Origin of the sequence: uncultured Thiothrix sp. (genome assembly GCF_937873765.1) — a bacterium.
Classification (GTDB): Bacteria; Pseudomonadota; Gammaproteobacteria; order Thiotrichales; family Thiotrichaceae; genus Thiolinea.
The window spans coordinates 1-57348 of record NZ_CALMZC010000014.1; the positions used below are offsets into that span (position 1 = coordinate 1).

Genomic DNA, 57348 nt, shown 5'->3' on the forward strand with positions numbered 1-57348 from the left:
AGGGCTGATTAATCGAATGGTGACTCACTCTTGACTTTCGCTAGAGGTCTATTGAGTTAAGAGCAGAGATTAGCTATACAGCAAACATCAGCGGCCCAGATTATGATAATTCAATATGGGATAGTGAAGATAAAGAATATATCTTTATGGAATATTTTAATGGGAATTTTGATTTCGATGACACTTACAATGTTTCAATGAATATATTTTTTGATGAAGAACAAAATGAACTAACAGAGATAGATGGCGTTCTGTTCGATGGCAGTACTGAGGTTGAGCTTAATTATGATGATGGATACCCATACAAATAATCTAACAAGATTCTCGACGACGGACGCGGTGACAGCCCGCGACTCCGACCATTCTACTCCCCGCCGCGCCCGTCAGATTTGACGTTGGGCTACAATAGAAACCGACATTTCCACATCAATAACAAAATAAAGGCGTAATTATGAATGACATAGCAACACAAATAACAACACAAATTTTTCATTCAATAGGACAGATATTTGTAAGTTTTTGGATTTTAATTCTCATATTGATAATAGCTATTTTCCTAAAGTCTTCGTACTTTAAAGGAAAATTAGGAGAAGCTATAGTAAGTCGATCAATAACTAACAAACTTGACCCAAACATATACCATATAATAAATAATGTTACATTGCCTTCGTTTGATGGCACTACACAGATTGATCATATCATAGTATCTATATACGGCATTTTCGTGATAGAGACAAAAAACATGAAGGGCTGGATATTTGGTGACAAAAACAATAAAACATGGACACAAACCATATATAAAAAATCACATAAATTTCAAAATCCAATTCATCAAAATTATAAACACATAAAAACATTGACTAAAATCACGGGCATTGAAGAAGAAAAAATTCATTCAGTTATAGTTTTTACTGGCGACAGCAAATTCAAAACCACAATGCCTGACAATGTTTTAAATAAAGGTTGGGTTGATTATGTGCTTTCAAAAAATGATTTACTTTTATCATATGATCTAGTTCAAGATACTATAGAGTGCATTAACTCACAAAAATTTGAGGCATCATTCAAAACTAATCAAGAACATATTAATCAACTAAAAGTCAAACAAAGAATTATCAGCTCAAGTCATAATTGTCCAAAATGCGGCTCTACTTTAACAAAAAGAGTCGCTAAAACAGGGGCTAATATTGGTCGTGAGTTTTACGGCTGCTCTCAGTTCCCACAATGTAGATACACCAGAGCTATCAATTAAAAGCCCAACAAGTTGCTCGACGACGGACGCGGTGACAGCCCCCAATCAACTTCCCGCCGCGCCCGTCAGCCTTGACGTTATGCACTAAACCAAGTATGAGGCAGATTCGAAACATGACTGAGCCAAAGCTATTCATTTCCTATTGTTGGTCGAGTCCTGATCATGAAGATTGGGTTCTCCGACTTGGCACTGAGCTTCGAGAAAATGGAGTGGATGTAATATTAGATAAATGGGATCTGAAAGAAGGGAATGATGCAAACGCATTTATGGAGAAAATGGTTTCAGATGAAGAAATCAAAAAAGTTATCTTGGTTATAGATGAGCAATATAGCGATAGAGCTAACGCGAGAAAAGGTGGTGTCGGGACAGAGACTCAGATTATCTCAGCCGAGGTTTATGAGAGCGTCGATCAAAATAAGTTTGTTACCGTGGTAGCGAGCAGAGACTCGGAGGGAAAGGCAAAACCTCCTGTATTTTATAAGTCGAGAATATACATTGATTTATCAGATGAAGAGCTTTATGGAAAAAACTTTGAGCAGCTATTGAGATGGATTTACGATAAGCATTTAAATGTAAAACCTGAAATTGGAAAAAACCCGCATTCTTAGATGAGGAGGAGCAAGTCTCTTTAGGGACTTCGGTTGCTTTTCGAAGATTAGTTGAAGCAATAAAGAATAATCGTTCACATGCTAACGGAGCATTGGTTGAGTATCTGAACTTATTCTCAGAGAACTTTTCACGACTTAGACTAGAGCCAAGCAATGGAGTTAGTGATTTTGATCAAACAGTAGTTGATAGCATTAACCAATTTATCCCAGCTAGGAATGAGCTGATAGAGGTGTTTGGTGTTATTGCTCAATATGATCAAACGACAAAGTCAGCTCCAGTTGTACATAAATTCTTCGAATCTCTGATTCCATTTCTTGATAGGCCAGAGGGAGTTACCTCTTATCATAAGTGGGACTGGGACAATTTAAAGTTTATTATTCATGAATCTTTCATTCTATGCGTTTCAATTTTTCTTAAATATGAAAGATTCGATATTGTTTCTTACTTGTTGAATCAGAGGTATTACATTGCAAATGATGCTCGTTATGGGCGTAGTACAATGGAATCCTTCGGAGTATTTCGAAACTATCTTGAATCGCTTAACCATCGAAATAGCTGATTGAAACTCCAACGACTATCAGTTCACGCAGATATGCTCAAGGAGAGATGTACAGATTCAGGCGTTTCATTCAATACAATGATGCAAGCAGATTTTGTTTTGTACCTAGCAGAGGCACTGCGAGGCGTTAAGGAAGGTCGGAGGCAAGAGTGGTGGCCAAAAACTCTTGTTTTCAAGTCCTTTCATGGCGGAACGTTTGAAATTTTCCTTAGGTCTGAGTCCGTTGAGTACTTTAGCCGCCTTGCTTCGGTTTTGGGTATAAGTAAGAAAACAGAACTGGAGCCATTTGTTCAAGGCATAAAAAATGACTCTATATACGTTCCAAAATGGCAGTTTGATAGGATCGCTCCTTTAGAATTAATGAATTATGAAAATCTGTGCACGCGTGCATAACAAAGTGCTGCTAGGGACAAACCTACGCTGCGCTTCGGCTTGCCCCAGAGCACGGCGTTATCTGCACATAGATTCGCCATCATCTTGACAAGATTCATAAAAGAAAATACTGTCTAGTCTGTCTAGTTTAATTTGAGGTTATAGCTATGGAACAGAACACATGGCAGCTCCAAGATGCAAAAAGCAAATTTAGTCAATTAGTTGACAACGCAATGCATCACAGACCCCAGTTTGTGACTAAGCATGGTAGCAATGCGGTTGTTATCATTTCATTTGAAGAGTACGCAAATTTTATCAAGCCAAAAGGTGATTTGGTGACATTTCTAAGAAGCTCTCCTTTGGCAGACAGTGACCTTGATTTCACAAGAAATAAAGATATGACAAGAGATATTGAGCTGTGAACTACCTGCTAGATACTTGCGTTATCTCTGAGGTGATCAAGAGAGAACCAAACAAAAATGTGATTTCATGGCTCCAGGCTCAAGATGAAGCCAATTTATTTTTAAGCATATTGATATTCGGTGAGATACACAAAGGCATTCAAAAAGACCCCGATCAAACCAGAAAGAAAAAACTAAAAATTTGGCTCGAAGAAGACTTAAAAAAGCGTTTTGCTAATCGCATTATTCCCATTGACTTAAAGGTTTTGACTAACTGGGGTTCTATCCAAGGTTCAGCAGAATTAATAGGCAGACCAATGGCTACCATTGATGGACTAATAGCTGTATCAGGACTCACATATAATTGTACTGTAGCCACAAGAAATATTTCAGACATGGAGCAAAGCACAGCAGAATTATTTAATCCTTGGGAATATAAAGAATAATACAAATTAACGATGTGTTTGGCGACGGACGCAGTGACAGCCCACAACTCTGATTTGATTACTCCCCACCGCGCCCGTCATATTGACGTTGGCATATTTCTGAACACCTTCGCCCTTCCCATCATATATCTAAGTAATTTAAGATGAAGACAGTAGGCACACAAACAAATATGATACCGTCGATAGTATGAAGCCTATCATACTGGAATCCGATCAAAAATCAGGTGCTTGTCGAAAAACGGAATGTTTCGTTCGAGGATGTGATCTTTTCTCTACAATCAGGCGGCTTACTGGATGACATGGCTCACCCTAACACGGAGAAATATCCCCATCAGCGAATGTTCGTTATATCCATTGACGAGTATGTATACTTAGTACCATATATCGAGAATGAGGAAGAAATATTCTTAAAAACCATCATTCCAAGTAGAAAGGCAACTAAACATTACCTTGGAGATAAAAATGAAAGAATCTAAATTAGATACAGAAGAACAAGACATCTTAGATGCCTTTGATGCTAATGAGTTTCAGTCAGATATATCACCATCTCGTCGGGATTTCATTAAAAAATCTGCGCTCCAAACATCAAAGAAAGACAAAAGAATAAACATAAGAATATCAAGTCGCGATCTTGTCGTTCTTCGACGAAGGGCTTTGGCAGAGGGGATACCCTATCAAACACTTTTATCAAGCATCTTACATAAATATGCGTCAGGTACTCTTCACGATATTTTTGTAGCAAATAAATAGCCAAAAGTTATTCGACGACAGACGCGGTGACAGCTCATTACTCCGATCAACATACTCCCCGCCACGTCCGTCAATTCAGACGAAAAGGTGGGGTATTTTGTTTGAAGAGTTGATAATTTCTCTACAATTGGGAGGCTGATTTTTTTGAGAGAGCAACAAACCCAACGAAATAGCAGGTTGAATAACTTTACCGTACTCTATAAGCCATATTAGGCAAATTAACGATACGCCACTCAAAAGCCGCTGTAAAAAAGCTCCAGTTTGTCTCCCATCTCATTCCATGCTAAACCTGCCTTTTTAGTGTTAGGACTATAGCCGTGCTTAGCGCCCATCATCTCCATTATGCTTATCCCGAAGCTGGACAGTGGCATACCGTGCTCAAGGATGTGAGTCTTGAATTAGCCCTCGGTGAACAGGTGGCTTTAGTGGGAAGTAGTGGTTCGGGCAAGTCGACTTTATTGAATTTGCTAGGTGGCATTGATAAGCCAGCGTCTGGGCGGATTTTCCTAAAAAATCAAGAACTCACTGCTTTAAAAGAGCCAGCTTTAACTCTATTTCGGCGCCAACAGATTGGTTTTATTTATCAGCAATTTAATCTGATTCCGACTTTAACCGTGGCAGAAAATATCTTGCTGCCCTTGGGTTTATTGAGGGTAGCTGCCAAAGAACAACAAGAGCGTTTGGCGCAGTGGCTAGCCGCGATTCAATTACCGACGCGTGCTAATGCTTTTCCTGATCAACTTTCGGGTGGGGAGCAGCAGCGGGTGGCAATTGCGCGTGCTTTGATTCATCAACCCGCTTTAGTGCTTGCTGATGAGCCAACCGGTAATTTAGATGCAAAAACGGGACAGTTGATTCTGGATTTATTATTCAATCTGGCTGCGCAAGCCCAGCAAACTTTATTAGTGGTTACCCATAGCAAGGCAGTGGCAGAACGCGCCGAACGCATCCTAGTTTTACAAGAGGGTGTCTTAGAAAACAGTTCATCGACACTGGCTTGGTAATGCTCATGCCGAGTTTATTATTACGTTCCAGTTGGCGATTTTTTACTCGACACCCGTGGCAACTCTGGCTGACCTTATTGAGTATTGCCTTAGGCACGGCCGTGATGATTGCGGTCGATCTAGCGAATCACAGCGCTGCACAATCTTTCCAGCAGTCGGTCAATACGCTGTCTAGCCCGATGACACATGAACTCAAAGCGGTGCATGGGCAAATACCCGATGAGTTTTATCGACAGTTGCGGGTGGAGTGGGGCTATCGAGACAGTCTACCTGAAGTCGAGTTATCCCTAAGCTTTAAGGGCCTGCATTACAGTTTATTAGGCTTAGATCCTTTCGCAACCAGCTTACCCGCTAGCAGTTTAGGCTCGCTAAATTCAGGTGTACTCACCCGCTTACTCACGGAGGCGAATACACTGATTGCACCCAAGGACTCAGGTTTACAAGTGGGTCAAGTATTGCCAGCGGGGGAGCGTGAGTTTACGGTGATTGGTCTGGCTGATTTAGCACGTAGTGATTTACTGTTGGCGGATATTTCGACTGTGCAGAGCAATGCAACGGGTTTAACTCGGATTCAATTGAAGTTGACTGAGGCCGAAGCACAAGCTTTACAAGCCCGTTTGCCGCCGGAGTTGAAGCTAGAATCCTTTGCGAATCAGCAAGCGGTGTTCGGGCAAATGACAGGCGCGTTTAGCACTAATCTGTTAGCGATGAGTTTATTAGCGATCTTGGTAGGTGCCTTCTTGGTCTACAACACCATGACTTTTTCGGTGTTACAGCGGCGTTCAAGTTTTGCGGTAGCGCGTATGTTAGGTGTTACTGCAGGGCAATTGTTTCGGAGTTTGCTGCTGGAGGCTTGTGTTTTAGGCTTAATCGGTAGTGCTTTAGGTGTACTCCTTGGTGTACTTTTAGGTCAGGGCTTATTAGTGCTAGTGACTCAAACGATTAGCGATTTATACGTGAGTGTTGCACCCACTGATTTATTAATTACCCCCGCGATTGCCTTGAAAGGTGTCGGTGTGACTTTAGCGGCAGTGTTGCTTGCCACGCTAGCGCCTGCTCTTGAAGCAGCGCGTGTTGCTCCCGTACAAGTACAGCGCCGTTCGAGGTTAGAGCAAACTAATCAGAACTTAAGTTTCAAGCTAGTGAGCGCGGGTTTAGTACTCATGCTGGGTAGTGCGCTCCTGATTAGCAGTTCAGGGAAGCAATTGGTGTTAGGCTTTGTAGGGCTGTTTATGCTGATTGTGGGGTATAGCCTGCTGATTCCTTGGGTACTGCGCAAGCTCTTAAAGTTGCTTCAACAAGCCACTGCAAAACTTACGCATAGGCAGTTATTAAGTTCGATGGCTTTGCGTAATTTAGAAGCCGGTTTAAGTCGTACTAGTTTAGCTATTATTGCCTTGACAGTGGCGGTGTCTGCCACGATTGGTGTGAGTATGATGATCGGCTCTTTCCGTTCCAGTGTCGCGGATTGGTTGAATATGACTTTACCCAGTGATTTATATGTTTCAGCTTTAAGTGAAGATGCTTCACGAGTCGAAGGTTCTTTGACACTCGTTTGGTTGGATCGGATAAAAACTTTGCCCGAAGTAGCAAGTATCAGTACCGGTTTATCCACGCGATTAACCGTTGAAGGCATGCCGCTACCCACTTTAGTTTTGCAGCCAGCAGCACATAGTGAACGCGGGTTTGAGTTCTTACAAAATACACCAACGGATGCTTGGCAGCGCTTTGAAAAAGCCGAAGGTGTCCTCGTTTCTGAGCCGTTTGCTTATCATTATAACCGAGGAGTTGGGGCGAGTTTGCAGCTTAATACTGAAGCAGCCGGTGTGCTGAAGCTACCGATTCTGGGGGTATTTCGCGATTATAGTGCAACTCAAGGTATGTTGGTGTTACCGCGTGGTTTGTATGAGCGCTATTGGCAAGATCGCAATATTTCCTCCATTGGCTTAACTTTAAAGCAGGGCGTAGATACACCTTTAGTTCAACAGCAGCTACAAGCGTGGGCGAAAGATTTGCAGCCCGTGAATCAATCCTTAGTCATTCGCTCGAACACCGAGATTCGTGAAAATTCCTTACAAGTCTTTGATCGTACTTTTGCCATAACCCATGTACTGCGCGTTTTGGTGCTGATCGTCGCCTTTGTCGGCGTGTTCAGCGCTTTAATGGCTTTATTTTTAGAAAAGGGACGTGAATTCGCGATTCTGCGCTCGACAGGTTTTACCCCTAAACAAGTGCAAATTTTAGTGCTAAGCCAAGCGGCTTTATTAGGTTTGCTTGCTGGACTCTTCGCGTTGCCTTTGGGCTGGCTGATGTCGGTGGTACTGATTGACATTATCAACCAACGTTCCTTTGGTTGGACGATGCACAGTTATTTCTTCGCTGACACTCCACTGCAAGCGCTGTTGTTAGCTGTAGTTGCTGCGCTCTTAGCCAGTCTGTATCCAGTACGCCGGATTGGACAGCTCTCGATTCGGGAGGGTTTATATGGTCGCTAGATTATTGTTACTGGGTTTATTACTGCTACTAAGCGCTTGTGAGAAACAATCTGACTCAGGCAGTATCAACTTGAATGCTGCCTTGGGTGGCATTCCGGCGGATGGCTTTGCACGAGCCGTCGAACCACGTCCCTTTACGTTTCCGCAAGAACATGCCGCTCATCCTGAGTTTCGCAATGAATGGTGGTATATCACCGGCAATTTACAGACTGAAAGGGGGCGACAATTTGGTTATCAAGTGACTTTCTTTCGGATCGCACTTAGCCCTAATTCCCCCCAGACTGTATCGAATTGGGCGACTAATCAGGTATGGATGGCGCACATTGCGCTAACCGATGTCGAAGGCCAGAAGCATTTGCATGACCAACGCTTTGCACGGGGTGCAGCAGGTTTGGCAGGGCAGAAAATACAGCCCTTTAAAGTTTGGTTAGAGGATTGGCAAATACTCGGTCAAGCGAATGGCGATTTTCCGTGGACGGTACAGGTTGCCAATACAGACTTTAGTCTCAAATTAACTCTGCAACCTGAAAAGCCAGCCGTGTTGCAAGGCAAGCAAGGTTTAAGCCAAAAAAGCAGTGAAGCGGGGAATGCATCCTACTATTACTCTTTCACCCGTTTAGCCAGTACTGGTTCGATTCATTATCAGAATCAAGATTTCCAAGTGACGGGTTCTTCATGGTTAGACCGTGAATGGAGCACGAGCGCTTTGGGCAAGGATCAAGCGGGTTGGGATTGGTTCTCGCTGCAGTTTAAGGCTGGACAGGAGTTGATGTTCTATCAATTACATAAAACTTCAGGGGAAGCGGATCAAGCCTATAGTCAAGGCAAATGGATTGCAGCAGATGCGAGCACCCGCAATTTAAGCCTGAAGGATGTGGAGCTACAACCCCTTCAGTATTGGCAAGCAACGAATGGGACACAATATCCGATTGTTTGGGAGCTGAACTATCCAGCCATTAAAGGCCGTTGGCGAGTTGAGGCTGTAGTCGATGATCAGTTGATGGAAACGAGTGTACTGTACTGGGAAGGAGCAGTGCGAGTGCTGGACTTAGAAAAGAATCAAGTAGTCGGGCAGGGATATTTAGAGTTATCGGGGTATTAGTCTTTTAGTTTTCATTCGTTTTTCTATTAAATTGTTATTAAGAAATATAATGCAATTCATTGCTTGAATGAGTTCTCTAATTTATGCATAATAATGCATAAATCCAATCATAAGCCACACGTCGGAGGAGCCATTGTGGATACAGTCTCATCTGCGCTGCTAAATCAGCATTTAATCGATCCTGAGATTTGCATACGTTGCAATACTTGCGAGGCGACTTGCCCCGTCGCTGCAATTACCCACGATTCCCGCAATTATGTGGTGGACGCGAGCAAATGTAATTTTTGTATGGCCTGTGTGCCACCTTGTCCAACGGGTTCGATTGATAATTGGCGCGCCGTTCCAGCCAGTCGCCCGTATACAATTGAAGAGCAATTTAGTTGGGATGATTTACCCGCTGAATTAAGCGCTGAACAATTAGCTGAGGCCGGTGTTGCTGCTGACGCTGCTACTGTCGAAGTTCTAGCGGCTGTGCCTAGTACTAATGTAGCGACCTCTGATGGTGAAGCGCCTTTCAATAGTGCGCAATACAATGCGACTTTACCACCTTGGTCAGCCGCGCATGCTTATACCAATTTATATGGGGCAAAAGCCGCTGAAAAGTTTGTGACTGCAACGGTGGTTGGGAATGTGCGTGTCACTGAAGTAGGGCGCGAGTACGATACCCATCACATTATGCTCGACTTCGGCTCGATGCCTTTCCCTGTCTTAGAAGGTCAGTCGATCGGGATTATTCCGCCCGGTGTGGATGAAAACGGCAAGCCGCATTATGCGCGCCAATATTCCATTGCTAGCCCACGGAATGGCGAACGCCCCGGTTATAACAATGTCTCGCTAACCATCAAACGTGTCTTAGAAGATCATCAAGGCCGCCCCGTGCGTGGGGTGGCTTCTAATTACATGTGCGACCTGAAAGTAGGTGATAAGGTGCAAGTAATTGGGCCTTTTGGTACCAGCTTCTTGATGCCGAATCATCCGCGTTCCCATATTGTGATGATCTGTACCGGCACAGGGAGTGCGCCGATGCGGGCGATGACTGAGTGGCGCAGACGCTTACGGGCGAGTGGCAAGTTTGAAGGTGGCAAATTAATGCTGTTCTTTGGTGCACGTACTAAAGAAGAGTTACCTTACTTTGGCCCTTTACAAAGTTTACCAAAAGACTTTATCGATATTAATTTCGCTTTCTCACGCATTCCGGGGCAACCGAAACGCTATGTTCAGGATCTAATGCGGGAGCGGGCGACTGATTTGATAGAGCTACTGAAAAGTAACGACACGCATTTTTATGTCTGCGGCTTAAAGAGTATGGAAGAAGGAGTAGTCTTGGCTCTGCGTGATATTGCCAAACAAGGTAATTTAGAGTGGGAGAGCTTGGGAATGAACCTGAAGCAAACGGGACGTTTACACTTAGAAACTTATTAAGAGTGGTGCAGGCTACTGTGAGATAAGGAATATTCCATTTTGAAGTGATACTAATAAATATATTTTGACTAAAAAAATGTATCACTTTAACATGCTCTCTCAATAAAGCTTGGCAGGCCGCCTTGCGGAGAAGGAGGAAAAATGAACACATTTAGTACCATAAAAATTAGTACACGTGCAGCGGGTGTCGCACAAGTGACTATGGCACGCCCTCAGGTATTTAATGCCTTTGATGAAACGATGGTGGGTGAGTTGGATGAAGCTTTCAGCCAACTGATCGCTGATCCTGCAGTGCGTGTCATTGTACTCGCGGGTGAAGGCAAGCATTTTAGTGCAGGTGCTGATCTGCAATGGATGCAACGTGCGAGTACTGCAACCCTAGAATGGAATTTGGCGGATGCCCGCCGTTTTGCTGGTGTATTTAGCAAAATCGAAACTTGCCCTAAACCGACCGTTGCGCGTGTCAATGGTGCGGCTTTAGGTGGTGGTGTCGGTTTACTCTGTGCCTGTGATATTGCGATTGCTGCTGATAATGCGAGCTTCTCAGTGAGTGAAGCTAAGTTTGGGATTATTCCTTCCGTGATTGGTCCCTATGTCACCAATGCAGTGGGCAAGCGTCATGCACGCCGCTTAGCCTTAACTACAACCCGCATTAAAGCGGATGAAGCTTTACGCATGGGTTTAGTCCACCAAGTGACGAGTTTGGAAGACTTGGATGCTGCCATTGATGCAACTGTAACGGAGCTTTTGGCAGGCGGCCCTGAAGCACAACGTGAAATCAAAGAGCTCTTTGCACAATTAGCCGTAGGGGCAATTACTGAAGAAGTGCGTGATTTAACAGCTCGCACCATTAGCCGGATTCGTGGCTCGGATGAAGCCCGAGAAGGTTTCGCTGCCTTCCTTGAAAAACGCCCTGCCAAGTGGATTCCAGTATGAGTATGATTAGCAAAGAAACCGCCGTTTTAGTCGTAGGTGCTGGGATTATGGGGGCTGGGATTGCCCAAATCGCTGCACAGGCTGGCCATACCGTATTTTTATACGATACCAAAGCGGGTGCTGCTGCTGATGCAAAAGCTAAGTTAGCCAAAACCCTAGATGGACTCGTTAGCAAAGGTAAACTGGATGCTACTGCGGCTGAACAAGCTGTAGGACGTATTCAAGCGCTCTCTGAACTAGATGCAGCCAGTAGCGCTGGTTTAGTGGTCGAAGCAATTATTGAAAATTTAGAAGTGAAACGTGGTTTATTCAAGCAGCTTGAGGTGCTTTTGGGTAAAGATGCGATTTTAGCGACTAATACTTCATCAATTTCTGTCACAGCTATCGCCAATGGCCTGCAACACCCAGAACGTTTGGTGGGGATGCATTTCTTCAATCCTGTGCCGCTCATGAAGTTGGTAGAGGTAGTTTCAGGTTTACAAACCAAGCCAGAAGTTGCTGAAGCTATTTTTGAGTTATCTAAAGCTTGGGGAAAAGTGCCAGTACATGCACGTTCTACTCCCGGTTTTATTGTCAATCGGATTGCACGTCCTTATTACGCGGAAAATTTAGCGCTTTTACACGAACAAGCTATACAGCCACATGTATTAGATGCTTGTTTGCGTGCAGTAGGGTTTCGCATGGGGCCTTGCGAGCTGATGGATTTGATTGGTTTAGATACTAATTATTCAGTGACGCGCTCAGTCTACGAAGCCAATTTCTTTGATAAGCGCTATGTACCTTCAGCCGTACAACGTGATTTGGTAGATGGTGGTTTGTTTGGGCGCAAGACTGGTCAAGGTTTCTATGATTATCGAGAAGGCGCTGTAAAGCCTGAGATTGCAAGCTTTACGCCAGCGGATGTACCGGCTGCGAATGAGGTTCAAGTTCATGGCAACTGTGCGCTAGCTAAGCGTTTGGCTGAGGCCTTGACGGCTGCCAAAGTAAGTTTTACTCATGCCACTGAGTCAGCTTGGACGGGCTTAAGTATTGATCATATACAGTTACGTTTAACGGATGGTCGGCCCGCTTCGCAGATTGGTAAAGAAGTTGCCGTATTTGATTTACCCATTTCTAAAGAATCCGGTCAAGCATTAGCCTTTGCCGTCTCGAATCGTGCTTCGGCTGAAGCGGCGGACTATGCAGCAGCTTGGTTGCGAGTATTAGGTTTTAACCCACAGCAAATGGCGGATTCTCCCGCTTTAATCGTTGCACGCACTTTATCGATGTTGATTAATGAAGCAGCCGATGCGGTACAGCAAGGTGTCTGTTCAGAAGCAGGTGCGGATGCGGCGATGAAGTTGGGTGTGAATTATCCAGCAGGTCCCTTTGAATGGTTGGCAAACTGGGATGCAGGCAAAGTTGTGCAAATTTTAGATCATTTGGATACCTTCTATCGAGGTGAGCGCTATCGCGTTAGCCCGTGGTTACGCTTGAAAGCGTGGCAGGAGGGGATATGAAATTCGCCGAATTTTATAATGGACAGGTGATTGAGACGGGTTTGTATAAAGTCTCTGAAGAGGAAATTTTACAATTTGCGCAAGCCTATGATCCACAATGGTTTCATGTCGATCCTGAGGCCTCTAAACAAGGGCGTTTTGGTAGTTTAATCGCTAGCGGTTGGCATACCTGCGGGATTGCCATGAAATTATTAGTACCTGCAGCCTTAGCTGGTTCTGAGTCCTTTGCATCACCGGGTTTGAAGTATGTGAAATGGCCGAATCCCGTTCGCCCGAATGATGAATTGTCTTTGCAAGCGACCGTGCTTGATGTACGGCGTTCTAGTAGTCGTCCAAGCATGGGGATTCTGCATTGGCGTTGGCAGTTATTTAATCAGGATGGTGCCGAGGTGCTTGATCTCGAAGCGACCAGTTTGTTTGATCTTTCCTAATGGTGACTTCTATGACTCAAGCTTTTATTTGTGATGCGATTCGTACGCCTTTCGGGCGCTATGCGGGTGCTCTATCCGGGGTGCGTACTGATGATCTCGGTGCAGTACCGATTAAAGCCTTAATCGAGCGTAACCCGCAAGTCGATTGGAGTGCCATTGATGATGTGATTTATGGCTGTGCGAATCAGGCGGGTGAGGATAATCGCAATGTCGCGCGCATGTCCGCTTTATTGGCTGGATTGCCGCAGGATGTACCGGGAACTACGGTGAATCGTTTATGCGGTTCTGGCATGGATGCGGTGGGGATTGCTGCACGTGCGATTAAAAGTGGCGAGACCCAACTTATGATCGCAGGCGGTGTAGAAAGCATGAGCCGCGCTCCGTTTGTCATGCCGAAAGCAGAGTCAGCTTTTAGCCGAGCGAATGCGGTTTACGACACGACGATTGGTTGGCGCTTCATTAACCCACTGATGAAAGCGCAGTATGGCGTTGATTCAATGCCAGAGACTGCCGAGAATGTAGCGGTCAATTTCAAGATTGAGCGGGCAGCCCAAGATTTAATGGCACTACGTTCACAAACCAATGCTTTAAAAGCACAACAAGCGGGTTATTTCGATAAAGAAATTACGCCGGTCATTATCCCGCAGAAAAAGGGTGATCCTACCGTCGTTAGCAAGGATGAGCACCCCCGCGAAACCTCCTTAGAGGCTTTAGCTAAATTGAAGGGCGTTGTCCGTGTTGATGGCTCAGTAACGGCTGGCAATGCTTCAGGTGTCAATGATGGTGCTTGTGCTTTATTAATCGCTAGTGAAGCTGCTGCTAAGCGTTATGGTTTAACGCCACGGGCGCGTGTGGTTGGTATGGCAACTGCTGGTTTAGCACCACGCATTATGGGTTTTGGCCCTGCACCTGCTACCCGTAAAGTTTTAGCTTTAACGGGCTTGAACTTAGCAGATATGGATGTGATCGAGCTGAATGAAGCCTTTGCTGCGCAAGGTTTAGCAGTCTTGCGCGATTTAGGCTTGGCGGATGATGATGCACGGGTGAATCCGAATGGTGGGGCAATTGCTTTAGGTCATCCTTTAGGGGCGAGTGGTGCGCGTTTGATTACGACTGCGATTAATCAATTGGAACGCATCAATGGCCGTTATGCACTTTGCACCATGTGTATTGGTGTTGGTCAAGGCATTGCTTTAATTGTTGAACGTGTTTAATTAGTCCAACTCTCTAAAACGGGAGAAGCTAGCTTTCATCCCGTTTTCAGCCCATCTCTCTTGAACACCCTATTGAAAAAGTACAATAAGATGCTTTCTTAATCCCTAGACTTCAACTAAGTGCTCCTGAATACTGCGTTTTCTAGGGGCGGAATGTATTTACTTTTATACCTATCAATACTTCAAAAGTAGCATAGTATTGATAGGGTCGGTCATTAAACTGGAGGAGAGTAGTATGAAACCATTACGTTGGTTAGGAAGCGCTTTATTAATCACTTGTTTGTCTACGACTGCTGCTTTCGCAGAAGAGGTCACTTTAACTGTCCACCACTTCTTATCACCCAAGTCGAATGCGCATACCAAGATGATTCAGGCTTGGACGGATAAAGTTGCTAAAGAAAGCAATGGTAAACTTAAGTTTGAGTTATTCCCAGCGATGGCAATGGGAGGTAAGCCTTCCGAGTTATACGGCCAAGTGCGTGATGGCACTGCAGATATTGTCTGGACTTTATTAGGTTATACACCCGGCGTGTTCCCGCGTTCTGAAGTCTATGAGTTGCCTTTGGTACATACAGGTTCAGCCGCAGCTACCACCATCGCTTTAAATGCGACGATGGACATGCTGGCGGATGATTTTAAGGATGTGAAAGTCCTCTTCTTGCATGCGAATGATGGCAATGTGATTCACTCGGCCACTAAACCAGTACGTACCTTTGAAGATGCCAAAGGCATGAAATTACGGACGCCTTCGCGGACGGGTTCGTGGGTGATTGAAGGAATGGGCGCAGAAGCCGTCGGTTTGCCAGTACCGGAACTGCCTGAGGCTATGTCTAAAGGCGCCATTGATGGAGCTTTAACTACTTTAGAAATCGTGCCTGCGCTTAAGCTCCAAGAGTTGGATAAATACGTGACCGAATTGCCGGACGGTGATCGTTTTGGCACGGCTATCTTCATGTTCACTATGAATAAAGATAGCTACAACAATCTTTCCGATGATCTAAAGAAAATCATTGATGATAACTCGGGTATGAAAGTAGCGGTTGAGATCGGCAAAATGTGGGAAGAGTTCGAGAAAACCGGCGATGAAGCTTTAGCTTCAGCAAAGGTTGAGCGTATTGTTTTATCAGCCGATGAAGCTGCTAAATTCAAAGCTGCTAATGAAAAAGTGGTTGCACGTTGGATTGAAGAATCCAAAACTAAAGGTTTTGATGGTGCTGCTTTAGTTGAAAAAGCGCGTGCTGCGATTGCCGAAGCCGCTAAATAATCTTTCCTAGTCTCCAAGGGCTACTCATTCAGTAGCCCTCCTTAATAATTATTCAAGTTCCGCAGGAGATTCTATCCATGCGCAATTTCTTATATCGCTTAGCTGATTATTTCGCCTTAGGGGGCGGGTTAATCATTATGACGATTGTGTTTGTCACCACCGCCAATGTCAGTGCTTTTACCCTAAATCGCATCGCGAGTATGTTTGGCGGGCAAGTTGCCGGTCTATCGGGCTATGAAGACTTTGTGCGCTTAGCGATGAGTTCAGCAGCTCTAATGTTTTTCCCACTGGCGCAAGTTAAGCATGGGCATGTAGCCGTCGATATTTTCATGAATAAAGCACCGGTTTGGTTGCAGCGATTGACTGATAAATGTTGGTCAGTACTCATTTTTTTGATGGCTTTATTCTTGATGTACTGGATGATTATTGGTCTATTTGAAAAGCGAGCAGATCATGTGGTAGTTGGTGTCTTGAACTGGGTGGAGTGGCCCTTTTATATCCCCGGTATCTTGTCGCTAATACTGTGGGCAGCGATAGCCTCCTTGCAGCTTTTTGATGATGAGCCTACGGAGGTCAGCCATGTTTAGCCCAGAAATGATTGGCATCCTCGGCTTAGTGGTGCTCTTCCTGTTATTGATGCTACGTATGCCTGTTGGGATCTCGATGGTGCTGGTTGGAATTGGTGGCACGTTTGCTTTAAGCCTTGCTGTTAAGCATGTGCGTTTTGAACCTTATATCAAGCAATTCAAGTCGTTATTGTGGTCAACTATGGCCAATTACGATTTGTCGGTAGTACCGCTATTTGTTTTGATGGGTTATCTAGCCAGTCAATCCAATCTCAGTCGAGATTTATTTCGTGGTTTAGAGGCTCTTATGAGCAAGCGGCGTGGTGGTGTTGCGATGGCTGCCATTGCTGCTTGCGGCGGTTTTGGTGCGGTGTGTGGTTCATCCTTAGCGACTGCTTCAACCATGGGTCGAGTAGCGTTACCGGAGTTGAAGAGGTTGGGCTATTCCCCCCGTTTAGCGACAGGGGCATTAGCTGCCGGCGGTACTTTAGGCATTTTAATTCCACCTTCAGTCGCTTTGGTTATTTATGCGATTATTGTTGAAGCCTCGATTTTACAGATGTTTCAAGCAGCTTTGATTCCGGGTTTATTAGCCGTATTAGGCTTCATTATCGTGATTGCTTTGCAGGTACGGATTAATCCAGCGCTCGCGCCTGAACCAAGACCGATGCCAGCAGAGGAAAAGCGTGAAGCTTATCGCCGCTTGATTCCCGTTTTAGTGATCTTTGGCAGCATAATTTTAGGCTTGGGTTTTGGCCTGTTTACCCCAACTCCGGCGGCTAGTGTGGGCGTGTTTGTGATCTTTGTTTATGGAATCTTTATGCGCTGGCGTACGGGTAAAGGCTTAACCATGGCTGGGATGCTGCAAGCTTTTCGTGATACCGCAGTGACTTCAGCGATGATCTATGTGATCTTATTCGGTGCTGAAGTATTAAAAGGATTCTTCACTCGCGCAGGTTTACCTTCGGCGATGGCTGAGTGGGCGGCCACGAGTAGTTTAGATCCTTGGATGATTCTGATTGCTATGCTAGTGCTCTTAATCATTTTAGGCTGCTTTATGGAGTCCTTAGCAATGATTTTGGTAGTTCTGCCGTTTTTCTGGCCGACGCTTATTGCTCTCAATGGTGGGGATCATGTCACTGCAGCCGATGCCGCTTATGGTCTAGACACTGATAATCTAAAAATTTGGTTCGGTATTCTGGCCTTAATTGTCGTAGAGCTGGGGCTAATTACGCCGCCAGTGGGTTTGAACGTGTTTATTATTGCATCCTTATCCGATGGCACACCGATGGCTGAAACCTTTAAAGGGGTTATGCCTTTCTTAGCGGCTGAGTTTGTGCGCATTGGGATTTTGATGTTGATTCCAGCATTATGTCTATTCTTGCCGCATTTACTGGCGGGCTAGTTAAAACCAAAAGGGGTTAATAGAATATTAGCCCCTTTAGGCTTACTAAGAGTCTTAAGCTTGAGTGAAATCGAAGGCAGTTAAGCTATTGCCAGCGTCCTTAACGGTTGCAGCATAAGCGGCTACTTGTACTCCAAAAGTATGGAAATAAAAGCGGGTTAGCTCAATTAAGCTGTGCGCGTAATTGGTATCAATAGCAGGATCAGCCTTGTTCGTTGCTGCGGCTAGGGCTAAGCGAGCTAATTGCCAAGCACCACAGGCAGTGCCCAATAAATATAGGAAGGGAGTTGCAGCCGCTAATACTTGTGCTTGATGATCTTTATCCTGTCCTAAAAGCCAATCACTTGCTGTTTGCAAAGAGTCTAAAATGCTTTGGAACTGTCCAGTTAAATTATTTAATTTTGCTGATAGAGCCAAGGCTTGTTGAGTTTGCTGCATCTCTGCCATCAACTCAGATAAGGTTGCTCCTTGCTCCCGTAAGATTTTGCGCCCAACGAGATCATTAGCTTGAATGCCCGTCGTACCTTCGTAAATGGTAATAATGCGGGCATCACGGAAATATTGAGCAATACCCGTTTCTTCGACAAAACCCATCCCGCCGAAGATTTGAATGGCATCATCACACACTTCATTACCCACTTCGGTGCACCAACCTTTAGCTACTGGCATCAGTAAATCAACATAGCGGCGGTATTTATCCGCAACGGCTGGCTCAGGATGGTGATGAGCTAAATCAAACCAGCCGGCTGCGGTATAAAGTAGCGAGCGCATCGCCATGACGCGAGCGCGCATGGATAAAATGGCGCGTTGCACATCAGGATGGCAGATTATCAGTTGTCTCGTTGCACCTGTCAGGGCATCTCGACCTTGCACGCGGGTGCGGGCATAATTCAGCGCATATTGATAAGCGCGTTCCGCTAAACCCACCCCTTGCACGCCGACGCCGAAGCGCGCTTCGTTCATCATAATAAACATGGTTTCCAAGCCGCGATTGGCTTGCCCCACTAGATAACCGATAGCTCCCCCCTCATCCCCAAAGCTGAGGGTACAAGTCGGGCTGCCATGAATCCCCATTTTGTGCTCAATTGAAATACAACGTACATCATTACGAGTACTGGGGTTGCCTTCTGTATCCAATAAGTATTTCGGGACGATAAATAAGGATAAGCCTTTAACCCCAGCAGGCGCATCGGGTAAGCGGGCTAGTACTAAGTGCACAATATTCGGTGTTAGTTCATGCTCACCATAGGAGATGAAAATCTTTTGCCCAAATAACTTATATGTGCCATCGGCTTGCGGAACCGCTTTCGTGCGCGTCGCGGCTAAGTCGGAGCCTGCCTGTGGTTCGGTGAGATTCATGGTGCTGCCCCATTCGCCACTCACCACTTTATGCAGCCAAATCTGCTTTTGCTCTTCACTAGCGGCGATTTGCAAAGCTTCCGCTTGCCCCACGTTCAATTGTGGAAGCATGGCAAAAGCCATATTCGTAGAGAACCACATTTCCCAAACCGGTGTAGAAACCAGCTTAGGCAGACCTTGGCCACCATATTCTTGGGGTAGCGCTAAGCCTACCCAGCCTGCATCACAGAATTGCTCATAAGCCTGTTGCCAACCGTCTGGCGTATGTACGACACCATCCTCTAAGCGACAACCTTGTAAATCACCGACTTGATTTAAAGGGGCTAATACACCGGCTGCAAATTTGCCAGCTTCTTCTAAAACAGCGCTAACTAGGTCAGAGGATGCTTCTTCGCAATGGGGTAAAGCTGCAATCTCGTCTAAACCTGCAATCGTGCTGAGAATAAATTGCATATCCCGCAAAGGGGCTTGATAATCGTACATCAGTTTCCTCCTTATTTACTCGCAGGCAGCACGAATATCCTCAGGGATAGGCAAGGCTTTAATCCGTAGGGTATTGTCGGGGTCTTGCATCGCAAAGACACGCACTTCGCGGCCTTCACAGAGCACTGTGCCATCTCGCCGTGCTATATGCTTCATCACGAAGCTTTTGCCGCGCCATTCCTCAATCCATGATTCGATTTCAATATCTTCGCCATAGGTGGCGGAGCTTTTGAAGCTAGCTTGAGCATCAACCAAGGGCGTACCAATAATGCCACGTTCACGAGCGGTATCACGCCAGCTTGGAATACCACAAGCAGTGAAGAATTCGCGGCTTGCGGTGTCAAACCATTTGAAATAGTTGGCAAAAAAAACAATTTGTGCAGGGTCACAGTCGCTAAAGGCAATCCGATAGCGATAAAAATTCGTGCGTGCCATGTATGCTCCTAGCGCGGTGCCATGCGTAGCGCACCATCTAAGCGGATGGTTTCGCCATTTAGCATAATATTGCTCACAATCGTGCACACCATATTCGCAAATTCAGCCGGATAACCTAAGCGTGGCGGGAAGGGCACGGATTCACCTAAAGACTGCTGGATTTCTGGCGGTAAAGCAGCCATCATTGGAGTCATGAACAGGCCGGGAGCAATGGTCACGACACGAATCCCCGTTTTGGCTAATTCACGCGCCATCGGCAGTGTCATCGCAATCACCCCACCTTTTGAAGCGGAATAAGCGGCTTGCCCGATTTGTCCATCATAGGCAGCAATAGACGCGGTATTAATAATTACACCCCGTTCACCGTCGGCTAGTGGCTCTAAGCTCGCCATGGCCGCTGCGGCTAAGCGTGCCATATTAAAACTACCAACCAGATTCACTTGAATAGTACGATTAAATTCAGCTAAAGGGTGTGGGCCATTTTTACCTAAAACTTTGGCGGCATTACCAATCCCTGCGCAATTGACTAAGCCACGTAATTGCCCAAATTTGGACACAGCTAAATTCACGGTAGTTTGTGCATCGGTTTCATCAGCGACATTGGTGCGACTGAAAACGGTACGTTCGCCTAGTTCTTTAGCTAAAGCTTCACCTTGCTCAGTATTCAAATCTGCGATAACGATATTCGCAGCTTGCGCATGTAAAGCACGTACCGTGGCCTCACCTAAACCTGAGGCACCACCCGTGACGATAAATGTATGATTAGTAAACTCCATAACTCCTCCCTTTATACGTTCTCAAGCAAAATTGCGACACCTTGACCACCACCCGCACAGGCAGAAGCCACGCTGTATTTTAAACCGGCTTGCTGCGCTGCGCGCGCTGCCGTGAGGCTTAAACGTACTCCAGAAGCCCCTAAAGGATGCCCAATCGCAATCGCACCTCCATGCACATTTGACTTGGAACGCTCTAAACCCAGTTCTCGTTCGCAGGCTAAATACTGTGCGCCAAAAGCTTCGTTAATCTCGATGCGGTCAATATCACTGACTTGAATACCAGCTCTTTTCGCTGCAGCACGAATCGCTGGAGCAGGGCCAATCCCCATAATTTCCGGTGGAACCGCAACCGCTGCGCCATTTACAATGCGTGCAATGGGTTTTAAGCCGTGGGCGCGTACCCAATCGCCCTGCGCAACTAAGACTGCTGCAGCACCATCAACAATCGCAGAGCTATTGCCACCGGTTTGTACGCCACCAAAAGCGGGCTTGAGTTTTTGTAAAGTTTCAAAGCTAGTAGCGCGTACATGACTATCGCGTTCAAAGCGCTGAGCGCGATCAGCGAGTTTTAGGCTGCGTGGTTGGTAGCCGTCTAATTCCCATTGGCTATTCACTACGGCACTGACTTCAGGCGCGAAATAACCGCTATCCCAAGCAGCCACAGCGCGTGCAAAGCTTTCTTCGGCAAAACGGTCAACTTCTTCACGGCTGATGTTATAGCGCTTCGCCAGATTTTCAGCGGTGTCACCCATGCCAATACCGGGGGCGGTATCTTTAGTGGCTTCCCACAGAAAATCTTTAAAATCTAATTGTCCCATGCGGAAACCCGAGCGATGCGTATAAGCCGCAATCGGGTTGCGTGACATCGATTCAGTACCGACGCAAAGCACTACTTTGGCTTTCCCTAAAGTAATTTGGTCAGCCGCAGTGAGAATAGTCTCAAAGCCGGTACAGCATAAACGCTGGACTAATAAAGCGGGCGCATTCGGATTCACACCGGCATATAAACCGATATGCCGGGGCAGGAAATAAGCATCGAAACTGGCTTGCGCCATATTGCCAGCAATAATCGCATTGACTTCACTGGCGGGAATGCCGCTGTTCTCAAATAAGCTACGTGCTGCATAAATGCCTAAATCCGTGGGAGCAATATCGCGCAGCACGCTGTTGTAATCAGCAAACGGGGTACGTTGGCCTGCAACTAACCAAATATCATCGTAGCTTGCCGTGAGGGCTGCTGCTTCGGAATCAGCGAAAGGATTAGTCTTGGTATTCATTTTCGAGGACCTTTTTCAGTACGATTCAGGAAATGCCCGATACGCTCTACAACTTCAGGGCTAGTTTGGGTGAGGGCTGCAGTCAGGGATTCCACAAATAAGCCATCATCGGAAGCCATATTGCTAATCCGTGAAATCGCCGAAACCATCGCCCAATTCGCCATGGGAGCATTCTCGGCAATCCGTTTAGCCAGTTGTTGCGCTTTGGCTAAGCTTTCACCTTCACCCACTAAGTAATGCGCTAAACCTAAGCCTAAGCCTTCATTCGCATCGAGAATCCGTCCGGTGAGCATCATTTCACACATGCGCCCTGCACCAATAATGCTGGCTACACGCACCGAGGCTCCACCACCGACGAAAATCCCATGACGACCTTCAGGCAGTTGATAGATCGTATTGGGTTCAGAAATCCGTACATGCGTCGCGGTGGCTAATTCTAAGCCGCCACCGATAACTGCACCTTGCATGGCGGTAACGACGGGAATGCCACCATTTTGAATCCGATCAAAAATTCGATGCCAGCCCCGCGAATGTTGCATAACCCCAAAAGGTTCACGGTGTTGATGCTCAGATAAATCTAAGCCCGCGCAGAAATGCTTACCTTCACCGGCGAGAATAATCACCCGCGTCCCTTCAGGAGTAGCGATTAAGGCTTGCTCTAAGGCGGCGAGTAGATGGTCACTAACGGCATTGCGTTTTTCGGGTCGCGCTAGTGTCACCGTATAAATAGTCTCCTCAAACGAGGTTTTGACCAGTTGTTCGCTCATGGGCGTATCCTTTGGGGCTTCAGCCTTCTAGTGTTAATTGAATGAGGTTTTGATCGGGCTGTTCTGCATACAGAGTCTTTACCAGATCGGCACGGCGGCTTAAAACCAAACGCTGATTGATATAGCCTTTATCGGTAATTTCTCCAGCCTCTACGGAGGGTGGCTCAGCCATCAGCAGTGCAGTAGAGGCAAACATGGAGGAGCCGCTGCCATTCGCCCGCATCGAGCGTAAACCTTGTTCGACACAAGCACGCACGGCTGGATGCACTAATACTTCCTCCACTGTCGCTTCGGCAGGTAGGTCAGGACAAAGGCGGCGGCATTCTGGCAGATTGGGGAACACTAAAAACCCCACTTTGCTGCGATCATGGCCTGTGACTACAATGTCTTGAGCGACCGGTTTGAGTGCATCAATGCCGGCCACACGAATAGCTCCGACATGCACCCAAGTTCCTGTGAGAAGTTTAAAGTCTTCACTCACACGGCCATCAAACAGTAAACCGAGTTCTGGTCGATGGGGGTCAACAAACTTCATTGCATCGCCAATCATATAGAAGCCCTCTTCGTCGAAGGCTTTTGCAGTCGCTTCAGGGTTTTTCCAATAACCGGGGAAAACATTGGGGCCTTGGACGCGTACTTCGAGTTTGCCCGCATTCGGCACTAATTTCAGAGTCGTTCCCGGTACGGGTACACCCACAACTCCAGAGCGCTCGGCTTGGAAATGACAATCAGTCGCCATCGGTGCTGTTTCAGTCGAACCCCACGAAGATACCAACATTGTTTGGCAACCCGGAACGCTCGCGGCTAGTGCCTGCATTGCAGTCCATAAGTGTTGGGGTAGGGCAGCACCCGCATAAAAGATATAGCGTAAGTTACGGAAGAAGTTTTCCCGTAACACCTGATCTTCACGCAGCAGCGGAATCAGCATGTCATAAGCGCGTGGCACACTGAAGTAAACGGTTGGGGAAATTTCACGTAGATTCTTGACCGTTTTCGCCAATAAGCCGGGAACCGGTTTACCCTCATCTAAATACAGCGTACCCCCCCAAGACAGCACCATATTGAAGTTATGATTGCTACCAAAGGTATGACTCCACGGCAACCAATCCACTAACACAGGTTTTTCATCTTTCAGGAAAGGCCAAGCTTGCGCCTTGGCTTGCTGATTCGAGCAGAGCATGCGTTGGGTATTAATCACCGCTTTGGGTACACCCGTTGAGCCAGAAGTAAACAGGAATTTAGCAATCGTATCGGGTGTGACTTGCTGAAAAGCAGTCATCACTGCTGCTGGATCGGTTTCCACTAGTGCATCAGCAAACGATACTACGCTTTTAGGTAACACGGCACTATTGCCACCCGCCAAAATCACCCCATTATGGAGTTCAGTAATATGATTTAGAGCAGGTACAAAATGATCAATCGGGTCGGCGTAAATCACCCCCGGATTCATCAATTTAATATTTTCTTTCAGCTTGGCATGATCTTGGGAGAGCAGAGAATAACCCTGTGAAATCGCACAAGAAGGCACACCAATATGCATGGAGGCGAGCATTAATAAAGCATGCTCAATCGAGTTATCGGACAGAATCACCACGGGGCGTTCTGCCGACAAATTTTGCTTTAAGAGCCAAGTGGCGAGCGCTATAACCCGCTCACGCACTTCGCCATAATTCAGCTTGACCCATTCGCCACTAGCGTCACGCTGGGCAAGAAACAGTTGCTCGGGAGTTGCCTTGGCCCAATGCTCCAGCCAATCACCCACACAACGGGCATAGTTTTCATCAAAGGGAATTCCGGAACGCAGCCATTGCGTACCATCTTCCCGCACTTCCTGTTGTACACTGGGCGTTGCATAAATCTGCCCAGTCGCTTGAGTTTGAACGGTCATCGCAACTCCTCCTTTGCGTCTGTTTCTTGCGGTTTAAAGCAGATAGTTAGGGCTGAATTAACTTAAATTCGCCGCCTTGTACTTGAATCAGTACCCGTCCACGATTATCCAAACCGAAATGATTTTCAGGCGTCATGGTATAAACACCGTGCACACCGACGACATCTTTGGTGGCCTCAAGCGCGTCCCGCAAACCTTGGCGGAATTCAGCAGTGCCCGGTTTACCGGCTTTCAGTGCAGTCGGTACAGCAGCTTCTAATAAGCGGAAGGCATCATTGGCGTGGCCTGCAAATGAGGTGAAGCTCTTCTCACCATATTTTTCGTTGTATTGCTTAGTTAATTCCTGACCCGCTTTTTTGGAAGGATGATCCTCTGGAATTTGATCGACGACCACGACTGGGCCAATCGGCATAATCACGTTCTCAGCCGCTTTTTGTGCCACTTTCATGAAGGCGGGGCTAGCCGCAGCATGCGTTTGATAGATTTGGCCTTTATAGCCGCGCTCCACTAAACCCAATTGGGGTAAAGCTGCGGGGCTGCCTGAACCTACTACTAAAACTGCATCTGGGTTGGCACTGGTGAGCTTCAGAATTTGCCCAGTGACCGAAGTATCGGTGCGGTTGTAACGCTCAATCGGGTCAAGTTTAATGCCTGCCCCTTCTAAAGGCCTTTTCAGAGCGGTTAGCCAGTCTTCACCATAGGCATCAGAGAAGCCAATGAAGCCCAAAGTTTTCACACCCTTAGCTTTCATGTGTTCAGCCAGAGCGCTTGCCATGACATCGTTATGCTGTGGCGTGCGGAATACCCAAGCATTCTTTTCTGCGGGTAAATTGGTCGGAGCTAAAGAAATTTGTGGGGTTTTGGTTTCAATCGCTACTTCTGTGACGGCTAATGAAGTGGGGGTCACTGATGAACCAATCAGGATGTCCACTTTATCTTCTGAGGTTAATTTGCGTGCATTTTTACTGGCAGCAGTGGGGTCAGTGGCATCATCTAAGACAATGTAATTGATTTTTTCACCGGCAATTTCGGTCGGCATAATGGCTAAAGCATTCTTTTCAGGAATCCCTAAAGCAGCACCAGGGCCGGTGGTCGATAAGCTCACCCCAACATTAATATCCGCAAAGGCTAGGGGCGTCGATAAAGCGAAAGCGGCTGAGCAGATTAAAGCTAATTGGGTTAATTTCATGGTTTCTCCTCCAAATGAAAAAGCTAGGTCGATAACAGATCTTGGTGTTTGCCACCTAGACCTAAATAGGTTTCGATCACGCGTGGATCATCGCGTAATTGACTCGCAGGGTCTTCCATTGCGGTACGCCCGTTTTCCAATACATAGGCATAATCAGCTACTTGCAAAGCAGCGCGTGCATTCTGTTCAACTAATAAAATGGACACACCGCGACGGCGTAATTCGGCGATAATGCGGAAAATCTCCCGCACAATCAGTGGTGCTAACCCGAGGCTGGGTTCGTCGAGCATTAATAAGCGTGGTTTTGCCATTAAAGCGCGGCCAACCGCGAGCATTTGGCGCTCACCACCCGACAGTGTGCCTGCTTGTTGGTTACGGCGTTCTTTAAGACGTGGGAATAAGTCATACACCTCCGTCATGGTCGTTTGCTCATCCCGATGCCCTGCCCGATGGCGCTGGAAAGCACCTAAAATTAGGTTGTCTTCCACCGACATTTCACTGAAGAGTTCGCGTTTTTCAGGTACTAGAATTAAGCCACGTCCAACTAGATGCTCTACTTCAGGCTCGGCTTCAAGCACCCCATCAAATTGAACCTCGCCTTTAGAGGCTAATAAGCCAATCGCAGCGGAAAGTAGAGTGGTTTTGCCTGCGCCGTTTGGGCCAATCACGGTGACAATTTGACCTTCACCAACGCTCAGATTAATGCCGCTTAAAGCTTCGACTTTGCCGTAAGAGGCGGAGAGATTGCGAATAGCTAAGACTGGCTCGCTCATTATTCCACTCCCCCTAAGTAAGCTTCCAAGACAGCCGGATCTTTTTGCACCTCTTCGGGTAAACCTTCTGCGATTTTCTCGCCGAACTCCATCACCACGACCCGATCCACTAAGCCCATGACAAAATCCATATCGTGCTCAACCAGTAGAATCGCCATGCCTTCCGCTTTAAGCTTTTGCATTAACTCACCCAGTGCTTGCTTCTCGCGATAACGTAAACCAGCCGCTGGTTCGTCGAGCAGTAATAAGCAAGGATCAGAACAGAGCGCACGAGCAATTTCTAAAATACGTTGCTGGCCTAAAGCGAGGCTGCCAGCTTCCACATGCAAATAGTCACCTAAACCGACTCGGTTTAATTGGTAGGCTGCTTCAGCGAGTAAACTAGCTTCTTCGTGGCGTTCAGTATGTGCAGCAGCGGCAAACACACCTTTAGAACCGCGCCTATGTGCACCAATCGCGACATTCTCTAGCACCGTCATGGTGGGGAGTAATTTCACATGCTGGAAGGTGCGGCTCATGCCCATGCCTGCAATTGCCCGTGAATTCATGCCCGTCACATTCTGCCCAAGGAAACGAATCTCCCCTGAGGTGGGGGTATCTACCCCCGAAATCTGATTAAACATCGTGCTTTTACCTGCGCCATTCGGGCCAATCAGTGCCAGAATTTCACCCGCATGCACGCTTAGATTCATTTTATTATTCGCAACTAGCCCCCCGAATTTACGGGTCACGTCTTTAGCATCCAGAATCACTTCACCCTTGTTGGGTAGTTCACGGCGTGCTAGAGCTTCAGCATTAGCATCAATCACTTTTGGCTGTTTTTTAACAGGAACTAATTTAGTTAAAAACGACCAGATTCCATCGCGCGCATATTGCAGCATCAGAATCATCATGATGCCGAAGATAATGGTCTCAAAATTGCCGGATTGGCCTAAGAGCTGTGGCAACCAATCTTGTAGCCATTGCTTGAGGATGGTGATGACACCAGCCCCCAGTAATGCTCCCCAAACACTGGCTGCACCGCCTACAACGGCCATGAATAAATATTCAATCCCGCTATGTAAACCAAAGGGTGTGGGATTCACTAAGCGCTGCATATGCGCATACAGCCAGCCTGAAACACAGGCGAACAGGGCAGCGATTAAAAAGATCGTCATGCGTGAGCGTATGGTATTCACGCCCATTGCCTCCGCCATGACTCGTCCACCTTTCAGGGCGCGAATGGCGCGGCCTTCACGGGAGTCCAGAAGGTTGCTGGTAGCCAACATGGCAAGTAGCAAGAAGAACAGGATGAGATAGAAAATTTCCTGACCTTCATCTAAAGCCCAACCAAAAATCGAAATCGGTGGGATGCCCGATAAGCCAGTATGTCCGCCTAAAGTTTCCATCGTGCCAAATAGAAAGTAGAGGCTAATCCCCCAAGCAATTGTGCCAAGGGGCAAATAGTGACCAGAAAGCCGCAGAGTGAGAGCACCCAAAATAAAGGCTACGCCCAGCGTAATTACAATGCCTGCAATCAGACCTAACCACGGTGAAGCATTAAATTGGGTCGTTAAAACTGCCGTGGCATAAGCACCCAAGCCTACAAAAGCCGCTTGGCCGAAACTAGTTAAACCACCGACCCCTGTCAACAGCACTAAGCCCAAAGCCACTAAGGCATAGAGGCCAATATAGTTCATTAAAGTGATATGGAAAGCAGGTAGTACTAAGGGTGCTGCCACCGCTAACACGAGGAAAATACCAACTAGCATCCGTGGAGAAAGTGCAAGTTTCATTCTTCATCCTCCACATGCGTGCTTTTCAGTGAACGCCAGAGCAAGACTGGAATAATCAGGGTAAACACAATCACTTCTTTATATTCACTGGCCCAGAAGGAAGAGAACGCTTCCAGCAAACCGACCAGTAAAGCACCTAGAGCTGCAAGTGGATAGCTGGCCAGACCACCAATAATCGCTGCAACGAAACCTTTCAGGCCAATTAGAAAGCCAGTGTCGTAGTAGATGGTGGTGATGGGGGCTATCAATACGCCGGAGAAAGCGCCAATGAGCGTGGCGACTAAAAAGGTGATCTTGCCCGCTAAGGCTGGGCGAATCCCCATCAAGCGTGCACCGACTCGATTGATGGCAGTGGCACGTAAGGCTTTACCGTAAAGAGTGCGCTCAAAGAAGAAATACAAAGCAGCAATACAAGCTAACGAAGTGAAAACCACCACTAAAGTTTGCCCGGAAACGGTTAAAGCACCTAAGTCCAAACTAGCATCACTAAACGCAGGAGTGCGTTGGCCTTCTGCTCCAAAGAAGAGTAGACCTAAACCCACCATCGATAAATGTAAAGCGACTGACAGAATCAACAGAATCAAGACTGAGGCATCCGCTAAAGGCTGATATACCAAGCGATACAGCATTGGCCCCATCGGTACGATCACTGCTAAGGTTAGAACCATTTGCACGAGCATGGGTAGTTTCGCCAAGGGCAATAAGAACAGAATAGCGAGCAGCATCAGCGGGTAGGCCAAATTCCATAATAAAGTTTTGATGAGTTTGTCATTACGCTTCATGCGTATTGCTTGAATCCCATCTAATAAGGAAACCGTAATACCTAAGACAACGAGTAACCAAATCGTAGCGGGAGCAGTACCTGTTTGCAGGGTAGCCATGGTCAAAGCGCCATAAGCGACAAATTCACCTTGAGGGATAAAGATAACTCGTGTCACAGCGAACACGAGTACGAGGGCAAGCGCGAGTAGCGCATAAATTGCACCGTTGGTGATGCCATCTTGCCCGAGAATTAATGCTATCTGTAAATCCACCTAGACCTCCTCCTGTCGTATGGATTGCGTAGCGCAGTATTGAATGATTCGCAAACTAACAGTTAAAAACTAACTTGTCAAACAGTTGTTTTATTAATTAGTTTGTACTAATTTAGTTATTCCCTAGGGTGTTGCTACTAACGAGAGAACCACAGACTTGTGGTGCAAAGCTGCGCTTAGGTATGCTGTTAGGACGTTTGCGCTGAAGTAAAAAGCTTTAGTTGTCTAAACTGAGGATAAAACATCATGAATCAGGCAGAAAACCAGCCTGTGTTAGCCATTGAGCAAGTCAATGCCGTTGAGGCTGAAATTTTACGTTTAGCCCGTGAGTGGCCTGAATTAGGCCAAGCAGCGGTGGCAACCCGTCTGCAACGGGCGGGCTTACAAATTTCGGCTTCGGGCGTGCGTTATATTTGGCAAAAATATGGCTTAGAAACGGCCGTGAAACGCTTACAAGCTTTGGCTGCAGAAAATGATGGCTGTTTAGAAAACCTGACTTTAAATCAACGCCGTTATTTAGAACGTGGCTTATTGAGCACCCGCTTAGCTCAAGGTGAGCAGGCGGATGATGAGCTGGCTAATCTACCTGAAGCTGAGTTGGAGCCTTTAGATCGACAGCGGATTATTCTGAATGCAGCGGCTGAACTGTTTTCGACCCAAGGTTTTGATCGCACGACTATTCGAGATATTGCTAGCCAAGCCGGTTTATTGCCGGGGTCGGTTTATCATTATTTCTCTTCCAAAGAAGAACTCTATATGGCAGTGCACCAAGAGGGTTTCCGCTCAGTTATGCTACAAATGCGAATCGCTACGAATGAAGTGAGTGATCCTTGGGAGCGTTTAAAGCGTGCTTTCACGGTGCATATTAATAGCATGGTGGGTGGTTCTGCGATTGATCGATTAACTGGGCATAGCCTTGCACTGACTGGACATCCCCGCTTATTGGATATGATTCGTGCCGATCGCGATGCTTATGAAGATGTCATAAAAGCGCTGATCGTTCAGTTACCGCTAAAGCCTGCAGTAAATCGTACTTTATTACGTTTGCAGCTTTTGGGGGCGATGAACTGGGTCTATGTTTGGTATCACGAAGGTAAACTCAGTCCTGAGCAAATTGCTGAGCAGATGATTGATATGCTGCGTTTAGGAGTGGAAAGCACGGCGGCGCATTAGCTTAGCACAACATCGTTTTGCCCTAAGATTCAGACTAAAGTCCTATACAAAATCCGCCTATAGTCCGTTGTGGCAGTTCCTCTAGTTTTTAGACAATAACTAAAGATGATTACTCTACTAAGGACAATTGATATGAATAACGGATTAGATACGATTAAACCCGGTTTGCTGATGGTGCTGCTGGGTCTGCTCTTCGGGGTCGGAATGGGCATTGTGTTTGGCATTAATGAGCGGTTTTTAAGGCGCATTGGCTCAGATTTACATGATGGCCCGGCGCAATTGCTCAGTGTGGCGCTATTACGTCTAGATGGGGTCAAACCTGCTAAAGCTACTAATAACGAGCAGCAAAATCTTAAAACTATCCACCGTGCTTTAAATGATGCTTTGCGTGATATTCGCTATTTATGTCATGGCTTAATTTTACCTGAACTGGACAAGCTCAGTCTGCGTGAAGCTTTAATGAAAGCTATTAATACCCATCAACAAATTTCTCCCACTAAAATCGAATATATTTTTGACGACTATTTACCTAAGCAGCTAGATAAGCCGATTAAAACCAGTCTCTATCGTTTAGTCCAAGAAGGCTTAAATAATGCGTATCGACATGCGCCAAATAGTTGTCGTTTGGTAAGGGTAAAATGCAGCTCTCAAGGCAGCTTATTAGTTAGTGTGCAAGACTCTGGCCCGGGTTTTGATCTAGCTCAAGTTGACCATTCGCAGTTGGGTTTAGCCGGTTTGCGCGAGCGGATTGAAAGTATTGGCGGTACTTTTACCATTCATAGTTCTGTAGAACAAGGCACGCTGCTAATGGCCTGCTTTCAACTCACAAAGTATTAGAGGCTAGGGATGGAAACAGTCATCCAAATTGCGATTGTCGATGATCACCCAATGTTTCGGGACGGTGTTGTTTATACCGTGAATCAAGCCGTGGGGATGACTGTTGTCGGTGAGGGGGCAAGTGCACAGGATGCCCTTAAGCTAGCGGGGGAGCTATTGCCAGATATTTTATTACTCGATTTGGATATGCCCGGTCAAGGTTTAGAGGCGCTAAAACAGATTAGTGCTAACTATCCAGTGATTAAGTTAGTGGTGCTGACAGCTTCCGATCAAGGTGATGATATTTTAGAAGCTTTAGATAATGGCGCACGCGGTTATATTCTCAAGGGCATTAGCGGTTCGGACTTAATTCAAGTGCTTAGAGATATACAACTTGGCCTATCCTATGTGCCACCCAGTTTAGCAGCGCGGTTATTAGCGAGTAATCGGCAAGAACCTAGTAGCCCAGTACCACATACCGAGCTAACCAAGCGTGAAGAGCAGATTTTGACTCTAGTCGCAGAAGGGCATAGCAATAAAGAAATCGGGCAAAAACTCTTTATTGCTGAAAAAACGGTGAAGCACTATATGACGAATATCTTGCAAAAATTGCAAGTGCGTAATCGTGTCGAAGCGGTACTAAGACATAAAGAATGGCAGGTCAAATAGCCAGCTAGCCAAGTTGGTGTGACTTGGCTAGAGCATAAAAATTCAGTTACTTGGCTTGATTAGCCTGCCACTCACTAATCACTTCCTGCGCTGCCCGAAACGCCTCTTGGGTCGCAGGAACACCGCAATAAACCGCTGAGTGCAGCAGTACTTCGCGAATTTCCTCGACGCTACAGCCATTAGTCAAAGCACCGCGCACATGACCTTTTAATTCAGTAGTGCATTTCAGGGCAGTGAGCATGGCAATAGTCACTAAAGAGCGGGTTTGGCGTGGTAAACCTTGACGTTGCCAGACCGAACCCCAAGCATGAGTGTTAATCCAGTCTTGTAAAGGCGCATTGAATTCATTGGTATTGTTTAAAGCACGCTCTATAAAAGCAGCACCCATCACTTCAGTACGTGTTTGTAAACCTTGCTCAGCACTCATCAAGAAGACTCCAACGCTTAAAAAGCCCTAGTTTAAAACGAGCGATAGCTTTTATTTAAATTTTCTGTTTCAAGGAAGCTAATACTTCAGCGGTGTGCTCACCAATCGCTGGTAGGTCAGGATTGATAGGTAACAGCGGTTTACCATCCACTTCAAATGGCAAACCTGGTGCACGATAGGCTTGACCGGTTTCACCATCGACTGAAGTGATTAAACCATTCGGGCGATTTACATGCGGATCAGCATACATTTCCACAGGACGGGACACAGGGCCAAACGGAATACCTTGCTGCTCTAAAATCGGCGTGAGGTCTGCATAATTAAAGGTAGCAACGGCGGCTTCTACAAGGGGAATCGTCCATTCGCGGTTATTGATTTGCTCCATGCGTGTTTGCAAGCGCGGATCAGTCAGTAACTGTTCTAAGCCTAACAGCCGACAAACGATTTCCCAATGGCCGCCTGTGATCGCACCAATGAAAATCGAGCGTCCATCTTGAGTGGTGAAAATGTCATAAATCGGCCATGAAAATTCACGGTTGGGCATAGGAGGGGATTCAGTGCCCTCTAAATCAAATTGCACCATGTGCTGCATGACTAGCAATAAGCAGCTTTCAAATAAACCGGTACGGATTTGATGACCTTGCCCATCTTGTTGGCGTTTGAATAGGGCGGCTAACACGGCAAAAGCAGTGAACAAACCGCCAGTAATGTCCACAGTTGATGAGCCAATGCGCAGTGGACGACCTTTAGGCCCAGTCATATAAGCCATACCCGTCATCATTTGCACTACTTCATCCATTGCTGTGCGATTCTCATAAGGTCCCTTCAGGAAACCTTTGCAGGAGGCAATAATCAGCGCCGGATATTTAGCTTGTAGTTGTTCTGGTGATAAGCCGATCTTGTCCATCGAACCATCACGGAAGTTTTCGAGGAAAACGTCAGCGGTACTCATAATTTCATGTAAAGCCGCTAAACCCTCAGGGGTTTTAGTGTCTAAAGCCACCGATTTTTTACCGCGATTGAAACTAGGGAAAAAGCCACGCCCCATGCCCGTCAGTAAGCGGGTTTTGTCACCATCGGGCGGCTCGATTTTGATGACTTCAGCACCTAAGGTAGCTAAGAAAAATCCAGCCGAAGGCCCCATAATCATGTGACTAATTTCTACGACGCGAATACCAGCTAAGGGTTGGTAAGTTTGTACTGAACTCATCTTGGTTCCTCCTGTGCTAGATGCAGCTTAACATTGGCTCAGGTGTTTTAGAATTTTAAGTGCATAAACGCCTACAGGAATTGATACATCTTGTCGGCATATTTTTTAAGTGGAAAGATGCAGTTAGGCGGCTCTTATTACCTTTGATTAAGCAACTGCTCAACTTAAAATTTCCCAACCTTTCACCAACCTAGCTTGTTTATAGTAGAGCATCCAAACAACCGACGAGGAGATTCTGATGAAAAAGTCATGGACTAAGCCATCTTTCAAAGATATGCGTTATGGGTTTGAAATCAACCTGTATATTCTGAATCGCTAAGCCTAAGCTTCCTTAGCGGCTAGTCATTTGCAAAACATTTATTCTGTTTAGAGGAGAGCATCATGAAAAAATCTTGGACAAAACCATCTTTTAAAAATATGCGTTATGGATTTGAAATCAATCTGTATGTAATGAATCGCTAAGCGATTGTACGCCCTAGTGCTGGGTTCTGCTGCGGGCGGTGGATTTCCGCAGTGGAACTGTAATTGTCCAATGTGTGCAGGGGTGCGTAATGGCACAGTCCTAGCCCATGCACGCACGCAATCATCGATTGCGATTTCCACCGATAAAATTCACTGGCTCTTAGTGAACGCGTCTCCCGATATTCGTACCCAAGTCAATACCCTGCATCAATACCTACAACCGGCACGTGCTTTGCGTGATACAGGCATTAGTGCGGTATTACTTGCGGATAGCCAAATTGACCATACCACGGGTCTATTAATTCTGCGTGAAAGCAAGCAGCCCTTGGAGTTGTATTGTACTAATAGTGTTTACGAAGATTTAACGACTGGCTTTCCGGTATTGAATATGCTCTCGTATTATTGTGGGGTGAATCGACATGTTTTACCGTTGGATGGTTCGGCCTTAAGTATTCCTAAGCTCGAAAATCTACGTATCACACCTGTGCCACTTCACAGTAAAGCTCCACCCTATTCACCACACCGCAATCATCCTAGCGAGGATGATAATCTTGGCTTTTGGTTTGAGGATACACAAAGTGGTGGTAAATTATTCTATGCTCCCGGTTTAGGTGAAATTGAAGCGCATTTGCGCCCTTATTTTGAAAATGCTGATTGTGTATTAGTCGATGGTACCTGCTGGACGGATGACGAAATGTCGCGGCGTCAAGTTGGCTATAAGCTTGCACGTGAAATGGGACATTTATCACAATCGGGTGAGGGTGGCATGATTGAATGGCTCGCGAATTTCCCCGATACCCGCAAGATTCTTATCCATATTAATAATACTAATCCAATTTTAGATGAAAACTCCGCAGAACGTGCAGAGCTGACGGCGGCTGGGATTGAAATGTCGTTTGATGGGATGCTTTTAGAGCTGTAAGTAAGCCATTATACATTGTCAATAATGGCTTAAGTATTTTTTATTTATTCTTGTAACATACTTGTGTGCTAGTCCATTTGTCATGCCAGCCATGACTGTTTTTACCCAAAAATGAAAATGGCTCGAAGGGTATTGCACGGGCGAGTGAGCGTAAGAAAATCTGCTTAAAAGTCGGCTTAGAACCATCCATACTTACTACATAAGTCTTGGTTAGTAATTTGCCTAGGCTACGACTAGTGTAATATTCCATAGGTGCGTAGTATAAAACCATAATTTCTATTGCAAATGACCAGCCACCCACAGTATGGTCAATAAATGCCAATACATCTACTTGAGTCAAATAGCCTAGAATACTGATTAAGAAGCTAAGTGCAAACACTAAAATATAGTAAGCCAGTGTATCTATTAATAAATTTGTAAAGCGTCGGCTTTTATCAGCAGGAGTCAGACCAGTCTGAGTAGCATTCAAAGTTAGGTCTTGAATATGACTTTTGGGTGGGGCATAGCTCATAGGTCAAGTAAGAATCTTATGAAGCTGCTTAGGCTCGCAGGGTATAAATGTGTAAGTTTTGACCGCTACAAATCCCACGTGCTTCATGCTTAAGCATCCTTGTTTTTCTGGCTGATGGAATCAGCAGATCAGTCAGTATGTACCGATACAAACTCCAAGTTTTTTATAAATTATTTCAGAGGAATTAATCGGTTTTATCTTTTGTAATTTGGGTCTATTTTGCGAAAAAAACGTTTGCGCAAACGTTTTTTTCGAGTAATCTGTAAAAAGTGCAAGAAAATCAATTGTCATCTGGAGGAGATCAATATGACTATTTCACGTCGTCAATTCGCATTCACTATGCTAGCTAGCTTAGGTTTAATGAGTAGTATCTGGACTAATCCAGTGTTTGCTGAAGATGCCCCTAAAGTAGCTTTAATCATGAAGTCCCTCGCCAATGAGTTCTTCCAATCCATGGAAGAAGGTGCAAAAGCGCATCAAAAGGAAAATGCTGCTCAATACAGTTTGGTCACGAATGGGATTAAGGATGAAACTGATACAGCAGCACAAATCAAAATCCTCGAGCAGATGGTAGCGCAAAAAGTTAATGCTATTATGATTGCGCCTGCGGATTCAAAAGCCTTAGTACCCGCGATCAAAGCTGCAGTCGATAAAGGTGTATTAGTAGTCAATATTGATAATCAACTTGATCAGGATGCTTTGAAAGATAAAGGTTTAGTTGTGCCTTTTGTCGGGCCTGACAATCGTGCAGGTGCTAAGTTGGTAGGGGATTATGTCGCCAAACAACTAAAGGAAGGTGATAAAGTCGCTATCATTGAAGGTGTGTCTACCACGTTCAATGCTCAGCAACGTACTGCTGGTTATAAAGATGCTATGGAGGCCGCTAAGATCACTGTGGTTGGTGTGCAATCGGGCAATTGGGAAATTGATGGCGGCAATAAAGTCACTTCTGCTTTCCTACGCGAGAATCCTGATCTCAAAGCCGTATTAGCGGGCAATGATAGTATGGCGATTGGTGCGGTGGCTGCGATTAAAGCAGCCGGTAAAGTAGGTACTGTTTTAGTCGGTGGTTACGATAATATTAGTGCGGTAAAACCTTTATTAACTGATGGCAGCTTACTAGCTACCGCTGATCAATTTGGTTCTAAACAAGCGGTATTTGGCATTGAAGTAGCCTTAAAAGCGATTGCTGACAAGCAATCGCAAAATGATATGCAGGCTCAAGTTAAAACTGATGTGGTTTTAGTTACCAAAGACTCTAAGTAATTAATCCCAACTGTTAAACTACCTTCGTTAATGAATGAAGGTAGTGCTTGCTTCTTCAGTTTAGTGTTTGAGCTTACTATGAGTGTTAGTCCTGTGTCATCCACTACCAGCCATGCTACCACGCCAGTCCTGCAATTAAATGCCCTTAGCAAAGCTTATGCGCAAACGATGGTCTTGCAGGATATTACCTTGAGTTTACACCGAGGCGAAGTCTTGGCACTGACTGGCGAAAATGGTGCAGGTAAGAGTACCGTTTCCAAAATTATTTGTGGTTTGACACCTCCCTCTAGTGGTTCGCTGTTACTCAATGGGCAAACCTATAATCCTGCCTCGCGGCGTGAGGCCGAGGCGCAGGGTGTGCGTATGGTGTTGCAAGAATTGGGTTTAATTCCAACTTTGACTGTGGCCGAGAATTTGCTCATGGGGCATTTACCCCATCGCCTAGGCTGGTTAACGAGATCCGAATTACGTGCGCGTGCGCTGCAACAGTTGCGTAAAATGGGCTTAGATCAGATGAATCCTGATACCCTTGTGTCAGAGTTAGGCATTGGTCAACAGCAAATGGTGGAGATTGCCCGCAATTTGCAAGACAACCTGCAAGTGCTAATCTTGGATGAGCCAACTGCTATGCTGACACCACGCGAATCCTCGCATTTGTTTCAGCAAATCGCTGAGTTAACAGCGAAAGGCGTCGCTATTATTTATGTGTCGCATCGCTTAGAAGAATTACAGAGGATTTCTGATACTGTCGCAGTTTTGCGCGATGGACAATTGGTCGATTTGCGCCCAATGGCCGGTGTGCAAGAAAAGGAATTAGTTCAGCGCATGGTCGGGCGTGCAGTTGAGGATTTGAATGACCAGCCCGTGCGTCCTCGAGGTAGGATTGCCTTAAAAGTCGCGCAACTTTCCCGTGCAAAAGCGGTTAAAGCGGTGAGTTTCGATTTACATCATGGTGAAATTTTAGGAATTGCCGGTCTAGTTGGCTCGGGTCGAACTGAGCTGTTACGCTTATTATTTGGGGCGGACAAAGCGGATAGTGGCAAGCTTGAAGTTTATCGCAAGGATCAGCCTCCACTCAGCATCACGCCTAATTGGTCTAGTCCCTTAGCTGCGATTGAAGCTGGTTTAGGTTTAGTGACGGAAGATCGTAAATCCCAAGGGTTATTACTCCCACAATCTATTGCTCACAATATTAGCCTTGGGAATATCGCACGTCTTGCTATGAAGGGCTTTCTCTCGCGCCTGCGTGAAAAAACCTTAGCTGTAAAATGGATTCAAGCACTAGGTATTCGTTCTTTCAGTGCAGACCAAGCCGTTGGTACTTTATCCGGTGGTAATCAACAGAAAGTGGTATTTGCACGCTGGTTGGAGAAAAACTGCGACATTTTGCTGCTAGATGAACCAACACGTGGCGTTGATGTGGGAGCGCGCTCGGATATTTATGCACAAATTAATCAGATGGCAGCAGAAGGAAAAGCGATTGTGATGGTGTCGAGCGATTTGCGGGAGTTAATGGCAGTGAGTGATCGCATTGGTGTAATGAGTATGGGGTGTCTAGTGGCTCTATTTGAGCGCGGCGAGTGGACAGAACAGACAATCTTAGAAGCAGCTTTCACCCAAAACTAGCTAAAAACTTTTTGATCAGTATTTAAAAGCGATAGGTATTCTTATGCAAGCAACCCAGACCTTGTCTGCCGGCAGTGAACTTGTTAAACATAAAAGCTCTTTCTGGCAATCGCCTTGGGCGACTTATTTGGGCTTATTGTTGGTGTTGCTTGGATTGATTGCATTTTTTAGCTTAAAAAGTGAGTATTTCTGGAGTTCAGATACCTTTGTCACGATTGCCAATGATATCCCGGGCTTAGCAGTAATGGCAGTCGGCATGACCTTTGTGTTAATTATTGCAGGGATTGATTTATCGGTTGGCTCGGTGCTTGCCCTTAGTGCTGCAGTGAGTGCAGTGGCTATTTTACAGTGGGGTTGGTCCCCCCTATTTGCAGGCTTATTGGCTTTGCTGGTTGGTTTGTTCTGTGGTACGGCTAATGGTGCGATTAGCGTGATCTGGAGAATCCCTTCATTTATTGTGTCGCTGGGTTTATTAGAAGCGATTCGTGGTAGTGCTTATCTGGTCACTGACTCACGTACTCAATATGTAGGGAGTGCGATGGGTGGCTTAGCACAACCACTGGCAGGCGGTATTTCAAGTGCGTTTATCGTCGCTATTGTGGTGGTGGTGATTGGTCATATTTTGCTAACGCGTACCATTTTTGGGCGTTATGTGATTGGTATTGGTACTAATGAAGAAGCAATGCGCTTAGCAGGGATTGATCCACGCCTGATTCGCATTAGTGTCTTCGCTGCCATGGGGTTGTTGGCTGCTTTAGCAGGTTTAATGCAAGCCGCGCGTTTAGAGGCTGCAGATCCGAATGCGGGCGTCGGAATTGAGTTAAAAGTAATTGCTGCAGTGGTCATTGGTGGTACTAGTTTAATGGGGGGGCGTGGTTCAGTGATTGCCACTTTCTTTGGCGTATTAATTATTGCAGTCTTAGAAGCGGGTTTAGCGCAAATTGGTGCGAGTGAGCCGAGTAAGCGTATTATTACCGGTGCAGTAATTGTGATTGCTGTGATTATTGATACACTGCGTCAACGTCGCTTCCAGCTTGCACACTAATGACCCTATGACCTCCTCTATTAAAGACGTGGCTAAGCACGCTCAAGTATCTATCTCCACCGTGTCTCATGTGGTGAATGGTACGCGTTTTGTTGGAGCTCAGGCTACGGAGCGCGTGCAGATGGCGATTAAAGAGTTGTCCTATGTGCCTAGTAGTGTTGCCCGTAGCCTAAAAAGCCAAAATACTCATACTTTAGGTATGTTGGTTCCTAATTGCTCGAATCCTTACTTTAGCGAGATTATGCGCAGCATTGAGGAACGCTGTTTTGAGCTGGGTTACAACCTAATTTTGTGTAATACCTATGATCGACCGGAGCGTCAAACCAAGTATTTACAAATCTTAATGGAAAAGCGTGTTGATGGTTTGATTCTAATTACTGCTAGTAAGCCGGATCAATGGAGGCTACCTGCTAAGTTGAAGATGCCGGTGGTGCTAGTTGATCGGGAGGTCAACAACCATTATTGCGATTTGGTAGAAACGGCTCATGAACATGGTACTAAACTAGCTACCCAGCATTTATTGGACTTGGGGCACCGCCATATAGCCTGTATGGCGGGACCGAAAGGTTTGAGTCCTAGTGATCAACGCATTAAAGGTTGGCAAGCGGCCTTGCAACAAGCTTCGTTACACTCTTCTGTATTAGTACACGGGGATTTCACTAGCCAAGGTGGCTATGAAACCATGCTTGAGCTATTAGCAGCTTGGCAAAACCATCAGCAGGCTAAACCTAGTGCAGTGGTGATTTGTAATGATTTAATGGCTATCGGTGCTTTATGTGCTGTGCATGAACAAGGCTTGCAAGTACCACGTGATTTATCGATTGTTGGGTTTGATGATATTGAATTATCACGCTTTACTAATCCACCTTTGACCACTGTGCGCCAGCCAAAACAAGCGATGGGTATTCATGCGGTAGAGATGCTGGTGGAGCGGATTAAAGGTAAGCGTAGTGCTACCCAAACTTTATTATTGACCCCCGAATTATGTGTGCGGGGTTCCACAGCAAAGTTAATGGCTGACTAGCCAAGGGCTAAGATGAAAAAAAACTTATTACTGCATGCCGAGTTATCTCATTGTCTAGCCACTTTAGGTCATGGCGATAGACTGATTATTGCTGATGCTGGTTTACCGATTCCGCCTCAAGTACAACGCATTGATTTAGCTGTTAGCCTTGGAATACCAAGTTTGCAAGCTGTATTGAAAGCGGTACTAAGTGAAATGCAAGTGGAGCGTGCTATTGTGGCTCAGGAGGCACTGGTCAATGATATGCTTCCAGACTGGTATCAAATTTTTATCGGTCACGGCTTGCCTAAAGCAGTTGAATCGGTTTCGCATGAAAATTTTAAAAAGCTAAGTCAGCAAGCCAAAGCTATTGTTCGTACTGGTGAGGCTACACCTTACGCTAATATCATGCTCTGTTCAGGTGTTTGTTTCTGAGAATTACGTAAAAACCTGCTAAATATTAGTAAGCTAGCGCCTTAAACCCGTTAGATTCATCGGGAGTTATTAGTTGTAAAGAGAGCGGTAAATTTTCCAACCTTTCCCCAACCCTAATACTTTATACTTCCCTTAATGCCTTAAGAAGAGGAGCTTAGTGCATGACTGTCGATTGGACCCCCGTTGAATTTGAACAGCAATTACGCACTTTAGGGCGTTATTACCATATTCACCACCCCTTTCAAGTCCTGATGTATGAAGGCAAACTCAATGCTGAACAGTTACGTGGCTGGGTAGCGAATCGCTTTTATTATCAAGTCACTATTCCGCGTAAAGATGCGGCGCTATTGTTTAATTGTCCTGATCGGGAAGTACGACGCCAATGGATTCAGCGTATTCTCGATCACGATGGTGGCCCAAGTGCAGGGCATATTTCTGATGGTGGCATCGAAGCGTGGATTCGTTTAGGTGAAGCTTGTGGTGTACCACGTGAAGAGTTACTCGATCAGCGTCATGTATTACCGGGGGTGCGCTTTGCGGTCGATGCTTATATTAATTTTGTGCATCACGCTGATTGGCGCGAGGGTGTTTGTTCGTCTTTAACCGAGTTATTTGCTCCCACCGCGCATAAGCAGCGGCTGCAAAGTTGGCCGGATCATTATCCGTGGATTGACAATGCTGGTTTGCAATATTTCCGTAATCGTTTAACAGAAGCACATCGCGATGTAGACCATGGTTTAGCTTTGACCTTGCAGCATTTTACTACATATGAGCAGCAGCAACGTGCCTTACAGATTTTAAAATTTAAGCTCGATGTACTCTGGTCAATGCTGGATGCCATTTATCTCGCCTACGTGCAAAACATGCCGCCGTATTTCAATGTGGAGGAGCCTGCATGAGTGTTGATTTCAAAGCTGTACCGCGTTTAGCAACGGGCTATCGGTTTCAATGGGAAGAAGCGCAGCAAAATCATGTACTGCTCTATCCCGAAGGCATGGTGCAATTGAGTGATACGGCTGCGGCAGTGCTATCTTTATGTGATGGTAAGCGCACAGTGGAAGCGATTGTGGCAGAGTTGGAAGAGGATTATGAAACTGAGGGCTTGGATGAAGATGTCACTCAATTTTTAACCGAAGCCGAAGCTCAAGGCTGGGTTAAGTATGGCTAAGATTCCACCGCCATTGTGGCTCTTGGCTGAAGTCACCCATTCTTGCCCGTTGCAATGCCCGTATTGTAGTAATCCACTTGATTTAGTACCGAAAAAAGATGAGCTAGATACCGAAGGCTGGCTCAAGGTTTTGCATCAAGCCCGCAAAATGGGTGCAGCCCAACTGGGCTTTTCCGGCGGTGAGCCTTTAGTGCGTAAAGATTTAGAAGTGCTAATTGCTGAGGCGCGCAAACTTGGTTATTACAGCAATCTGATTACCTCAGGCGTGGGCATGGATGCAGCACGGGTAGAGAAATTTCGCGAGCTGGGTTTAGATCATATTCAAGTGAGCTTCCAAGCGGACGATGCGACTTTAAATGATTATTTGGCAGGCACGAATGCTTTCCAGCATAAATTGGAGATGGCACGTGCCGTGAAAGCGAGCGGTTACCCGATGGTATTGTGCTTTGTAATTCATCGCCAAAATACTGATCGAGTGGCGCAAATGCTGGATTTAGCTGCTGAATTACAAGCCGATTATGTGGAGTTGGCGACCACCCAATTTGAAGGTTGGGCGCTAGCAAATCGCGATCATTTATTACCAAGTTTAGATCAAGTCCGCGAAGCAGAGCGCATCGCCCATGCTTGTCAAGAAACATACAAAGGCAAAATGAAGATTTATTATGTCGTGCCTGATTATTACGAAAAGCGCCCAAAAGCTTGTGTTGCGGGTTGGGGGAGAGTGTTTTTAGCAGTTGCACCGGATGGTTTAGTGCTGCCGTGTCACTCTGCACGTAGTTTACCCAATTTAGAATTACATAACGTGCGTGACCACGATTTAGAGTGGATTTGGTATGAATCTAAAGCTTTTAATTATTTCCGTGGCGAAGACTGGATGAAGGAGCCTTGCCGCACTTGTGATGAGCGTGAGAAGGATTTTGGCGGTTGCCATTGTCAGGCGTTTAAGCTCACCGGTGATCCAACTAATGCTGATCCAACTTGTGCAAAATCGCCGCATCATCATTTGATTGAGCAAGCGATTGATACCACTCGTCTTAACCCTAGCAATTCTAAGCCCTTGCTGTTTAGAAAAAGGCAGAATAATACCAATTTAAGTTGACTGTCGACCTGAATCATGGCTTATTCTAGCGTCTATCTCTACACGAATTTGCAAAGTCAGAGTTAGAGGTTCACTCTGCTTATAGTAAAAATGATTGAGTAGGGAATAGACTGTATGCTTACAACGCAGGAGGAGGCGTATGGGGCAGGCACTTAATGTTTTAGGGGTAGGTTCAGAGTCGTTGTTAAAGCGGCGAAGTCTATTAGATAGTCAGTGGAATCGTTTTGTGTCGGGCGTGAGTGCAGGTGCGCCGCTGCCGGTGCGCGATGATATTGTTTCTTCTTGGCAGCGCAGTGCGCAATATACTCAGCCCCGTCATGGCTCTGCACCCGCAGATGATCTGTATGTCACCCAACAAATGTGGAAAGACTCCATTCTGAGTCAGGCCGTCCAACGCGAACAAGAACAAATTACGCAATTAGCCAAAGAAGGTGAGTTAGTAGCAGGTATTGCGGATACTCAAGGTCGCTTGCTGTGGACGCTAGCCAGTCGGCATATGCGCAGTCGAGCAGAGTCAGTGAATTTTACCGCCGGTGGTTGGTGGGATGAGCGCTCGGTTGGCACGAATGCGGTAGGCTTATCTTTAAATCTTAAGCGCCCAGTGACAGTATTTTCATCCGAGCATTATCAACCTTTTGTGCATGATTGGGTTTGTTATGCTGCGCCGATTCTGCATCCACAGTCGGGTGAATTAGTCGGTGTACTAGATATGTCCACCACATGGCGGCGGCATACGCCTTTAGGCCAAGCAGCCGTGACTGAAATTGCGCGCTCTATTGCTCAAGGTCTGCCACAGAGCTTGCCTAAAGCCGAATTGGAGATTTATGCTTTAGGTCAAGCGCGCGTAATCTTCCGTGGCAAAGCGCTACACTTACCGCTACGCCAAGTAGAGATTTTAGCTTTACTCGCGTTGAATCCGCAGGGTTTGAGCTTAGAGGGATTGCATGCAGCTTTATACGGTGAGCAGTCGGTTTCTTTGTCTACTTTAAAAGCAGAGCTTTCGCATTTGCGACGTATTTTAGATGGGCAAATCGGTTCGCGCCCCTATCGTCTGCAAATTTCAGTTTGGGCAGACTTTGTTCAGGTCTGGCAAGCGCTGCATCATAATCAAACTAGTTCAGCATTTAGTCTCTATCAGGGTAGCTTGTTGGTGCAGTCCAATTCCCCAGAACTAGAAGAGTGGCGGCATTGCATTGATGCAGTGATGGATAAAGCATTGGGTTCTTGTGAGGATCCCACCCTCTTAATGGATAAGCTATGTAAGAGCACCGGCGGTAGCGAATTAGTCCGTGAGCGTCTCGCTGAGTTAGTCGACAAACCTAAATGGTAAGCAGAGACTAGCTTATTGAAGATAAGCCAGTGTACTGAATAATAATTAAAAAATAACAAATCTCGCCCAACCTTTTCCCAACCAAAGACTGGTTATGATCGCCGCTAGATGGCCGTAATGTCATGGGAGTTACATTGCGGTTTCTTTAGACAATTACCATTGGAGAGGAGACTCGAGTATGAAGTCTGGTGATTTATTTCGTAAGGTATTATTAGCATCTGCGATTAGCTTCGCTTTAACATCCGCACCATTAATGGCGGCAGTCACTGATCAAGATATTGCTAATGATGCCACCACGCCTAATGATGTAGTGAGTTATGGTTTAGGTTTGCAAGGCCAGCGTTTTAGCCCGTTAGATAAACTCAATACTGACACGGTTAAAAACTTAATACCTGCCTTTGTATTATCTTATGGTGATGAAAAGCAACGTGGTCAAGAAGCTCAACCTTTAGTTCACAATGGTAAAATTTTCGTAACTGCTTCGTATTCACGGGTATTTACTGTTGATGCGAAAACAGGTGAAGAATTATGGCAATATGATCACCGCTTACCTGATGGTATTTTACCTTGCTGCGATGTAGTTAATCGTGGTGGTGCGCTTTATGATAATCTCTTTATTTTCTCAACCCTCGATGCTCAGTTAGTTGCTCTTGACCAAGATACCGGCAAGGTGGTTTGGAAAGAGAAAATGGAAGATTATAAAGCAGGCTATTCAAATACAGCCGCTCCGATTGTTGTCAATGGCAAAGTTATTACCGGTGTCTCTGGTGGTGAATTCGGTATCGTCGGTAAGGTCGAAGCACGTGATGCGAAAACGGGTAAATTAATTTGGATGCGCCCTACTGTTGAAGGCCATATGGGCACGTTAGACGGTAAAGATAATGGCATCACTGGCGAAACTAATAAATCATGGCCGGGTGATTTATGGAAAACGGGTGGTGCTGCTACTTGGTTAGGTGGTACTTATGATGCTGAAACGAATACACTTTTCTTCGGTACAGGTAATCCAGCTCCGTGGAATTCACATTTACGTCCCGGCGATAACTTATACTCATCTTCTGTCTTAGCGATTAATCCCGATGACGGCAAAATTAAATGGAGCTATCAATGGACTCCACACGATGGTTGGGATTTTGACGGTGTAAATGAGTTTGTCTCCTTTGATTTAAAACAAGCTGATGGCAAAGTTATTAAAGCGGGTGGCCACGCAGATCGGAATGGCTTCTTCTATGTATTAGATCGTACTAACGGTCAATTAATCAGTGCTAATCCTTTTGTTAATAAAATTACTTGGGCTAAAGGAATTGATCTAAAAACAGGTCGTCCTGAATATGATGATGCTAATCGCCCAGGTGCTCCAAGTGCTGCTGAGAAAGGTCAATCGGTGTTTTCTGCCCCTTCCTTCCTAGGTGGTAAAAACTGGATGCCCATGGCCTATAATCCGAACACCGATTTATTCTATGTACCTTCTAACGAATGGGGTATGGATATTTGGAACGAGCCGATTAGTTATAAGAAAGGTGCTGCTTATTTGGGTGCTGGCTTTACGATTAAACCTTTGAATGAAGATTACATTGGTGCTTTACGGGCGATGGATCCAAAGACTGGGAAAGTTGTTTGGGAAGCAAAAAATAAAGCACCATTATGGGGTGGGGTATTAACAACGGCTGGTAATTTAGTATTTACCGGTACACCCGAAGGCTATTTAAAAGCCTTTGATGCTAAAACGGGTCAAGAACTATGGAAATTCCAAACAGGTTCTGGGGTAGTAGGTTGTCCTATTACTTGGGAACAGGATGGTGAGCAATTCGTTGCTGTACCTTCTGGCTGGGGTGGTGCTGTTCCATTATGGGGTGGTGAAGTTGCAAAAAGCGTTAAGCATTTAAATCAAGGTGGTAGTTTATGGGTATTTAAATTACCTAAAACTCCTTCTTAATTTTAGTTTAAAAAAGAGGCAGCATGCCTGCCTCTTTTAGCTATCAATCCAATGATTTGAGGTTTTTATCCAATGCAACGCACACTTCTTTTAACACGGATTTGTGGTGCTCTTTTGTTAGCAAGTACCATGCAAGTTTGGGCTCACGGTGATGTTACTCCACAGGCCATTGATATTACTGGTTTAGAGCCGATTAAGGATTCTGATACGACTTGGGTGGATACTAACCCTTACTCAGGTAATGAAAAAGCCATTGAAATTGGTAAGCATGCTTTTGCGCAAAACTGTGCACGTTGCCACGGTATTGATGCCATTTCGGGTGGGATTGCGCCTGATTTGCGTGAAAGGTTACCATTAGGTCAAGAAGGCGATGATATTTTTAAAGAACGGATGATCAATGGTGCTATTCGTAATGGCGTTACTTATATGCCAAAGTTTGATGGCATTGTAAAGCAAGAAGGTCTATGGGCTATTCGTGCTTGGTTGGAAACGGTGTCTGTAGATGCACCAGTAAAAACAGCCGTTCCAGCGACTACCACTCCAGCCGCAGCCGCTCCTGTGGCAAGTGTCGCTCCTGCAGTGGCACGTGCGGGTGAAGAGGTTTTTAATACTGTGTGCACGGCTTGCCATACGGCAGGTATTTTAAATGCGCCTAAAATTGGTGATAAAGCCGCTTGGGAGCCACGTGCAGCTAAAGGTCTATCGGGTTTATTAGCTTCAAGTGTGAATGGTTTAAATCAGATGCCTGCCAAAGGTGGTAATCCTAGTTTGACTGAACAAGAATTAAGTAATGCTATTATTTATATGCTAGGGAAAGCTGACATTGAATTAGATAAGGCGGCTAGCACCGCAGATGCCACAACTCCAACTGCAGTGGATACCGCTAAACCGGCAACAAATTAATTTAACTAGTGTTTTTGGTTGCCATTGTCTTGCACAGTGGCCTTTTTAAAGTATTTATAGTTAGGAGAGACTATGAATATGAGAGTGTTAGCGAGTGTAACTTTAAGCTTAAGTCTGGTGGCTTCGAGCTTATTCGCAGCGGGCTTAGATGATATTAAAAATAAAGGTGTACTAAGCGTCTCTTTATATAAAGATTTCCCCCCTTATTCTTATGTGGCTGACGGCAAGCAAACGGGTATTGATGTCGATATTGCTAATGCTTTAGCCGCCAAGCTAGGTGTTAGTAGCCAAATTCGCTTAGTCGGGGCGGATGAAAATGTCGAAGATGATTTACGCAATAATGTCTGGAAGGGCCATTATTTGGGCGGTGGTGTCACTGACTTAATGTTGCATATGCCAGTCGATAATGCCTTCGCGGAAAAAGTGGACAAAGTAAAGTTCATTGCGCCTTATCAATTGGAACAAGTGGCTTTTGCGTTTGATACCAATAAAGTCGGTAAGCAGCCCACTTTAGCCAATTTTATGAGTGATTCGATTGGGGTTGAAATCGATACTCTCAGCGATGTGTATTTGTTAGAAGCGATGCAGGGGCAAATTAGTAAAAATATACGCCACTTTGAAAATCTCAGTAAAGCGACTACTGCTTTGAAAGCGGGTGAGATAGCCGGTGTAATGGGGCCACGTGGTGAGCTAGAAGGTTTATTAGCAGAACACCCCGATACCATTCAAATTCAATCTTTAGTCACACCGGGGTTAGCGCGTTCTAATTGGGCGATGGGTATTGCAGTCAAAGCGGATAATGAAGAGTTAGTAAAGGCTATTAACGAGAGCATGGCAGCTTTAGTAAAAGATGGCACGGTGAAAAAGATTTTTGAACAATATAAGGTCACCTATACTCCCCCTGCAATTGCACCCGAGGTGACTGCTAAAAACTGAGGTAGCTATGCGCCCCTTATTTGTGTTCCTCCTAACATCACTGCTCAGTCCATTAGGCTGGGCAGTTGATTCTGATCCTTTAAACTCGCCACAATGGGAGTTTGTGCATCAGCGTTTTCTAAAAGGTGAGTCTTATCAGTTTGACGGTAAAGTCAAAGTTGAAGCGCCTGCGGATGCCGAAGATTCCTTAAATGTACCCATTTCTTTCCAAGTCGATGATTTAGAAAACATACAAGAAGTTGTGGTGGTTGCTGATCTCAATCCCATTCCACAAGTTCTACGCTTTCGCCCTAAAGCAATGCGCCCACATTTAGGTTTTCGTATGAAGTTGCAACAAGGTAGCCCGATTCATGTGGCCGCTAAAACTGCAGATGGGCTTTGGCATGTGGGTGGAGTGTGGGTTAATGCTGCGGGTGGTGGTTGTACCTTACCGAGTGTCGGGACAGCTTCAGGGGATTGGACGAAAACCTTAGGGAAGGTATCTGCCAATGTTTGGCAACGTCCAGATGGTTCGAGTCGCTTGCGGGTACGGGTGATGCATCCGATGGATACCGGCTTAGCATCAGGCATTCCAACTTTTCATATTGAGAATCTGAATGTTTTGGGTGAAGACGGTCAGCTCCTCGCTGAGTTGGATTTATTCGAGCCGATTAGCGAAAACCCGATGCTTAGTTTTGATGTACACCAGCAAAAGCAATTCAAATTAGAAGGCCGTGATAATAATGGCAATAAGATTCAAGCTGAGGTGGTGCAATGAAGCGGTTTTGGTGGCTCGGCTTATTCGCTGCAAGCACACAGTTAACGGCTGCCAGTTTTGAATATCCACTGCAACCGCAAGCCATCGCGCCAGATACCTTCGTTTTGGAAGGCAAAACTGCAGATTTCAGCAAGGAAAACGGTGGTTATATTGTCAATGCAGCTTATATCGTTACTAACGATGGCGTCGTTGTAATTGATACTGGCCCTTCTCGGCGGTTTGGCGAACAGCAACGCGCTTTGATCGAGCAAACAACGGGGAAAAAAGTGATTCGGGTGTATATTACCCATCATCATCCTGACCATTTCTTGGGTAATCAAGCCTTCACGGATTTGCCGATCTATGCGCTACCAGCAACGATCCAAGGTGTACAGCGTGAAGGCGAGACATTCAGCAATAATATGTATCGGCTGATTGGCGATTGGATGCGTGATACCAGTGTGATCGCACCCAATCAAGAGGCTAAACTGGGTCGTGAAGTGATTGGTGGGCATGAACTAGAGCTCTTAGCCTTTAAAGGGCATACACACGCCGATTTAGTGATGTTTGACCATACGACGGGTGTACTGTTTGCGGGTGATTTGGTATTTAATCAACGTGCGGCCACCACGCCGCATGCGAATATTATCGACTGGCTAGCTTCGCTTGAGCAGCTCTTAAAACTACCATTTAAGGTCTTAGTACCGGGTCATGGTAAAGTCACTCAAGATGATCAGCCGATTGCACAAACACGTGCTTATTTAGTGTGGCTGCAAACGCTACTCCAGCAAGCGGCTGCCAATGGTTTAGATATGAATGAAGTGATGGCAACACCGATTCCGGCTGATTTCAAGGATATTGCTTTAGCCCAAAATGAGCTACGCCGTTCGGTCGCACATTTATACCCAGCTTTAGAAGCCGAGCAACTTAAACCAACTAAGCAGGCGGAATGAGAGTTTGGCTATTACTGATACTAAGTTGGAGTATTTTCAGTTGTCAGGCTGAAGACTGTGTGCGTACCCCACAAATGCCTGAGGGTTTAAAACAAGAGCATTATCGTAGCCCCACCCCTGCTTGTGTACCCAATGGTATTACTCTGAAAACAGCAGAGTTACAAAAGCTGATTGAAACCAAGCAGCCCATTCTCATTGATGTCATGGCAGTTTTCTTGCGGGAAGATGAAGGTTTCCCAGCAACTTGGTTAGTGAATGAACCCCATGAGAGTTTGCCGAATAGTATCTGGCTGCCTAATGTCGGCTATGGTGTGTTAGAGCCAAAAATCGAAGCTTGGTTTAAAGCACAATTAGCTAGCCTCACTAAAAATGATCTCCATCAAGCCTTAGTCTTTTATTGCGTTGCCGATTGTTGGATGTCGTGGAATGCCGTGCAGCGCGTGCGTGAGTATGGTTATACGCGAGTGTATTGGTACAAAGATGGGATTGATGGCTGGAAAGAAGCTGGTTTGCCAACGGTTAAAACTGAACCTCAAACCTTTACCTCAAACTAAGACCACTCACAGGGAGAAACCATGAGCAAACAAGCTTGGATCTTGCCGCTACAATGGTTATGGCTGTTTGGCCTGTTGCTGGTGAGTTTAGGACTGCTTTGGGATAATGGGATTCTGCAAGTGATGTTTGCCACCGATAACACCTATCTGTGCCCTTTGATGGTGTGGGTATTTCTGTTGACTTGTTTACATTGTGGTTACCGTAGTCTATTTCTAGCCCGACAAGCTAAGGTCGTACATGCTTGGCCGCATACCGGTGTTCTAGACGATAAGATCCTAATTAAGCGCTACCTCAACGAGTTGCAGACCATTCCCAATCCACAAGATAAACAGCTAACGGCTGAGTTATTAGCGGAGGAATTACGTGGTCAGCACCAAGTCGGCTGGTTTGTCACTGGTTTGCTGATCAAGTTAGGTTTGCTCGGAACGGTAGTCGGCTTCGTGATTATGCTCGGCTCCATGACTCATCTATCTTCCCTTGATATTGCTGAAGTCCAAACGCTGATGCAGCAAATGACTCAAGGGATGAAGATTGCGCTGAATACCACCATCATTGGTTTGGTTGGCAGCATCTTTTTAGGTTTGCAATATTTACTGCTCGACCGTGCGGCGGATCAGCTCCTAGTCGCTGCGGTACAAGCTAGCCAATTGCCAGCAGTAAACAGTGTAGACACGAGTGCTGAGGTGGCACATGGCACTGTTTAAACAGCGCGAGAATCTACTCGATGTTGACCCTTTTACTGATCTGCTATTCAACGCACTGTTAACCTTTACCTTTCTGTTTCTGATTGCATTATTGCTAATGAATCCCACTGCCAAGAGCGGGATTATTAATCCGAAAGCGGAGTTGATGATCACTGTTAGTTGGCCAGACAATAGCCCTGATGATATTGATACTTGGGTAGAAGGGCCAAAAGGGCAAATGATTTGGTTTAAGCGTCCGCAAGAGGGCTTGATGCATTTAGATCGGGATGATCGTGGGGCTGTGAATGATATGCAACTGATTGATGGCAAGGAAATTATTAATCCGCTCAATCAGGAAATTGTCACGATACGCGGACGTCCTCCGGGCGAATTCACCGTGAATATCCATTATTATCGTAGCCAAACCTTAAAAGCAGTACCTGTCACCGTTTATCTCGCCGAAGTCAATCCCACGCTCAAAGTCTTACACTATGCAACGACCACTTTGCAGCGCGAAAGTGAGGAACGTACCGCCGTGCGTTTTAGTATTACTCCGAATGGTCAAGTCACGGATATTAATACCCTACAAAAATCCCTCGTTCTGGGAGGTAAAATATGAATGAACTACTCATGCTCTTAGTGGTAGCCTATATTTTTCTTGCAGCCCTTTTAGTCTTGGTCTTGTTGTATGGACGGCTTCCTTGGCTACTGAAATTACTGTTGGTGTTGATCACAACAGGCTTGTATTGGGTCAGTTATCAAGGTTGGAAAGAAGTACAAGGTTGGCCTAGTCAAGTCGAGTTACCTACAAAGTTTTTGCTGCATGCTTCGGTGATTGAAGAACCGAATCAGGAAGCAGGGACGACAGGGCGAATTTTTATCTGGGCCTCAAATTTAAAAGGCAATAAACCAGCAGGCGAGCCACGTGCCTATATCATCCCCTATGACCGCGAAGTGCATTCATCCTTACAGGATGCGCTGCGCAATCAGCGTAATGGCAATGTGCAAATCGGCGTGAAAGAGCGTAATAAAAATGTGCAAAACGAAGCACCCGTCAATGTACGCCAGTTGGGGCAAATTCATGAAAAACTCAAATTTATTGAGTTACCTGACCCTGCTTTACCTGAGAAATAATCATGGGGCGCTTAACCCTTATTTTATTTTGCCTGAGTGTGTTAGCTGCCTGTGATAAGCCTGCTAGCGATGATTATTTTCCTTTGCATCAAGGCTTGCATTGGGAATATCAAGTAACCATTGAGCATCCTGAACGCTTAGATACCAAGCAGCTTATAATTGAAAGCATCGGGCAAACGAGTTTAAAAGAAGAAACCGTTAGCATTCGCACGACTAGCGATGGTACGGATTATTATCTTGCCCAGCGTACTGATGGCATTTATCGTTTGGCTAAACGTACCTTGGTGGAAAGTGAACCACGTTTAGACGCTAGCCCACGCATGGTCTTACCGCTGCCGATTGCACAAGCGGAAGGCAAAACGTGGTCGACGATTTCCCAGCCTTATTTAATTGAGCGTGTGTATGAGGGCATGGACGTGATGACGGCTGACATGCTGCAATTCCCGATGACCTATTCGGTGTTGAGTTTGGATGAAACGGTTGAGGTCAGCGCAGGTCGTTTCAGTTATTGCATTTTAGTGGAAGGGCAAACCGATTTATCGTTATATGCGGATGCGCGCACGGGCAATACGACCGTACCGATCACTACCCGTGAATGGTATGCACCGGGTGTCGGCTTGGTGAAATTAGAGCGCGAAGAGCCTTTGAATACCGATGTGTATAAGGGTGGGAAGATTACGATGGAATTGGTGAGGTTTGAGGATTAGCTGATAAGAGCAAGAGGCAAGATAACCTGCCTCTTCAATGAAGCTAGTCAGTACAAAGTTAACGCGGGCACATACGACATCAATAACAGCACACTAAAGCCCACGAGATAAAATGGCCAGAGTTCGCGTACGATTTTCCCTACGGGTTCCCGCGAGATCGCCGCTGCAACAAACAAGGTAGTTCCCACGGGTGGAGTAAAGAGGCCAATACTTAAATTCACCACCATCATAATGCCAAGTTGCACAGGATCTAAGCCAATCGCTGTACCAATCGACACAAACGTAGGACCTAATAGCAAAATAGCAGCGGGTAAATCTAGGAACATCCCGACCACTAACATAATGAGATTCATCATCAGGATAATCAGAACCGCATCTTTTAAAACAGTCGTAGCCCAAGTGGCGACTGCGGTGGGGATGGCGTCAACCGTTAATACATAGCCCACCAGATTAGAGGCTGCAATCACGAGCATGACCACCCCAGTGGTTAAGGTGGTATGCACCAACGCTTTATACAGCTTCTGCACACTCATATCCCGATAAATCAAGGTACTCACGATCAAGCCATAAGTCACGGCCATCACGCTCACTTCGGTCGGAGTTGCAATCCCTGCTCGTAACAAAATTACGATAAACAGAGGCATGGCTAAAGCAGGTGAAGCTGCTAAGGTCGCTTTACCTAAATCCCGCAGAGTGAGTTTTTGGCTTAAGCGTGGAAAATTCCTTAAGCGCCCTGATAAGTAACAGATCAGCATAAAGCCTGTACAGAGCAAAATCCCCGGTAAGATACCTGCCATAAATAAGGAAGCAATCGATTGATTCGAGACTAAAGCATATAAAATCAGCGGAATCGACGGTGGAATTAATCCGGCAATAATAGCCGAAGAGGCAGTGGCTGCAGCCGCAAAGGCGCCCGGGTAACCTTCACGTTTTTGCCAAGGAATCAGCATTGAACCTAAAGCTGACGCTTCTGCGACCGCTGAACCAGAAACACCGCCGAAAATAGTCGATCCCACCACCGTTACCTGCCCCAAACCACCGTAATAGCGTCCTACTAGCGCTGTAGCGAATTGAATGAGTTTTTGCCCTAAAGCGCCACCCATCATCAGATTGCCCGATAGCACAAAGAAGGGGATGGCGAGCAGTGGAAAGCTTTGGGTGGGTTGGAATATTTTCACTACAGCAGTCACGCTGGGCATACCACCGACCCAGACAGCCGCTAGCCCAGAGCTAATCACTAAGGCATAGCCTACGGGCAGCGCCAAAATTAGTAAGATGGCGAAGATAATCAGCATGGCTAAGGTCATAAGGACTCCTCAAGTGCTGGCTCACGCACACTGAAGGGATTAGGAGCAAACCACAATTTGACAAAAGTCGTGCTAGCCGTTATGCCTAAGCCTATAAAGCACACAATCAGTGCTAAATACGCCCAGCGTGCGCTAATACCCGTGGCTGGATAAACTTCAGCCCCAGTAATTTCGACCACTTGCAAACCCACCCAAGCCAAATAGTAAAAGGTAACGGCGGTGATCACTTGCAAGAGTAAAAATAAGCGGCGTGCATGGGCTGTTTTTAAAATACTGGGTAGTGCGGCGACAGCAATATGTTGCCCTTGTTGTGCGGCTAAGACGACACCTGCTGCCACTAACCAAGGAAATAAAATACTAGGTAATTCCGTGGGCCAGCCTAAACCTTGGCTGGAGAAATAGCGGATAATCACTTCCAGTAGTAAGGTGGTGAACATTACGCTGATCGTGGTAATCGCAATGGCAATAGACGCCATCACGATACCGTTATCCACTACATTCACCACAGACACAAGCTTAGAGAGTTTGAGTTCAGAGGTGGATTGAGTGTCCATGATTACTTGGCTGCTTCAGAGGTGATAAGTTTGACTAGATCAGGATAATCTTTAGACCATTTGTCATAGACCGATTTAGTCTGTTCAGCGAAAGGGGCTTGATCCACTTCATTAATGGTGACACCCGCCGCCGTCATTTTTTCGCGTAACTCTTTATCCGCTTTAAGTGAGAGTTCACGATTGAATTGACCGGCTTCAAGTGCTGCTTCTTTCAGTGCTTTTTTGTCATCATCCGATAAACCCGCCCAGACCATTTTGCTGGCAAATACGGGAGTGGTTTCGTATTTATGCCCCGTCAAGGAAATGAATTTCTGCACCTCATACAATTTGGAGGAGTAGATATTCATTAACGGGTTTTCCTGCCCATCGAATACGCCTTGTTGTAAGGCGACATACAGTTCAGAGAAGGGTAAAGCGCCCGGACTTGCACCTAAAGCATTGAAAATATCCAAGGTCATAGGGTCTGGGGGAGTACGTAATTTAATGCCTTTTAGGTCTTCAGGCTTCGTGACGGCATGCTTATTATTACTCACATGACGGATGCCATTATCCCACAGTGCCAGTAATACCAAGCCTTTCTCATCCGCATGTTTAGTCAATTCCTCACTGACAGAACCATCCACCACTTTGTAGGCTTGCTCCAAACTTTTGAATAAGAACGGCAAACCAATCACCCCAAACTGCGGAACTACACCAGAGGTAGTACCTTGTGAGTTCGCACTTAAAGCTAAAGTACCGAGGCGTAGATTGGTTAAGGATTCGGTATCATCGCCGTATTGGGAACTAGCACCCACTTCGATCTTGACGCGGCCTTGCGTTTTGGCAGCGACTAATTCGGCGAATTTAGTAGAGGCTTCAGCTTTGGGGTTGCCGGGGGCAGCGCTGTGGGACAGACGTAGAACTTGTTCAGCCCAGGCTGAAGAGGTAAACAAAGCCATAGCAGTGGCTACAGCAATTAGTGCTTTTTTCATAACTCCTCCAATTGTTATCAAGCAACAAGCCTATAGGCTTGTTGTCGGGTTGCCCTAAGGCAGAAAGAAACTCAATCTAATCACAACCAGCTTTTAATCTTGCTCGCCATGACGCTCGTCGAAATGCCATAACGATCATGCAAGGTCGGCAAAGCGCCCGCATCCAAAAACGCATCTGGTAACGCTATTTGACGGAAAGCAGGGGTCACACTGGAGCGCAATAACAAACTTGCTACTGCTTCGCCTAAGCCTCCAATCACCGAATGATTTTCCGCCACAATCACCAAGCGCCCACTCTTACTGGCTTCTTGCAGAATAGTCGTTTCATCTAAAGGTTTAATGGTAGGCACATGCAGAACCGCAACCTCTACTTGATCTTTTGCCAAGGCATCAGATGTTTCTAAGGCACGCATGGTCATAATGCCGCTGGCAATAATCAGTACATCTTTACCATCACGTAGCCGCTTAGCCTTACCTAGCTCAAACTGATAATCATATTCGTCTAAGACTAAAGGCACATTGCCACGCAATAAGCGCATATACACAGGACCTTGGTGTGCTGCAATGGCAGGAACGGCTTGTTCAATATCTAAGGCGTCGCAAGGATCAACAATCGTCAAGCCCGGAATACCACGCATCATGGCAATATCTTCGGTAGCTTGATGGCTAGGACCATAGCCGGTAGTTAAGCCAGGGAGTGCTGCGCAGATTTTCACATTCAAATCTTCTTCACAAATGACTTGATGAATAAAGTCATAAGCGCGGCGCGTAGCAAACACGGCATAACTGGTAGCAAACGGCATCAAGCCGGTCTTTGCCATCCCACCCGCTGCCGCTAGCAATAGTTGCTCCGCCATGCCCATTTGATAAAAACGCTCTGGATGTGCTTGGGCAAAGATATGCAAATCAGTGTATTTACTTAAATCCGCACTCATACCCACTAAATCAGGGCGCTCTTTAGCCAGTTCGACTAAGGCATGTCCGAAGGGTGCAGCTTTTACGCGTTGGCCTTCAGCGGCAATCGAGGCAATCATCGCTGAGGTGGTTAAGCGCGGTTTCTTTTCAACAGTCACATTCATGCTTGTGCTCCTGAGTTAAATGCAGCATCCAGAATAGCGATGGCTTGTTGCCATTCGGCAGCATCTACACGAATAAAGTGATTCTTATCGCGCTGCTCCAAAAACGGCACACCTTTACCCATTAAAGTATCGCAGAGTATCACGCGCGGTTGTGCGGCCTCTAAGTGGCGTGCTGTATCAAAGGCTTGCTTCACGGCTGCTAGGTCATTGCCATTCACCCGCTGCACATGCCAGCCAAAGGCTTGCCAT

General features: G+C 46.0%; 60 protein-coding genes (1 of these 60 only partly in view). 42 read left to right on the top strand and 18 right to left on the bottom strand.

Annotated elements, in window-relative coordinates:
• The first annotated feature begins 146 nt into the window (after positions 1-146).
• From Q0307_RS03175 to Q0307_RS03255, 17 genes are all read left to right on the top strand, one after another.
• Entirely contained in the window at positions 147-311 is a 165-nt protein-coding gene (locus Q0307_RS03175) for a hypothetical protein (protein ID WP_298656407.1), read from the top strand.
• 140 nt (positions 312-451) lie between these two features.
• The gene (locus Q0307_RS03180) at positions 452-1252 is read left to right on the top strand and encodes an NERD domain-containing protein (protein WP_298656410.1); all 801 of its coding nucleotides are present in this window, start codon (positions 452-454) and stop codon (positions 1250-1252) included.
• Positions 1253-1365: 113 nt separating this feature from the next.
• The gene (locus tag Q0307_RS03185; protein ID WP_298656413.1) at positions 1366-1860 is read left to right on the top strand and encodes a TIR domain-containing protein; all 495 of its coding nucleotides are present in this window, start codon (positions 1366-1368) and stop codon (positions 1858-1860) included.
• Between the two features lie 1099 nt (positions 1861-2959).
• Entirely contained in the window at positions 2960-3214 is a 255-nt protein-coding gene (locus Q0307_RS03190; RefSeq protein ID WP_298656416.1) for a type II toxin-antitoxin system Phd/YefM family antitoxin, read from the top strand.
• Positions 3211-3639: a type II toxin-antitoxin system VapC family toxin gene (locus tag Q0307_RS03195; protein WP_298656419.1), complete on the top strand. Its 429-nt coding sequence runs from the start codon at positions 3211-3213 to the stop codon at positions 3637-3639. The genes Q0307_RS03190 and Q0307_RS03195 overlap by 4 nt, the downstream gene beginning before the upstream one ends.
• 462 nt (positions 3640-4101) lie before the next feature.
• Positions 4102-4389: a hypothetical protein gene (locus Q0307_RS03200; RefSeq protein WP_298656421.1), complete on the top strand. Its 288-nt coding sequence runs from the start codon at positions 4102-4104 to the stop codon at positions 4387-4389.
• A gap of 317 nt (positions 4390-4706) precedes the next feature.
• Positions 4707-5393, top strand: a complete 687-nt coding sequence (locus tag Q0307_RS03205; protein WP_298656423.1) for an ABC transporter ATP-binding protein — start codon at positions 4707-4709, stop codon at positions 5391-5393.
• 5 nt (positions 5394-5398) lie between these two features.
• Positions 5399-7888 carry an ABC transporter permease gene (locus tag Q0307_RS03210; protein ID WP_298656426.1) on the top strand — a complete coding sequence of 830 codons (2490 nt, stop codon included), beginning with the start codon at positions 5399-5401 and terminating at the stop codon, positions 7886-7888.
• A complete protein-coding gene (locus tag Q0307_RS03215) occupies positions 7878-8990 on the top strand; it encodes a lipocalin-like domain-containing protein (RefSeq protein ID WP_298656429.1) in 1113 nt (370 codons plus the stop codon). The genes Q0307_RS03210 and Q0307_RS03215 overlap by 11 nt, the downstream gene beginning before the upstream one ends.
• A gap of 135 nt (positions 8991-9125) precedes the next feature.
• Positions 9126-10412, top strand: a complete 1287-nt coding sequence (boxA, locus tag Q0307_RS03220) for a benzoyl-CoA 2,3-epoxidase subunit BoxA (RefSeq protein WP_298656432.1) — start codon at positions 9126-9128, stop codon at positions 10410-10412.
• A gap of 141 nt (positions 10413-10553) precedes the next feature.
• Positions 10554-11348 carry an enoyl-CoA hydratase-related protein gene (locus Q0307_RS03225; protein WP_298656435.1) on the top strand — a complete coding sequence of 265 codons (795 nt, stop codon included), beginning with the start codon at positions 10554-10556 and terminating at the stop codon, positions 11346-11348.
• Positions 11345-12847: a 3-hydroxyacyl-CoA dehydrogenase gene (locus tag Q0307_RS03230; RefSeq protein ID WP_298656438.1), complete on the top strand. Its 1503-nt coding sequence runs from the start codon at positions 11345-11347 to the stop codon at positions 12845-12847. Before Q0307_RS03225 ends, Q0307_RS03230 begins: the two co-directional genes overlap by 4 nt.
• Entirely contained in the window at positions 12844-13278 is a 435-nt protein-coding gene (locus Q0307_RS03235; RefSeq protein ID WP_298656440.1) for a MaoC family dehydratase, read from the top strand. Before Q0307_RS03230 ends, Q0307_RS03235 begins: the two co-directional genes overlap by 4 nt.
• 11 nt (positions 13279-13289) lie before the next feature.
• Positions 13290-14492, top strand: coding sequence for a 3-oxoadipyl-CoA thiolase (gene pcaF / locus Q0307_RS03240; protein WP_298656443.1), 1203 nt, complete (start codon positions 13290-13292; stop codon positions 14490-14492).
• 235 nt (positions 14493-14727) lie between these two features.
• Positions 14728-15756 (top strand): TRAP transporter substrate-binding protein, encoded by a 1029-nt coding sequence (locus Q0307_RS03245; protein ID WP_298656445.1) that lies wholly within the window; start codon positions 14728-14730, stop codon positions 15754-15756.
• A gap of 77 nt (positions 15757-15833) precedes the next feature.
• Positions 15834-16343, top strand: a complete 510-nt coding sequence (locus Q0307_RS03250) for a TRAP transporter small permease subunit (protein ID WP_298656448.1) — start codon at positions 15834-15836, stop codon at positions 16341-16343.
• Complete coding sequence (locus Q0307_RS03255) at positions 16336-17727, top strand: TRAP transporter large permease (protein WP_298656451.1); 1392 nt, start codon at positions 16336-16338, stop codon at positions 17725-17727. The genes Q0307_RS03250 and Q0307_RS03255 overlap by 8 nt, the downstream gene beginning before the upstream one ends.
• A 54-nt stretch (positions 17728-17781) precedes the next feature.
• Here Q0307_RS03255 and Q0307_RS03260 read toward each other — a convergent pair whose 3' ends face one another.
• From Q0307_RS03260 to Q0307_RS03305, 10 genes are read right to left on the bottom strand one after another with little or no spacing between them, the layout of a single operon-like run.
• Complete coding sequence (locus tag Q0307_RS03260; protein ID WP_298656454.1) at positions 17782-19569, bottom strand: acyl-CoA dehydrogenase; 1788 nt, start codon at positions 19567-19569, stop codon at positions 17782-17784.
• A 15-nt stretch (positions 19570-19584) separates the two neighbouring features.
• The gene (locus Q0307_RS03265) at positions 19585-20004 is read right to left on the bottom strand and encodes a thioesterase family protein (RefSeq protein WP_298656457.1); all 420 of its coding nucleotides are present in this window, start codon (positions 20002-20004) and stop codon (positions 19585-19587) included.
• A gap of 8 nt (positions 20005-20012) precedes the next feature.
• A complete protein-coding gene (locus tag Q0307_RS03270) occupies positions 20013-20780 on the bottom strand; it encodes a 3-hydroxyacyl-CoA dehydrogenase (RefSeq protein WP_298656460.1) in 768 nt (255 codons plus the stop codon).
• Between the two features lie 11 nt (positions 20781-20791).
• Positions 20792-22057 (bottom strand): thiolase family protein, encoded by a 1266-nt coding sequence (locus Q0307_RS03275; RefSeq protein WP_298656463.1) that lies wholly within the window; start codon positions 22055-22057, stop codon positions 20792-20794.
• A complete protein-coding gene (locus Q0307_RS03280; protein WP_298656466.1) occupies positions 22054-22824 on the bottom strand; it encodes a crotonase/enoyl-CoA hydratase family protein in 771 nt (256 codons plus the stop codon). The genes Q0307_RS03275 and Q0307_RS03280 overlap by 4 nt, the downstream gene beginning before the upstream one ends.
• 19 nt (positions 22825-22843) lie before the next feature.
• Positions 22844-24712 carry a feruloyl-CoA synthase gene (locus Q0307_RS03285; protein ID WP_298656469.1) on the bottom strand — a complete coding sequence of 623 codons (1869 nt, stop codon included), beginning with the start codon at positions 24710-24712 and terminating at the stop codon, positions 22844-22846.
• Between the two features lie 46 nt (positions 24713-24758).
• Positions 24759-25901, bottom strand: coding sequence for an ABC transporter substrate-binding protein (locus tag Q0307_RS03290; protein WP_298656472.1), 1143 nt, complete (start codon positions 25899-25901; stop codon positions 24759-24761).
• Positions 25902-25924: 23 nt separating this feature from the next.
• Entirely contained in the window at positions 25925-26674 is a 750-nt protein-coding gene (locus Q0307_RS03295) for an ABC transporter ATP-binding protein (RefSeq protein WP_298656475.1), read from the bottom strand.
• Positions 26674-28449: a branched-chain amino acid ABC transporter ATP-binding protein/permease gene (locus Q0307_RS03300; RefSeq protein WP_298656478.1), complete on the bottom strand. Its 1776-nt coding sequence runs from the start codon at positions 28447-28449 to the stop codon at positions 26674-26676. Before Q0307_RS03300 ends, Q0307_RS03295 begins: the two co-directional genes overlap by 1 nt.
• Complete coding sequence (locus tag Q0307_RS03305) at positions 28446-29483, bottom strand: branched-chain amino acid ABC transporter permease (protein ID WP_298656504.1); 1038 nt, start codon at positions 29481-29483, stop codon at positions 28446-28448. The genes Q0307_RS03300 and Q0307_RS03305 overlap by 4 nt, the downstream gene beginning before the upstream one ends.
• 246 nt (positions 29484-29729) lie before the next feature.
• Between Q0307_RS03305 and Q0307_RS03310 the strand changes: the two genes are divergently transcribed.
• The 3 genes from Q0307_RS03310 to Q0307_RS03320 all read left to right on the top strand — a co-directional run bounded on the left by Q0307_RS03310 (position 29730) and on the right by Q0307_RS03320 (position 32141).
• The gene (locus Q0307_RS03310) at positions 29730-30656 is read left to right on the top strand and encodes a TetR/AcrR family transcriptional regulator (protein WP_298656507.1); all 927 of its coding nucleotides are present in this window, start codon (positions 29730-29732) and stop codon (positions 30654-30656) included.
• 132 nt (positions 30657-30788) lie between these two features.
• Positions 30789-31493, top strand: a complete 705-nt coding sequence (locus Q0307_RS03315) for a sensor histidine kinase (protein ID WP_298656510.1) — start codon at positions 30789-30791, stop codon at positions 31491-31493.
• 9 nt (positions 31494-31502) lie between these two features.
• Positions 31503-32141, top strand: coding sequence for a response regulator transcription factor (locus Q0307_RS03320; protein WP_298656527.1), 639 nt, complete (start codon positions 31503-31505; stop codon positions 32139-32141).
• Positions 32142-32187: 46 nt separating this feature from the next.
• On the opposite strand, the gene Q0307_RS03325 is transcribed toward Q0307_RS03320, so the two are convergent.
• Both Q0307_RS03325 and Q0307_RS03330 read right to left on the bottom strand, forming a co-directional pair.
• Positions 32188-32568, bottom strand: coding sequence for a carboxymuconolactone decarboxylase family protein (locus Q0307_RS03325; RefSeq protein WP_298656531.1), 381 nt, complete (start codon positions 32566-32568; stop codon positions 32188-32190).
• A gap of 55 nt (positions 32569-32623) precedes the next feature.
• Complete coding sequence (locus Q0307_RS03330; RefSeq protein ID WP_298656535.1) at positions 32624-33778, bottom strand: CoA transferase; 1155 nt, start codon at positions 33776-33778, stop codon at positions 32624-32626.
• 238 nt (positions 33779-34016) lie between these two features.
• Here Q0307_RS03330 and pqqA (Q0307_RS19020) point away from each other — a divergent pair, with 238 nt between their 5' ends.
• From pqqA (Q0307_RS19020) to pqqB, 3 genes are all read left to right on the top strand, one after another.
• Positions 34017-34097, top strand: a complete 81-nt coding sequence (gene pqqA / locus Q0307_RS19020) for a pyrroloquinoline quinone precursor peptide PqqA (protein ID WP_366936744.1) — start codon at positions 34017-34019, stop codon at positions 34095-34097.
• Positions 34098-34159: 62 nt separating this feature from the next.
• Positions 34160-34240, top strand: coding sequence for a pyrroloquinoline quinone precursor peptide PqqA (pqqA, locus tag Q0307_RS19025; RefSeq protein ID WP_366936745.1), 81 nt, complete (start codon positions 34160-34162; stop codon positions 34238-34240).
• A gap of 16 nt (positions 34241-34256) precedes the next feature.
• Positions 34257-35162 carry a pyrroloquinoline quinone biosynthesis protein PqqB gene (gene pqqB, locus Q0307_RS03335; protein WP_366936742.1) on the top strand — a complete coding sequence of 302 codons (906 nt, stop codon included), beginning with the start codon at positions 34257-34259 and terminating at the stop codon, positions 35160-35162.
• A gap of 40 nt (positions 35163-35202) precedes the next feature.
• Here the strand turns inward: pqqB and Q0307_RS03340 are convergent, their stop codons facing one another.
• Complete coding sequence (locus Q0307_RS03340; protein ID WP_298656540.1) at positions 35203-35673, bottom strand: RDD family protein; 471 nt, start codon at positions 35671-35673, stop codon at positions 35203-35205.
• Between the two features lie 306 nt (positions 35674-35979).
• Between Q0307_RS03340 and Q0307_RS03345 the strand changes: the two genes are divergently transcribed.
• The 19 genes from Q0307_RS03345 to Q0307_RS03435 all read left to right on the top strand — a co-directional run bounded on the left by Q0307_RS03345 (position 35980) and on the right by Q0307_RS03435 (position 53188).
• Complete coding sequence (locus tag Q0307_RS03345; protein WP_298656543.1) at positions 35980-36939, top strand: sugar ABC transporter substrate-binding protein; 960 nt, start codon at positions 35980-35982, stop codon at positions 36937-36939.
• Positions 36940-37017: 78 nt separating this feature from the next.
• The gene (locus tag Q0307_RS03350) at positions 37018-38565 is read left to right on the top strand and encodes a sugar ABC transporter ATP-binding protein (RefSeq protein WP_298656546.1); all 1548 of its coding nucleotides are present in this window, start codon (positions 37018-37020) and stop codon (positions 38563-38565) included.
• A 43-nt stretch (positions 38566-38608) separates the two neighbouring features.
• Positions 38609-39610, top strand: a complete 1002-nt coding sequence (locus Q0307_RS03355) for an ABC transporter permease (RefSeq protein WP_298656549.1) — start codon at positions 38609-38611, stop codon at positions 39608-39610.
• Between the two features lie 7 nt (positions 39611-39617).
• Positions 39618-40634, top strand: a complete 1017-nt coding sequence (locus tag Q0307_RS03360; protein ID WP_298656552.1) for a LacI family DNA-binding transcriptional regulator — start codon at positions 39618-39620, stop codon at positions 40632-40634.
• 12 nt (positions 40635-40646) lie between these two features.
• The gene (rbsD, locus tag Q0307_RS03365; protein ID WP_298656556.1) at positions 40647-41048 is read left to right on the top strand and encodes a D-ribose pyranase; all 402 of its coding nucleotides are present in this window, start codon (positions 40647-40649) and stop codon (positions 41046-41048) included.
• Positions 41049-41209: 161 nt separating this feature from the next.
• Positions 41210-41947, top strand: a complete 738-nt coding sequence (gene pqqC, locus Q0307_RS03370) for a pyrroloquinoline-quinone synthase PqqC (protein ID WP_298656559.1) — start codon at positions 41210-41212, stop codon at positions 41945-41947.
• Positions 41944-42216 (top strand): pyrroloquinoline quinone biosynthesis peptide chaperone PqqD, encoded by a 273-nt coding sequence (pqqD, locus tag Q0307_RS03375; protein WP_298656562.1) that lies wholly within the window; start codon positions 41944-41946, stop codon positions 42214-42216. Before pqqC ends, pqqD begins: the two co-directional genes overlap by 4 nt.
• Complete coding sequence (gene pqqE, locus Q0307_RS03380) at positions 42209-43315, top strand: pyrroloquinoline quinone biosynthesis protein PqqE (RefSeq protein WP_298656565.1); 1107 nt, start codon at positions 42209-42211, stop codon at positions 43313-43315. The genes pqqD and pqqE overlap by 8 nt, the downstream gene beginning before the upstream one ends.
• Positions 43316-43454: 139 nt before the next feature.
• Complete coding sequence (locus Q0307_RS03385; protein ID WP_298656568.1) at positions 43455-44645, top strand: helix-turn-helix domain-containing protein; 1191 nt, start codon at positions 43455-43457, stop codon at positions 44643-44645.
• Positions 44646-44823: 178 nt separating this feature from the next.
• Positions 44824-46581: a PQQ-dependent methanol/ethanol family dehydrogenase gene (locus Q0307_RS03390; RefSeq protein ID WP_298656571.1), complete on the top strand. Its 1758-nt coding sequence runs from the start codon at positions 44824-44826 to the stop codon at positions 46579-46581.
• Between the two features lie 72 nt (positions 46582-46653).
• Positions 46654-47484, top strand: a complete 831-nt coding sequence (pedF, locus tag Q0307_RS03395) for a cytochrome c-550 PedF (RefSeq protein WP_298656573.1) — start codon at positions 46654-46656, stop codon at positions 47482-47484.
• Between the two features lie 72 nt (positions 47485-47556).
• The gene (locus Q0307_RS03400; RefSeq protein WP_298656576.1) at positions 47557-48420 is read left to right on the top strand and encodes a transporter substrate-binding domain-containing protein; all 864 of its coding nucleotides are present in this window, start codon (positions 47557-47559) and stop codon (positions 48418-48420) included.
• A gap of 7 nt (positions 48421-48427) precedes the next feature.
• Complete coding sequence (locus Q0307_RS03405; RefSeq protein WP_298656579.1) at positions 48428-49177, top strand: quinoprotein dehydrogenase-associated SoxYZ-like carrier; 750 nt, start codon at positions 48428-48430, stop codon at positions 49175-49177.
• Positions 49174-50109 carry a quinoprotein relay system zinc metallohydrolase 1 gene (locus Q0307_RS03410; protein ID WP_298656582.1) on the top strand — a complete coding sequence of 312 codons (936 nt, stop codon included), beginning with the start codon at positions 49174-49176 and terminating at the stop codon, positions 50107-50109. Before Q0307_RS03405 ends, Q0307_RS03410 begins: the two co-directional genes overlap by 4 nt.
• The gene (locus Q0307_RS03415) at positions 50106-50663 is read left to right on the top strand and encodes a PQQ-dependent catabolism-associated CXXCW motif protein (protein WP_298656584.1); all 558 of its coding nucleotides are present in this window, start codon (positions 50106-50108) and stop codon (positions 50661-50663) included. The genes Q0307_RS03410 and Q0307_RS03415 overlap by 4 nt, the downstream gene beginning before the upstream one ends.
• Positions 50664-50684: 21 nt before the next feature.
• Positions 50685-51368 (top strand): MotA/TolQ/ExbB proton channel family protein, encoded by a 684-nt coding sequence (locus tag Q0307_RS03420; protein WP_298656587.1) that lies wholly within the window; start codon positions 50685-50687, stop codon positions 51366-51368.
• Positions 51355-51966, top strand: coding sequence for a hypothetical protein (locus Q0307_RS03425; protein ID WP_298656590.1), 612 nt, complete (start codon positions 51355-51357; stop codon positions 51964-51966). Before Q0307_RS03420 ends, Q0307_RS03425 begins: the two co-directional genes overlap by 14 nt.
• Positions 51963-52481, top strand: a complete 519-nt coding sequence (locus Q0307_RS03430) for a hypothetical protein (protein ID WP_298656593.1) — start codon at positions 51963-51965, stop codon at positions 52479-52481. Before Q0307_RS03425 ends, Q0307_RS03430 begins: the two co-directional genes overlap by 4 nt.
• A 2-nt stretch (positions 52482-52483) precedes the next feature.
• Positions 52484-53188, top strand: coding sequence for a hypothetical protein (locus Q0307_RS03435; protein ID WP_298656596.1), 705 nt, complete (start codon positions 52484-52486; stop codon positions 53186-53188).
• Positions 53189-53235: 47 nt separating this feature from the next.
• Here the strand turns inward: Q0307_RS03435 and Q0307_RS03440 are convergent, their stop codons facing one another.
• The 5 genes from Q0307_RS03440 to Q0307_RS03460 form a co-directional block, all read right to left on the bottom strand.
• Positions 53236-54495, bottom strand: a complete 1260-nt coding sequence (locus Q0307_RS03440) for a TRAP transporter large permease (RefSeq protein WP_298656599.1) — start codon at positions 54493-54495, stop codon at positions 53236-53238.
• On the bottom strand, positions 54492-55049 hold the full coding sequence (locus Q0307_RS03445) for a TRAP transporter small permease (RefSeq protein WP_298656602.1): 558 nt from the start codon (positions 55047-55049) through the stop codon (positions 54492-54494). The genes Q0307_RS03440 and Q0307_RS03445 overlap by 4 nt, the downstream gene beginning before the upstream one ends.
• Before the next feature lie 2 nt (positions 55050-55051).
• On the bottom strand, positions 55052-56020 hold the full coding sequence (locus Q0307_RS03450; protein WP_298656605.1) for a TRAP transporter substrate-binding protein: 969 nt from the start codon (positions 56018-56020) through the stop codon (positions 55052-55054).
• Between the two features lie 80 nt (positions 56021-56100).
• A complete protein-coding gene (locus tag Q0307_RS03455) occupies positions 56101-57099 on the bottom strand; it encodes a transketolase family protein (RefSeq protein WP_298656608.1) in 999 nt (332 codons plus the stop codon).
• Positions 57096-57348, bottom strand: the final stretch of a protein-coding gene (locus Q0307_RS03460) for a transketolase (RefSeq protein WP_298656611.1). Its footprint extends 599 nt past the window's final position; only the last 253 of its 852 coding nucleotides appear in the window; its start codon lies off the right edge, out of view; its stop codon occupies positions 57096-57098. Before Q0307_RS03460 ends, Q0307_RS03455 begins: the two co-directional genes overlap by 4 nt.

Coding starts and splice junctions, on each gene's coding strand:
- Q0307_RS03320 (WP_298656527.1), top strand. CDS start 31,503: ATGGAAACAGTCATCCAAATTGCGATTGTCGATGATCACCCAATGTTT.
- Q0307_RS03250 (WP_298656448.1), top strand. CDS start 15,834: ATGCGCAATTTCTTATATCGCTTAGCTGATTATTTCGCCTTAGGGGGC.
- Q0307_RS03210 (WP_298656426.1), top strand. CDS start 5,399: ATGCCGAGTTTATTATTACGTTCCAGTTGGCGATTTTTTACTCGACAC.
- Q0307_RS03175 (WP_298656407.1), top strand. CDS start 147: ATGGAATATTTTAATGGGAATTTTGATTTCGATGACACTTACAATGTT.
- Q0307_RS03300 (WP_298656478.1), bottom strand. CDS start 28,449: ATGAAACTTGCACTTTCTCCACGGATGCTAGTTGGTATTTTCCTCGTG.
- Q0307_RS03405 (WP_298656579.1), top strand. CDS start 48,428: ATGCGCCCCTTATTTGTGTTCCTCCTAACATCACTGCTCAGTCCATTA.
- Q0307_RS03245 (WP_298656445.1), top strand. CDS start 14,728: ATGAAACCATTACGTTGGTTAGGAAGCGCTTTATTAATCACTTGTTTG.
- Q0307_RS03430 (WP_298656593.1), top strand. CDS start 51,963: ATGAATGAACTACTCATGCTCTTAGTGGTAGCCTATATTTTTCTTGCA.
- Q0307_RS03355 (WP_298656549.1), top strand. CDS start 38,609: ATGCAAGCAACCCAGACCTTGTCTGCCGGCAGTGAACTTGTTAAACAT.
- Q0307_RS03325 (WP_298656531.1), bottom strand. CDS start 32,568: ATGAGTGCTGAGCAAGGTTTACAAACACGTACTGAAGTGATGGGTGCT.
- rbsD (WP_298656556.1), top strand. CDS start 40,647: ATGAAAAAAAACTTATTACTGCATGCCGAGTTATCTCATTGTCTAGCC.
- Q0307_RS03435 (WP_298656596.1), top strand. CDS start 52,484: ATGGGGCGCTTAACCCTTATTTTATTTTGCCTGAGTGTGTTAGCTGCC.
- Q0307_RS03270 (WP_298656460.1), bottom strand. CDS start 20,780: ATGGAGTTTACTAATCATACATTTATCGTCACGGGTGGTGCCTCAGGT.
- pqqE (WP_298656565.1), top strand. CDS start 42,209: ATGGCTAAGATTCCACCGCCATTGTGGCTCTTGGCTGAAGTCACCCAT.
- Q0307_RS03425 (WP_298656590.1), top strand. CDS start 51,355: ATGGCACTGTTTAAACAGCGCGAGAATCTACTCGATGTTGACCCTTTT.
- Q0307_RS03280 (WP_298656466.1), bottom strand. CDS start 22,824: ATGAGCGAACAACTGGTCAAAACCTCGTTTGAGGAGACTATTTATACG.
- Q0307_RS03235 (WP_298656440.1), top strand. CDS start 12,844: ATGAAATTCGCCGAATTTTATAATGGACAGGTGATTGAGACGGGTTTG.
- Q0307_RS03200 (WP_298656421.1), top strand. CDS start 4,102: ATGAAAGAATCTAAATTAGATACAGAAGAACAAGACATCTTAGATGCC.
- Q0307_RS03285 (WP_298656469.1), bottom strand. CDS start 24,712: ATGACCGTTCAAACTCAAGCGACTGGGCAGATTTATGCAACGCCCAGT.
- Q0307_RS03315 (WP_298656510.1), top strand. CDS start 30,789: ATGAATAACGGATTAGATACGATTAAACCCGGTTTGCTGATGGTGCTG.
- pqqC (WP_298656559.1), top strand. CDS start 41,210: ATGACTGTCGATTGGACCCCCGTTGAATTTGAACAGCAATTACGCACT.
- Q0307_RS03345 (WP_298656543.1), top strand. CDS start 35,980: ATGACTATTTCACGTCGTCAATTCGCATTCACTATGCTAGCTAGCTTA.
- pcaF (WP_298656443.1), top strand. CDS start 13,290: ATGACTCAAGCTTTTATTTGTGATGCGATTCGTACGCCTTTCGGGCGC.
- Q0307_RS03310 (WP_298656507.1), top strand. CDS start 29,730: ATGAATCAGGCAGAAAACCAGCCTGTGTTAGCCATTGAGCAAGTCAAT.
- Q0307_RS03275 (WP_298656463.1), bottom strand. CDS start 22,057: ATGAATACCAAGACTAATCCTTTCGCTGATTCCGAAGCAGCAGCCCTC.
- pqqA (WP_366936744.1), top strand. CDS start 34,017: ATGAAAAAGTCATGGACTAAGCCATCTTTCAAAGATATGCGTTATGGG.
- Q0307_RS03290 (WP_298656472.1), bottom strand. CDS start 25,901: ATGAAATTAACCCAATTAGCTTTAATCTGCTCAGCCGCTTTCGCTTTA.
- pqqA (WP_366936745.1), top strand. CDS start 34,160: ATGAAAAAATCTTGGACAAAACCATCTTTTAAAAATATGCGTTATGGA.
- Q0307_RS03340 (WP_298656540.1), bottom strand. CDS start 35,673: ATGAGCTATGCCCCACCCAAAAGTCATATTCAAGACCTAACTTTGAAT.
- Q0307_RS03185 (WP_298656413.1), top strand. CDS start 1,366: ATGACTGAGCCAAAGCTATTCATTTCCTATTGTTGGTCGAGTCCTGAT.
- Q0307_RS03230 (WP_298656438.1), top strand. CDS start 11,345: ATGAGTATGATTAGCAAAGAAACCGCCGTTTTAGTCGTAGGTGCTGGG.
- Q0307_RS03455 (WP_298656608.1), bottom strand. CDS start 57,099: ATGAATGTGACTGTTGAAAAGAAACCGCGCTTAACCACCTCAGCGATG.
- Q0307_RS03350 (WP_298656546.1), top strand. CDS start 37,018: ATGAGTGTTAGTCCTGTGTCATCCACTACCAGCCATGCTACCACGCCA.
- Q0307_RS03415 (WP_298656584.1), top strand. CDS start 50,106: ATGAGAGTTTGGCTATTACTGATACTAAGTTGGAGTATTTTCAGTTGT.
- Q0307_RS03445 (WP_298656602.1), bottom strand. CDS start 55,049: ATGGACACTCAATCCACCTCTGAACTCAAACTCTCTAAGCTTGTGTCT.
- Q0307_RS03410 (WP_298656582.1), top strand. CDS start 49,174: ATGAAGCGGTTTTGGTGGCTCGGCTTATTCGCTGCAAGCACACAGTTA.
- Q0307_RS03450 (WP_298656605.1), bottom strand. CDS start 56,020: ATGAAAAAAGCACTAATTGCTGTAGCCACTGCTATGGCTTTGTTTACC.
- Q0307_RS03295 (WP_298656475.1), bottom strand. CDS start 26,674: ATGAGCGAGCCAGTCTTAGCTATTCGCAATCTCTCCGCCTCTTACGGC.
- Q0307_RS03255 (WP_298656451.1), top strand. CDS start 16,336: ATGTTTAGCCCAGAAATGATTGGCATCCTCGGCTTAGTGGTGCTCTTC.
- pedF (WP_298656573.1), top strand. CDS start 46,654: ATGCAACGCACACTTCTTTTAACACGGATTTGTGGTGCTCTTTTGTTA.
- Q0307_RS03190 (WP_298656416.1), top strand. CDS start 2,960: ATGGAACAGAACACATGGCAGCTCCAAGATGCAAAAAGCAAATTTAGT.
- Q0307_RS03180 (WP_298656410.1), top strand. CDS start 452: ATGAATGACATAGCAACACAAATAACAACACAAATTTTTCATTCAATA.
- Q0307_RS03385 (WP_298656568.1), top strand. CDS start 43,455: ATGGGGCAGGCACTTAATGTTTTAGGGGTAGGTTCAGAGTCGTTGTTA.
- Q0307_RS03440 (WP_298656599.1), bottom strand. CDS start 54,495: ATGACCTTAGCCATGCTGATTATCTTCGCCATCTTACTAATTTTGGCG.
- Q0307_RS03360 (WP_298656552.1), top strand. CDS start 39,618: ATGACCTCCTCTATTAAAGACGTGGCTAAGCACGCTCAAGTATCTATC.
- Q0307_RS03260 (WP_298656454.1), bottom strand. CDS start 19,569: ATGTACGATTATCAAGCCCCTTTGCGGGATATGCAATTTATTCTCAGC.
- Q0307_RS03400 (WP_298656576.1), top strand. CDS start 47,557: ATGAATATGAGAGTGTTAGCGAGTGTAACTTTAAGCTTAAGTCTGGTG.
- Q0307_RS03420 (WP_298656587.1), top strand. CDS start 50,685: ATGAGCAAACAAGCTTGGATCTTGCCGCTACAATGGTTATGGCTGTTT.
- Q0307_RS03330 (WP_298656535.1), bottom strand. CDS start 33,778: ATGAGTTCAGTACAAACTTACCAACCCTTAGCTGGTATTCGCGTCGTA.
- Q0307_RS03215 (WP_298656429.1), top strand. CDS start 7,878: ATGGTCGCTAGATTATTGTTACTGGGTTTATTACTGCTACTAAGCGCT.
- Q0307_RS03390 (WP_298656571.1), top strand. CDS start 44,824: ATGAAGTCTGGTGATTTATTTCGTAAGGTATTATTAGCATCTGCGATT.
- Q0307_RS03265 (WP_298656457.1), bottom strand. CDS start 20,004: ATGGCACGCACGAATTTTTATCGCTATCGGATTGCCTTTAGCGACTGT.
- Q0307_RS03225 (WP_298656435.1), top strand. CDS start 10,554: ATGAACACATTTAGTACCATAAAAATTAGTACACGTGCAGCGGGTGTC.
- pqqD (WP_298656562.1), top strand. CDS start 41,944: ATGAGTGTTGATTTCAAAGCTGTACCGCGTTTAGCAACGGGCTATCGG.